Origin of the sequence: Paraburkholderia sp. SECH2 (genome assembly GCF_030464795.1) — a bacterium.
Taxonomy (GTDB): Bacteria; Pseudomonadota; Gammaproteobacteria; order Burkholderiales; family Burkholderiaceae; genus Paraburkholderia; species Paraburkholderia aspalathi.
On record NZ_JALPRH010000016.1, the window covers coordinates 99,880 to 157,290 of the forward strand.

At 62.9% G+C, this 57,411-nt stretch carries 51 protein-coding genes (1 of these 51 only partly in view); 33 read left to right on the forward strand and 18 right to left on the reverse strand.

Annotated elements, in window-relative coordinates; translation table 11 throughout:
- Nucleotides 1-155 precede the first annotated feature (155 nt).
- Nucleotides 156-1,448: an MFS transporter gene (locus M0D66_RS24345; RefSeq protein ID WP_266211755.1), complete on the reverse strand. Its 1,293-nt coding sequence runs from the start codon at nt 1,446-1,448 to the stop codon at nt 156-158.
- Between the two features lie 29 nt (nt 1,449-1,477).
- On the reverse strand, nt 1,478-2,305 hold the full coding sequence (locus tag M0D66_RS24350; protein ID WP_266211756.1) for an NAD(P)-dependent oxidoreductase: 828 nt from the start codon (nt 2,303-2,305) through the stop codon (nt 1,478-1,480).
- Nucleotides 2,306-2,724: 419 nt separating this feature from the next.
- Here M0D66_RS24350 and M0D66_RS24355 point away from each other — a divergent pair, with 419 nt between their 5' ends.
- Nucleotides 2,725-3,264, forward strand: coding sequence for a DUF2867 domain-containing protein (locus tag M0D66_RS24355; protein WP_266211757.1), 540 nt, complete (start codon nt 2,725-2,727; stop codon nt 3,262-3,264).
- Between the two features lie 88 nt (nt 3,265-3,352).
- Here the strand turns inward: M0D66_RS24355 and M0D66_RS24360 are convergent, their stop codons facing one another.
- Entirely contained in the window at nt 3,353-4,174 is an 822-nt protein-coding gene (locus M0D66_RS24360) for an alpha/beta fold hydrolase (RefSeq protein ID WP_054040238.1), read from the reverse strand.
- A gap of 612 nt (nt 4,175-4,786) precedes the next feature.
- Between M0D66_RS24360 and M0D66_RS24365 the strand changes: the two genes are divergently transcribed.
- The 6 genes from M0D66_RS24365 (at nt 4,787) to M0D66_RS24390 (ending at nt 9,497) form a co-directional block, all read left to right on the forward strand.
- Nucleotides 4,787-5,119: a type II toxin-antitoxin system RelE/ParE family toxin gene (locus tag M0D66_RS24365; RefSeq protein WP_054040239.1), complete on the forward strand. Its 333-nt coding sequence runs from the start codon at nt 4,787-4,789 to the stop codon at nt 5,117-5,119.
- A complete protein-coding gene (locus M0D66_RS24370) occupies nt 5,106-5,393 on the forward strand; it encodes a helix-turn-helix domain-containing protein (RefSeq protein ID WP_093646414.1) in 288 nt (95 codons plus the stop codon). The genes M0D66_RS24365 and M0D66_RS24370 overlap by 14 nt, the downstream gene beginning before the upstream one ends.
- A gap of 386 nt (nt 5,394-5,779) precedes the next feature.
- The gene (locus M0D66_RS24375; protein WP_093646412.1) at nt 5,780-7,192 is read left to right on the forward strand and encodes a cytochrome ubiquinol oxidase subunit I; all 1,413 of its coding nucleotides are present in this window, start codon (nt 5,780-5,782) and stop codon (nt 7,190-7,192) included.
- Between the two features lie 35 nt (nt 7,193-7,227).
- On the forward strand, nt 7,228-8,232 hold the full coding sequence (gene cydB, locus M0D66_RS24380; protein WP_266211758.1) for a cytochrome d ubiquinol oxidase subunit II: 1,005 nt from the start codon (nt 7,228-7,230) through the stop codon (nt 8,230-8,232).
- Nucleotides 8,207-8,398 (forward strand): hypothetical protein, encoded by a 192-nt coding sequence (locus M0D66_RS24385; protein ID WP_093646407.1) that lies wholly within the window; start codon nt 8,207-8,209, stop codon nt 8,396-8,398. Before cydB ends, M0D66_RS24385 begins: the two co-directional genes overlap by 26 nt.
- A gap of 340 nt (nt 8,399-8,738) precedes the next feature.
- Nucleotides 8,739-9,497, forward strand: a complete 759-nt coding sequence (locus M0D66_RS24390; protein ID WP_093646405.1) for a response regulator transcription factor — start codon at nt 8,739-8,741, stop codon at nt 9,495-9,497.
- A 48-nt stretch (nt 9,498-9,545) separates the two neighbouring features.
- On the opposite strand, the gene M0D66_RS24395 is transcribed toward M0D66_RS24390, so the two are convergent.
- Nucleotides 9,546-11,327, reverse strand: coding sequence for a hybrid sensor histidine kinase/response regulator (locus M0D66_RS24395; RefSeq protein WP_200653865.1), 1,782 nt, complete (start codon nt 11,325-11,327; stop codon nt 9,546-9,548).
- 354 nt (nt 11,328-11,681) lie between these two features.
- Here M0D66_RS24395 and M0D66_RS24400 point away from each other — a divergent pair, with 354 nt between their 5' ends.
- From M0D66_RS24400 to M0D66_RS24410, 3 genes are all read left to right on the forward strand, one after another.
- Nucleotides 11,682-12,473 (forward strand): hypothetical protein, encoded by a 792-nt coding sequence (locus M0D66_RS24400; protein WP_093646402.1) that lies wholly within the window; start codon nt 11,682-11,684, stop codon nt 12,471-12,473.
- A 212-nt stretch (nt 12,474-12,685) separates the two neighbouring features.
- Nucleotides 12,686-16,096, forward strand: coding sequence for an alpha/beta fold hydrolase (locus tag M0D66_RS24405; protein ID WP_266211759.1), 3,411 nt, complete (start codon nt 12,686-12,688; stop codon nt 16,094-16,096).
- A 203-nt stretch (nt 16,097-16,299) separates the two neighbouring features.
- Nucleotides 16,300-17,082 (forward strand): substrate-binding domain-containing protein, encoded by a 783-nt coding sequence (locus M0D66_RS24410; protein ID WP_266211760.1) that lies wholly within the window; start codon nt 16,300-16,302, stop codon nt 17,080-17,082.
- A gap of 63 nt (nt 17,083-17,145) precedes the next feature.
- Here M0D66_RS24410 and M0D66_RS24415 read toward each other — a convergent pair whose 3' ends face one another.
- Nucleotides 17,146-18,570: an FAD-binding oxidoreductase gene (locus M0D66_RS24415; RefSeq protein WP_266211761.1), complete on the reverse strand. Its 1,425-nt coding sequence runs from the start codon at nt 18,568-18,570 to the stop codon at nt 17,146-17,148.
- The gene (locus tag M0D66_RS24420) at nt 18,567-19,556 is read right to left on the reverse strand and encodes an isopenicillin N synthase family oxygenase (protein WP_211703509.1); all 990 of its coding nucleotides are present in this window, start codon (nt 19,554-19,556) and stop codon (nt 18,567-18,569) included. Before M0D66_RS24420 ends, M0D66_RS24415 begins: the two co-directional genes overlap by 4 nt.
- A 275-nt stretch (nt 19,557-19,831) precedes the next feature.
- On the opposite strand from M0D66_RS24420, the gene M0D66_RS24425 reads away from it, so the two are divergent.
- From M0D66_RS24425 to hutC (M0D66_RS24445), 5 genes are all read left to right on the forward strand, one after another.
- Nucleotides 19,832-20,659 carry a transporter substrate-binding domain-containing protein gene (locus M0D66_RS24425; protein ID WP_093646392.1) on the forward strand — a complete coding sequence of 276 codons (828 nt, stop codon included), beginning with the start codon at nt 19,832-19,834 and terminating at the stop codon, nt 20,657-20,659.
- A gap of 27 nt (nt 20,660-20,686) precedes the next feature.
- Entirely contained in the window at nt 20,687-21,337 is a 651-nt protein-coding gene (locus tag M0D66_RS24430) for an amino acid ABC transporter permease (protein ID WP_054040252.1), read from the forward strand.
- 30 nt (nt 21,338-21,367) lie between these two features.
- On the forward strand, nt 21,368-22,030 hold the full coding sequence (locus M0D66_RS24435) for an amino acid ABC transporter permease (protein WP_054040254.1): 663 nt from the start codon (nt 21,368-21,370) through the stop codon (nt 22,028-22,030).
- A gap of 19 nt (nt 22,031-22,049) precedes the next feature.
- Nucleotides 22,050-22,919: an amino acid ABC transporter ATP-binding protein gene (locus M0D66_RS24440; protein WP_054040256.1), complete on the forward strand. Its 870-nt coding sequence runs from the start codon at nt 22,050-22,052 to the stop codon at nt 22,917-22,919.
- 70 nt (nt 22,920-22,989) lie between these two features.
- Nucleotides 22,990-23,790, forward strand: coding sequence for a histidine utilization repressor (hutC, locus tag M0D66_RS24445; protein WP_266211762.1), 801 nt, complete (start codon nt 22,990-22,992; stop codon nt 23,788-23,790).
- A 40-nt stretch (nt 23,791-23,830) separates the two neighbouring features.
- Here hutC (M0D66_RS24445) and hutC (M0D66_RS24450) read toward each other — a convergent pair whose 3' ends face one another.
- From hutC (M0D66_RS24450) to M0D66_RS24485, 8 genes are all read right to left on the reverse strand, one after another.
- A complete protein-coding gene (gene hutC, locus M0D66_RS24450) occupies nt 23,831-24,514 on the reverse strand; it encodes a histidine utilization repressor (RefSeq protein ID WP_093646454.1) in 684 nt (227 codons plus the stop codon).
- A 226-nt stretch (nt 24,515-24,740) separates the two neighbouring features.
- A complete protein-coding gene (gene hutH, locus M0D66_RS24455) occupies nt 24,741-26,390 on the reverse strand; it encodes a histidine ammonia-lyase (RefSeq protein WP_093646383.1) in 1,650 nt (549 codons plus the stop codon).
- Between the two features lie 54 nt (nt 26,391-26,444).
- A complete protein-coding gene (locus M0D66_RS24460) occupies nt 26,445-27,236 on the reverse strand; it encodes an ABC transporter ATP-binding protein (protein WP_028197383.1) in 792 nt (263 codons plus the stop codon).
- Between the two features lie 34 nt (nt 27,237-27,270).
- Nucleotides 27,271-28,026, reverse strand: coding sequence for an ABC transporter permease (locus M0D66_RS24465; RefSeq protein WP_266211763.1), 756 nt, complete (start codon nt 28,024-28,026; stop codon nt 27,271-27,273).
- 15 nt (nt 28,027-28,041) lie between these two features.
- Nucleotides 28,042-28,764, reverse strand: a complete 723-nt coding sequence (locus tag M0D66_RS24470) for an ABC transporter permease (RefSeq protein WP_054040266.1) — start codon at nt 28,762-28,764, stop codon at nt 28,042-28,044.
- Nucleotides 28,765-28,857: 93 nt separating this feature from the next.
- Entirely contained in the window at nt 28,858-29,718 is an 861-nt protein-coding gene (locus tag M0D66_RS24475) for a transporter substrate-binding domain-containing protein (RefSeq protein WP_200620806.1), read from the reverse strand.
- A 289-nt stretch (nt 29,719-30,007) separates the two neighbouring features.
- Nucleotides 30,008-30,688, reverse strand: coding sequence for an isoprenylcysteine carboxylmethyltransferase family protein (locus M0D66_RS24480; RefSeq protein WP_266211764.1), 681 nt, complete (start codon nt 30,686-30,688; stop codon nt 30,008-30,010).
- 52 nt (nt 30,689-30,740) lie between these two features.
- Entirely contained in the window at nt 30,741-31,580 is an 840-nt protein-coding gene (locus M0D66_RS24485) for an arylamine N-acetyltransferase (protein WP_266211765.1), read from the reverse strand.
- A gap of 464 nt (nt 31,581-32,044) precedes the next feature.
- Here M0D66_RS24485 and M0D66_RS24490 point away from each other — a divergent pair, with 464 nt between their 5' ends.
- From M0D66_RS24490 to M0D66_RS24515, 6 genes are all read left to right on the forward strand, one after another.
- Nucleotides 32,045-33,508: a carbohydrate porin gene (locus M0D66_RS24490; RefSeq protein ID WP_266211792.1), complete on the forward strand. Its 1,464-nt coding sequence runs from the start codon at nt 32,045-32,047 to the stop codon at nt 33,506-33,508.
- Between the two features lie 100 nt (nt 33,509-33,608).
- Entirely contained in the window at nt 33,609-34,760 is a 1,152-nt protein-coding gene (locus M0D66_RS24495) for a hypothetical protein (protein WP_093646373.1), read from the forward strand.
- A gap of 84 nt (nt 34,761-34,844) precedes the next feature.
- Nucleotides 34,845-36,233 carry a Dyp-type peroxidase gene (locus M0D66_RS24500; protein WP_266211766.1) on the forward strand — a complete coding sequence of 463 codons (1,389 nt, stop codon included), beginning with the start codon at nt 34,845-34,847 and terminating at the stop codon, nt 36,231-36,233.
- 82 nt (nt 36,234-36,315) lie between these two features.
- Complete coding sequence (locus M0D66_RS24505; protein WP_266211767.1) at nt 36,316-37,347, forward strand: iron ABC transporter substrate-binding protein; 1,032 nt, start codon at nt 36,316-36,318, stop codon at nt 37,345-37,347.
- Complete coding sequence (locus tag M0D66_RS24510; protein WP_093646365.1) at nt 37,348-38,952, forward strand: iron ABC transporter permease; 1,605 nt, start codon at nt 37,348-37,350, stop codon at nt 38,950-38,952.
- Between the two features lie 39 nt (nt 38,953-38,991).
- The gene (locus tag M0D66_RS24515) at nt 38,992-40,050 is read left to right on the forward strand and encodes an ABC transporter ATP-binding protein (protein ID WP_266211768.1); all 1,059 of its coding nucleotides are present in this window, start codon (nt 38,992-38,994) and stop codon (nt 40,048-40,050) included.
- 45 nt (nt 40,051-40,095) lie between these two features.
- On the opposite strand, the gene M0D66_RS24520 is transcribed toward M0D66_RS24515, so the two are convergent.
- Complete coding sequence (locus M0D66_RS24520) at nt 40,096-40,983, reverse strand: LysR substrate-binding domain-containing protein (protein WP_200653408.1); 888 nt, start codon at nt 40,981-40,983, stop codon at nt 40,096-40,098.
- 114 nt (nt 40,984-41,097) lie between these two features.
- On the opposite strand from M0D66_RS24520, the gene M0D66_RS24525 reads away from it, so the two are divergent.
- Both M0D66_RS24525 and M0D66_RS24530 read left to right on the forward strand, forming a co-directional pair.
- A complete protein-coding gene (locus M0D66_RS24525) occupies nt 41,098-42,018 on the forward strand; it encodes a DMT family transporter (protein ID WP_093646358.1) in 921 nt (306 codons plus the stop codon).
- 502 nt (nt 42,019-42,520) lie between these two features.
- The gene (locus tag M0D66_RS24530; protein WP_266211769.1) at nt 42,521-44,659 is read left to right on the forward strand and encodes a TonB-dependent siderophore receptor; all 2,139 of its coding nucleotides are present in this window, start codon (nt 42,521-42,523) and stop codon (nt 44,657-44,659) included.
- Between the two features lie 100 nt (nt 44,660-44,759).
- Here M0D66_RS24530 and M0D66_RS24535 read toward each other — a convergent pair whose 3' ends face one another.
- Nucleotides 44,760-46,058: an MFS transporter gene (locus M0D66_RS24535; RefSeq protein WP_200653416.1), complete on the reverse strand. Its 1,299-nt coding sequence runs from the start codon at nt 46,056-46,058 to the stop codon at nt 44,760-44,762.
- Nucleotides 46,059-46,246: 188 nt separating this feature from the next.
- Here M0D66_RS24535 and M0D66_RS24540 point away from each other — a divergent pair, with 188 nt between their 5' ends.
- Genes M0D66_RS24540 through mdcH form a run of 8 tightly spaced genes read left to right on the forward strand, consistent with a single transcriptional unit; the run spans nt 46,247 to nt 53,322 of the window.
- Entirely contained in the window at nt 46,247-47,020 is a 774-nt protein-coding gene (locus tag M0D66_RS24540) for a GntR family transcriptional regulator (RefSeq protein ID WP_266211770.1), read from the forward strand.
- 8 nt (nt 47,021-47,028) lie between these two features.
- Nucleotides 47,029-48,699, forward strand: a complete 1,671-nt coding sequence (mdcA, locus tag M0D66_RS24545) for a malonate decarboxylase subunit alpha (protein ID WP_093647527.1) — start codon at nt 47,029-47,031, stop codon at nt 48,697-48,699.
- Between the two features lie 2 nt (nt 48,700-48,701).
- Nucleotides 48,702-49,697, forward strand: a complete 996-nt coding sequence (locus M0D66_RS24550) for a triphosphoribosyl-dephospho-CoA synthase (RefSeq protein WP_266211773.1) — start codon at nt 48,702-48,704, stop codon at nt 49,695-49,697.
- On the forward strand, nt 49,685-49,999 hold the full coding sequence (locus tag M0D66_RS24555; protein ID WP_093647522.1) for a malonate decarboxylase subunit delta: 315 nt from the start codon (nt 49,685-49,687) through the stop codon (nt 49,997-49,999). The genes M0D66_RS24550 and M0D66_RS24555 overlap by 13 nt, the downstream gene beginning before the upstream one ends.
- A complete protein-coding gene (locus M0D66_RS24560; protein ID WP_266211774.1) occupies nt 49,996-50,880 on the forward strand; it encodes a biotin-independent malonate decarboxylase subunit beta in 885 nt (294 codons plus the stop codon). The genes M0D66_RS24555 and M0D66_RS24560 overlap by 4 nt, the downstream gene beginning before the upstream one ends.
- The gene (gene mdcE / locus M0D66_RS24565; RefSeq protein ID WP_200620818.1) at nt 50,877-51,692 is read left to right on the forward strand and encodes a biotin-independent malonate decarboxylase subunit gamma; all 816 of its coding nucleotides are present in this window, start codon (nt 50,877-50,879) and stop codon (nt 51,690-51,692) included. The genes M0D66_RS24560 and mdcE overlap by 4 nt, the downstream gene beginning before the upstream one ends.
- Nucleotides 51,692-52,384, forward strand: a complete 693-nt coding sequence (locus tag M0D66_RS24570; protein WP_200620819.1) for a malonate decarboxylase holo-ACP synthase — start codon at nt 51,692-51,694, stop codon at nt 52,382-52,384. The genes mdcE and M0D66_RS24570 overlap by 1 nt, the downstream gene beginning before the upstream one ends.
- On the forward strand, nt 52,384-53,322 hold the full coding sequence (mdcH, locus tag M0D66_RS24575) for a malonate decarboxylase subunit epsilon (protein WP_266211776.1): 939 nt from the start codon (nt 52,384-52,386) through the stop codon (nt 53,320-53,322). The genes M0D66_RS24570 and mdcH overlap by 1 nt, the downstream gene beginning before the upstream one ends.
- 32 nt (nt 53,323-53,354) lie before the next feature.
- On the opposite strand, the gene M0D66_RS24580 is transcribed toward mdcH, so the two are convergent.
- A complete protein-coding gene (locus M0D66_RS24580) occupies nt 53,355-54,293 on the reverse strand; it encodes a LysR family transcriptional regulator (protein WP_200620821.1) in 939 nt (312 codons plus the stop codon).
- A gap of 174 nt (nt 54,294-54,467) precedes the next feature.
- On the opposite strand from M0D66_RS24580, the gene M0D66_RS24585 reads away from it, so the two are divergent.
- A complete protein-coding gene (locus M0D66_RS24585; RefSeq protein WP_200653399.1) occupies nt 54,468-55,247 on the forward strand; it encodes a putative hydro-lyase in 780 nt (259 codons plus the stop codon).
- Nucleotides 55,248-55,323: 76 nt separating this feature from the next.
- A complete protein-coding gene (locus M0D66_RS24590) occupies nt 55,324-56,625 on the forward strand; it encodes an MFS transporter (RefSeq protein WP_200653398.1) in 1,302 nt (433 codons plus the stop codon).
- 6 nt (nt 56,626-56,631) lie between these two features.
- On the opposite strand, the gene yjfF is transcribed toward M0D66_RS24590, so the two are convergent.
- Nucleotides 56,632-57,411, reverse strand: the 3' portion of a protein-coding gene (yjfF, locus tag M0D66_RS24595; protein ID WP_200620824.1) for a galactofuranose ABC transporter, permease protein YjfF. 321 nt of this gene lie beyond the right edge of the window; only the last 780 of its 1,101 coding nucleotides appear in the window; the start codon falls outside the window, past its right edge; the stop codon is at nt 56,632-56,634.

Below are 57,411 nucleotides of genomic sequence, written 5' to 3' on the forward strand. Positions count from 1 at the left end.
TTAAGGGTTAAGGGTTAAGGGTTAAGGGTTAAGGGTTAAGGGTTAAGGGTTAAGGGTTAAGGGTTAAAGCGCGAGGTAAAACAAATGGCGGCGCCCGAGGGCGCCGCCATTTTTTTTTTACCCGACGCCATTCGCGGCCCGGGCCTAACCGTGACTCACTTGGCCGCTACAGTCGCTGCCACCCAGCGCGGGTCGATCGTCTTATCACCGCTTCGGGCCAGCAGGCACACCACAGCAGCCGCAATGATGTCGAACACAGCCAGCACCACGAACAACGGGCTGTAGCCGATCTGCGTGACCAGCACGCCGAACAGCGCCGTGAACGCCGCCGCGCCCAGGTAACCCGCCATGCCGCCCATGCCTGTAGCAGTGGCAACTTCGTTCTTGCCGAACATGTCGGAGGTAATCGCGTACAACGCACCCGACAGGGTCTGGTGAGCAAAGCCGCCAACGCACAGCAGCGCGACGGCCGCATAAGGACTTGCCACCAGCCCGACGCAAGCCGGCCCGATCATGCAGAGCGCGCCAACAACGAACACCATCTTGCGCGACGTGAACAGCGATACCTTCGCGTACTTATGAAACAGCGGGCTGAGATAGCCGCCGAGCACGCAGCCGATATCCGCAGCAAGAAAAGGCATCCACGCGTACAGCGCGACTTCCTTCAGGTTCATGTGCCGCTCGGTCATCATGTACAACGGAATCCACGCGTTGAAGGTCTGCCAGGCCGGCTCGGAAAGAATCCGCGGAATGCCGATTGCCCAGAAGTCGCGGCTGCCGAGCATGGAAGCCCAACTGCGTTTAACCGCGCCGGCGTCGCTGTGCTTTGCCTCCTGCCCGCTGAGAATGTAATCGCGCTCGGTGTCGCTCAACAGCTTCTGTTTCTGCGGATGCTTGTACAGCAGCATCCACAGCGCGCTCCAGACAATCCCCGCCACGCCGACGATCAGGAAAGCCCATTGCCATTGACCGTGCAACAGCGCCCAAACGATCAGCGGCGGCGCAAGCAGCGCGCCGACGGACGAGCCGATATTGAACCAGCCGATCGCAACGGAACGCTCCTTGGCCGGAAACCACTCGCTCGTCGCCTTAACGCCGGCCGGGATGCCCGCCGCTTCGGCGATACCGAGCACGCCACGGAAGAACGCCAGGCTGCGCCAGCCCGTCGACCATGCCGCCGCGGCACAGGCCAGCGACCAGGCCAGCGCGAACGCCGCAAAGCCGATCTTGGTGCCGACGGTGTCGAGCACATAGCCCGCGACCGGCTGCATGAACGCATAGCAAAGTTGCCACGCCACCACGACATGCGAATACTGCGCGGTGGTGATGTTGAGATCCTTCATCAGCGTCGGCGCCGCAACCGACAGCGTATTGCGCGCGAGGTAATTGATGATGAGCCCGGCCGCGACCAGGCTCACCATCCACCAGCGGATGCCCTTGATTTTCATGACTGTGTCTCCTCGTATTCCTTAATCAATCAGGACGGCTGGCCTGCGGTGTCGCTGCTCGCTGCGTCGTCGCGCGAGTAATCGATGCCGACGAAGCTGCCGCCCTGGTAACGCTGACCCAAGGCATCGAGCGGATTCGGCCGTGCCAGGATTTCCTCGGCGTAGGCTTCGGCGTCCTGGGTCGGTTGATAACCGAGGCGCTCGGCGCCGCTGTTGTCCCACCAGCTACGTGTGTTGGCTGACACGCCCCACACGGTGATGAAGCCGAAGTCCTCTGCCTCGACACAGCGGTCGAGGAAATGCAGCAGATCGCGATGACCGAACCAGGTGCTCAGGTGTCGCTGCTCGGTGGGCCGCTCGAGGCAACTGCCGATGCGCACGCAAACACTCTCAATGCCGTGCTTGTCCCAATACATTCTTGCCAGTGCTTCACCCCACACCTTGCTCAGGCCGTAGAAACCGTCCGGACGCAGTGCGCAATCGAGGCTGAGATTCTCGGTGACCGGATACATGCCGATCGCGTGATTCGAGCTGGCAAACACCACCCGCCGAACGCCTTGCCGGCGCGCACCCTCGTACACCTCGACCAGCGCGCGCAGGTTGTTGTCGATGATTTCAGGCAGCGGACGTTCCACGCTCGTGCCGGCGAAGTGAATCAGCACGTCGACACCCTTCAGCAGGCGATCCACGACGGCGGGGTCGCGCAGGTCGCCGTGCATCACGTCCTCACCTTCCACCAGCGGCACGAGGGGCTTCGAACCCGCCGCCGAACGCAAGGGGATGCCGCGGCCGACCAACGCCGTCCGCACTACCGAGCCGAGCTGGCCGCCGGCTCCACTCAGGGCAATCTTCTTCATAAGGATCCTTTACAGCGCCGCGCGCGATTAGAGCCGGTGGACGGCAAGCAGTCGAGCCGTGGCGGCAACGGGCTGGAACCAGCCCTTAGTTGTACGATAACGTACTATCTTCGATTCCAAGGTGGATTTCAACCAGGCATTTACCCGTACAAATTTGACATGTATGGCGATTTGCCTTTTGCAAACAAACACATGCGTCGCCACTAATTTATGTGACGTCGTATAACTTGATGCGCATATTGATGCCTGCCGCATACGTCATCCAGCGCATGCGGCCGGTTGCCGCAATAGACACCGATGCTTGAGCGCGCGCCGTCGAGCACGCGTAGACTTGACGCGCAAGTGCGCGATCGAACTGCGGCACCCCGCGGCGAAATCGCCCTGTCCACCTCGATCTCTTTTCGGCGCAGCACCTTCCTATGCCAGATGCCAACCGTTCCGTGCTTTCCGTTGCCGTGCCGGCCGAATCCGGCGTGGCCCGCATGTACGATGCCCCGGACCTCGCAGACGCGTACGCCGTCCGCTTGCCGGACAACGCAATCGACGACCCGGAATTGCTCGCGCGCTTTATGTTCGCCCATCAGGCGAGATGGATCGCGAAACTGCTGGGGTTGCGTGATGCGTTAGTCGCCCGCCTCGGGCTCAAGACGTCGAAACAGTTGCGCATCGCGAATCCACCCGGCTCAAGGGATCGGGTCGACTTCTTCCGAATCTACGCGCGCAGCGCACGCGAGATCATTCTCGGCGAGAACGACAGCCATCTGGACTTCCGGCTTTCGATATTGCAGCAAACGCGCGATACGCACGAGGGCAGCGCGCGCTATCTGATTCTGTCCACGGTCGTGCACTGTCACAACGGGCTTGGGCGTTTTTATATCCTCGCCATCGCTCCGTTCCACCGGTTGGTGGTTCGCTCGACATTGCGCCGAGCGGCGCGCATCGGCTGGCCAACTGCCTGAGCGGCGACCGCCGTACGCGGGTACGGGCGCGGCCAGCACCAGCGCGGAACAATCGCCCCTCGCCAGCCGCACTTGCTACATCAACGCATTACGAGCCGATGAACTCAAGTAGATCGGCATTCACCTTGTCCGCCTCCACCGTGCACATGCCGTGCTGCCCGCCCGGATAGACCTTGAGCGTGGCGTTCTTCACGATCTTCGCAGTCTTGCGGCCTGCAGCATCGATAGGCACGATCTGGTCGTCGTCGCCATGCAGTACCAGAGTCGGCACGTCGATCTTCTTCAGGTCTTCCGTGTAGTCGACTTCGGAGAACTGTTTGATGCAGTCGTACAAGCCCTTGATCGACCCGACCATGCCTTGTGCCCAGAACGAATCGATCACGCCTTGCGACACCTTCGCGTTCGGACGGTTATAGCCGTAAAACGGCAACGCAAGATCCTTGAAGAACTGCGAGCGATCCGCCTCGACACCCTTGCGGATGCCGTCGAACACGTCGATCGGCGTGCCCTCCGGATTGCCCTCAGTCTTCAGCATCAGCGGCGGCACCGCGCCGATCAGCACAGCCTTCGCGACACGTTTCGTACCGTGACGGCCGATGTAGTGCGCGACCTCCCCGCCGCCGGTCGAATGGCCGACCATCGTGGCGTCCTGCAGGTCGAGGTGTTCAATCAGCGCGGCGAGATCGTCGGCATAGGTGTCCATGTCGTTGCCGTCCCACGTCTGCGCTGAACGGCCATGGCTGCGCCGGTCGTGCGCGATCACACGAAAGCCTTTGCTGCCGAGGAACAGCATCTGCGCGTCCCAGGCGTCCGCGGACAACGGCCAGCCGTGCGAGAAGACAACCGGGCGCCCTTTGCCCCAATCCTTGTAGAAAATTTCCGTACCGTCTTTCGTGGTGATCGTGCTCATCTGTCGACTCCTTTTGGATGAAGTCTGCCGTCACCGGCAGGTGGATGAAGCGTGACGCTCAAACCGGTCGGGCAGCACAAGCCGTGCCGCCCAACGAAAACCGTTAACAGCGAATGCAGGACGAACTCGACGCGCGTGAGCGGAGCATGCGAGGGAACGACCAGTCGATGCACGATGAGACGCTTGCTCAAGCATGACACGGTCTGCAACGCATTTTGATGACGGGCGCACGAAGAACCGGTCGGTTCACGTGGTGTTCGAAATGACTATCAGGAATGAAACTGGATGGCGATGCGGCGTGCATCCATTTCAGGTATGCGATGACGCCGAAGGAACCGCCGGTTAGCTGCTTGCATGTTAGAAGCAAACTAGCCTGTTGGCTAGCTAACCGGCTAATAGAAAGTCGGCGCGAACGGCGTTATTGTCGGATGGCGACGAATGACCCTGGTTGCGCCAACGCCGTTGTAACCGCTCATCGCGGTCCTGCTTTCGCCCTCGTCCTGTCGTTCGATTTCCTGCCAGGCAATGCGCCCAGTTTTTGCTGACTGACAGCAACAAACTGCGAGGTGGCTTGCTTGCGCGTTAATAACATATTTGTTATCATTGAATCCAATGGCATTTACGATCGACTTCTACAACGAAAAGGTCAAAGTGAACGTTGCTTCCCTGCCGAAAACGCTGCTTGCACGCTTCATCGCGTTGGCCGATCGCATGGAGGAATACGGACCGAATCTCGGCGAGCCGCACACCGCATCAATGGGTGGTGGCTTGTTCGAAATGCGCCTCAAAGGCGCGGAAGGCATCGCCAGAGTGTTCTACTGCTCGATCGTGGAACGGAAAATCGTCATGCTTCACAGCTTCGTGAAGAAGTCGCAACAAACGCCGCGTAACGAACTGGACGTCGCGCGCAAAAGACTGCTGGAGATCAGAAATGGCAACCTATAAGGCAATGCGCGAGCAGGCGCTCGCCGATCCCGAAGTACGCGCCGAATACGAGCGGCTGAACCGCGAAGAATTCGCGCTGCTCGACCAGATGCTCGCCGCGCGCCGCGAAGCCGGCCTGACGCAAGCGCAAGTCGCCGAGCGCATGGGCACGAAAGCGCCGGCCATCACCCGGCTGGAACGCGCGCTTGCGTCGGGGCAGCATTCGCCTTCTGTCGATACGCTGCGCAGATACGCGGCCGCGTGTGGCAAGCAGCTGTTTATCTCGATCGCCTAGGCTTCGCCGCGCGCTGTTGAGCGCCCGCGCCGCCTGGTGCGGCGATCTCTTGCTGACTGACATGTCTGGAATGCGGCATCCGCAGCGCAGGACTTAACCACAAAGACGCCAGAGCCACGTTGTTGCAGCGCGGTCTATTGCCGCAGTTCCGCGCAGACCCCGAGAGACGCACGCAAGGACGTACTCAGGAAAACTTGATACCTATCAAGGCTTTGCCGTCTCAAAAACGAAAATACGTGCAAAACAACGTGGTTTTTTGACGCACGTCGCATTGCAGCAAAAATTTTCCTCATCCCCTACTCTTGCGCCATCTGCCCAGCGCAGTGCGCACCGACAACGGTCGACGCGCGTAGTCCGCCCTCCCGGGCGTCACGACCTTCACGCTCATGAACTCCGCAATCTCGGCCTTCGATCTCGCCCGCATTCAGTTTGCGTTCACTGTTTCGTTTCACATTGTTTTTCCGGCGCTCAGCATCGGCCTCGCCAGTTTTATCGCTGTCCTCGAATGGCGCTGGCTGAAAACCGGCAAGGCGTACTACAAAGATCTTTGCCTGTTCTGGTCGAAGATCTTCGCAGTCGCCTTTGGGATGGGCGTCGTGTCCGGCGTCGTGATGAGCTATCAGTTCGGCACCAATTGGTCTGGCTTCTCCAGTTTCGCGGGGCCCATCACCGGACCTCTTCTGATGTACGAGGTCATGACCGCGTTCTTCCTCGAAGCGGGCTTCCTCGGCATCATGTTGTTCGGCTGGCAGCGCGTGAGTCCGCGCGCCCACTTCGGCGCCACGCTGATGGTGGCGATCGGCACGCTGATCTCAACCTTCTGGATCCTCGCGTCCAATAGCTGGATGCAAACGCCGCAAGGCTTTGAAGTCGTCGACGGCCACGTCGTGCCGCTCGACTGGTTCAAGATCATTTTCAATCCGTCGTTCCCGTACCGGCTTGCGCATATGGCGCTCGCGGCATTCATTGTCGCGGGGCTGGTGGTGTCGGCGGTGGGCGCATGGCATCTGCTGCGCGGCCGGCGCGATCCTGCCGTCAAGAAGATGTTTTCGATGGCGCTCTGGCTGCTCCTGATCCTCACCCCGATCCAGGCATTCGTCGGCGATCAGCATGGTTTGAACACGCGCAAATATCAGCCGGCCAAGATCGCCGCGATCGAAGGTCTGTGGGAAACCGAGAAAGGCGGCACCGCGCTGAATCTCTTCGGCATTCCTGATATGCAGGCGGAGACCACGCGTTATGCCGTATCGATTCCGCACCTTGGCAGTTTGATCCTCACGCATAGCTGGGATGGCGAAATTCGCGGCCTGAAGGAATTCCCGCCGCAAGACCGACCGAACTCGACGGTGGTGTTCTGGAGCTTCCGCATCATGGCCGGGCTCGGCGTGCTGATGATCCTGATGTCGCTGGCCGCATGGGTGCTGCGCCGCCGCGAACGCCTGTTCGAAGCGAAGTGGTTCCAGCGCGTCGCCGTGGCCATGGGCCCGACCGGCTTCATCACGTTGCTGGCGGGTTGGGTCACCACTGAAGCAGGCCGTCAGCCGTGGGTGGTGTACGGCGTGATGCGCACTTCGCAGGCCGTATCGCCGCTCACCACGCAGCAGGTCGGCATCTCGCTGATGGCCTTCGTGGTCGTCTACTTCCTCGTGTTCGGCACCGGCATCTACTACATGCTCAAACTGATGCGCTCGGGTCCGGCACTGCCGGGACAGACACCGCACGGCGTGGCTGAGCACATGCCGAATCAGACCGCGCGCCGCCCGCTGTCCGCCGCCGATCACATGATCGACGCCGCCTGACCTCACTGCTTCACTTCCTGCTTGCGAGAAAGAAAATGGACGTAACCGTAGCGTGGGCCGCGATCATCGCGCTGGGCCTATTCATGTACGTGGTGCTGGACGGCTTCGATCTGGGCATCGGCATCGTCTTCCCGTTCTTCCCCGATGAGAAAGAACGCGACCTGATGATGAACACCGTCGCGCCCGTGTGGGACGGCAACGAAACCTGGCTGGTACTCGGCGGCGCCGCGCTGTTCGCGGTGTTTCCGGTGGTCTACTCGACCGTGCTGTCCGCGTTGTATCTACCGCTGATCTTCATGCTCGTCTGCCTGATTTTCCGCGGCGTGTCGTTCGAGATTCGCGCCAAGGCCAAGCGCACGAAACATCTGTGGGATCTGGCGTTCATCGGTGGCTCGGCAGGCGCGACGTTCTTTCAGGGCATCGTGCTGGGCGCGTTCCTGCAAGGCATTCCGATGATCGACGGCGGCTATGCGGGTGACGCCTTCGGCTGGCTCACGCCGTTCAGTCTGCTGACGGGTCTCGGTCTGGTGATCACCTACGCGCTGCTCGGCTGCTGCTGGCTGGTCGCCAAAACCGAAGGCGATCTGCAACGCCGCCTGCATCGCGTGGTGTGGCCGCTAACGCTCGTGCTGCTCGGCTTCATCGCGATGGTCAGCCTATGGACGCCGCTGCAAGATCCGACTATCGCGCAGCGCTGGTTCCACGACAATCTGTTCTACCGTCTGCTGCCGGTGCCGTTCCTCGTGGCGATCTGCGCGTTCTTCATGCACCGTGCGGTGCGTGCGCGGCATCACAACACGCCGTTCGTGCTGGCGCTCCTGCTGGTGCTGCTCGGTTATGCGGGGCTGCTGGTGAGCCTGTGGCCGTATGCGATTCCGTCGAGCATGACGCTCTGGGAAGCCGCTGCGCCGCGCTCGAGCCAGATGTTCACGCTAGTCGGCGCAGCAGTGATTCTGCCGGTCATCATCGCTTATACGACGATGGGTTATTGGGTATTTCGTGGCAAGGTGCGTCATGGCGACCAACATCACTATCACTAAGAACACGGGCGACAGCGCCGCACGCGGCGCGTCTCAAACGCCGGGGCGCCGGCTGCCCGGCTGGCTGTGGTTCGTCGCGCTATGGTGCTTAGGCGTTGCCTCAGCGATGTCGCTCGGCTTCGCGTTCAAGCTTCTGATGAATGCGACGTTATTTGCAATCAAGTGAATCATGCACTTGCCTAATTTCATCTGGCGCGCATAACCTGCGGATTCCCGCGTGGACGGCTTCAAAAATTGCGCCGTGCGGCTCGTCTTCGTAACAAGCCGGAACCTATGCGCGGGAGACCTACCTTACACATAATGCTGGTGCATCGAACCAGCCGGCGATTACATAAATAGATGTTCATTCGTGCGGCAAACCGGAAGGCGCGCCGCACCACCGATCGGCATATGATCGCGGGGTAGCCGGCAATGACGCGAATCGAGAATAGAAGTAAAACGGGAAGTAGAGCCAGCAGCACGACCGTGGCAGTCCACAACGCGCAGTCCCGACTCGCGGAGACATCATGAAGTTTCTTGTGGCCGACGACCATGAACTGATCCGGCAAGGCGTCAAAGGACTATTGCGCGGGCTCGATCCCGACGCGCAATTCGACGAAGCCGATAGCTGGGAATCCCTCGCCGCCGCCGCGCGGCCCGACGCCGACCACGACCTCGCCATCGTCGACCTGCATATGCCAGGTATGACCGGCGCGTCGTCGCTCGAAGTGCTGTTGAAGGCGAACCCGGCATTGCCGGTCGTCGTGCTCTCCGCCGAAGAGTCGCCCGACGAGATGCGCGCGGTGCTGGCCGCGGGCGCGCTCGGCTTCGTGCCGAAGCGGCAACCCGCCAGCGTCATGCTCAAGGCGATCGAGCTGGTGTTGTCAGGCGGCGCCTATGTGCCGATGGAGGCACTCAGCCTGCTGGGCTCGCGCGAGACGCAAGCCGCACCCGTGCGCGCCGAAGCGCCCGCCGAGCTTGCCGCCCATGACGCCGGGCACGCCCCGACTCAGGGTGGTACGGCACTCACGGAACCGATCACGCAAATCTCGGCGCTGCAGCCGCACCAGCAACATCTGCTGGAGAACCTGTCGCCGCGACAGCAGGACATCATGCGGCTGGTGCATCGCGGCTGGACCAACAAGATGATCGCGCGTGAATTGGGCGTCGCGGAAGGGACGGTCAAGGTGCATCTGTCCGTGATCTTCCGGGCGCTCGGCGTGCACAACCGGTCCACGGCGATCGCCGTGATCAACGGCTGGCTCGAGGCCGGGAAAACCCTGTAATAGCGGATCGACGGGCGGCGCTTATGCCGCCGCCCTTCATGTCACGCTTCACGCCGCCCGCCCCTTATCCAGTTCCGCCTGCTGCCACAGCATTTCCAGGGTCCGCCGCAACCGCGCCGGCGTGACCGGTTTGTGCAGCACCGGAATACCCTGCAGGGCCAGCGCCGCCAGTTCGGCCGAGGCCATATCGCCCGTGATCAGCAAGGTCACTACACCGTCGTGACCCGCCCGCCCCAGCATATTGCGCACGGCCGAGAGCGCTTGCGCGCCAGTTCGGTGATTGGCCAGCTGGTAGTCGCACAACACGGCATCCGGTACGAAACCGTCTTCCAGCGCGACGAGCGCGTCGACCTCGTCACGTGCGCCACGCACGATGCAACCCCAGCGTCCCAACAGACTCGTGAGGCCTTCGAGAATCGACGGCTCATCGTCGATGCACAGCACGCGCCGCCCCTGCGCCGACGGTCCGCCCGCCACCGCCTCGTTCAGGCTCGCGACAATGCCGCCGGCGTCGCCCACCTGCACCGGAAAGCGGAACACCGAGCCCCGGCCCGGCGCCGAGCGCAGTTGCAACTCGCCGCCGAGCATTTCGACGAGGCGCTTCACCGTCGGCAAGCCCAGACCGTGCCCTTGACGCGCGTCGCGCTGCGGATTGGCGACCTGGTAGAACTCTTCGAAGATGCGTTCGTGTTCCTCGACCGGAATGCCGATGCCGGAATCGCGCACCTCGATATAGCCGCCCGAATGACGCCCTGCTCGACGATAGCCGACCCAGATCGCGCCTTCCTCGGTGTAGCGCACTGCGTTCGAGAGCAAGTTGCTCAGCACACGTTCGAGCAGCACCGGATCGTCATGCAGGACCACCGAAGACGGCGCGATCCGCAGCGCCAGCCCCTTGGCCGCCGCCTGCGGACGGTACTGGCTGCCGACCCGCTCGAACAGTTCCGACAGCCGGAAGTGCAAGCGGATCACCTGGGTCACGCCGCTTTCGAGCCGGGCGAGATCGAGCACCTGGTTGAACAGCTGATTCAACGCCTCGACGTTGTAAACGATGTGCTGAGCCGTCCTGGCATGCTGCACGAGCGTCGCCGCCGAGTCGTTGAGCGAAGCCGCCAGCAATCCGATTGCATGCAGCGGCTGGCGCAAATCGTGGCTCGCGGCTGCAAAAAATCGCGTTTTGGCAAGACTGGCCTCTTCGGCGACACGCTTTTGCGCCGCCAGCGACTCCGCCAGATACTGCTGATCGACGCGCGCCTGCACGACCTGCTGGAACAGCTTGCGATAACTCACCGCATAGACGTTGATCGCGCAGAAGAAGAACGCGAGGACGATGGCGAGAATGGTCCGGTCGAACGTATGCGTGCCGAAATGCAGCACGATCGCCGGAAACAGCAGAAACGGAATCGCGGTCGAAAAGTTCAGCAGATCGAAGCCGTTCGACATGAACACGCCGGCCGCCAGCGTGACGATCATCACGGTGTGCAGCAGCGGCAAATCGGCTTGAGGACTCTGGAACGCGAACCACACCGCAAGCCCCGGCGCGCTGTACAGCAGCACGCCGCGCAGCGCATGCAGGTTGATCCAGCCGCGTGGCGTCGCGAGGTGCGGGTAGCGGCGATTGCAGATCCAAAGCGCCAGGCCACCGCAATTGGCGGCCGCATAAAACCCGAAACACGCGATGAACAGCGGCGGCGACGGCACGTGCGGCCAGTAGATCGCCACCAGCACCGCAATCGAGAACCAGTGCGAAAAGAAGGCGATGGGATCTTGCGCGTACAGCACGCGCACAAGGTCTTCGTCGATTGCACGCTGGATTGGATCAGCCCGCATCATGCGGTCTCCTTTGTCGACCGGATTCGATGGCGTAGGACGCAAGCTCAGCGACGCAGGCACGGCGGGCCTGACGTGCTGCGCGAGAGTTGCTGCATCAGGTGTTGCGGTGCTCCATCGCGCGCTGCAGCCTTTTGGTGCAGCGCACGGTCATCAGACGGCGAACAGGCAGACGCGCGGATGGTTTACCCGGCAGTTTACCCATCAGCTACCACTTAATCCATATAGGCGAAGCGCCCGCCGGAAACCATACTGGCCTCACATTCCAGCGCGGCTCAAAAGTTCCAACACCCCTTTCATTGCCTGCAGTCGAGGCTCCCCGCGCTCATTGCCTAACCCTTTATGGAGGTTTTCATGGGCGCAGTTCCGAGCCACGCGTTCGTCCGCAATCTCGACGATGCGATCCTGCCCGACCTGTGGCGTCGGCGTACCCAGTTGTCCGCCGACGAGATGGTGTCGATGGTCGATCTGGTCAAGCGGGCGCTACGCACCTACCACCCGCTTGAACTGCAGGCGCTCGGTGAAGACAAGGAAGAACTGGTCGCGCAGTTCATCTACGCGAAAGTTCTGCGCCTCGCGCCCGGCCACACGGAAACGAATGCCTGCGCCGACAGCGCGCCGTCCAACGGCTACGCACTGTGCGCGTATTTTCGCCGTTACCTGATCGACTGTCTGCGCAGCGCCGGCCATCAACGCAACGTGTCGATGGAAAACGATGGCATGGCGCAGGAAATCGATCTGCACGCGCAAGCGCTGGAAGACCCGGTCGAAAGCGTGTTGCTGCAATACGGCCTCGACGAACAACGCGTGCGGCTCGCGGCCCGGACTTTTATCGACAGCCTCGACGAGCCGGAGCGCATCGTGCTGGCCGGCAGCCTTGGCTGGTGCTCGGAAGGAAAAGGCGGCCTCTCGGCAGTCGCTGCTCAGCATCGTGTCCCCTCGTATCACTATCGCGCCGTCAAACTTGGCGTCACCATGAAAAAGACGGCCGGGGCCGACGAATTTTCCAATACCAAGATCGGCCGCTGGCTGATCGACGTGCTCGGCATCGAGATCGATCTCGACAACCGCGCGGCGATTCTGATCGCCTTGAACCTGCTCGCCGCCGAATCGAGCGACAGCGAAATGAATGAAGTGGCCGCCTAAAAGCGCATTGACAGACCGGCGTCGGCCGACGGCGGCTTTTTCCCCTCCCCGGAAATCGGGCACGCCCCACGCAAGTGTCGCGCGCCACGTACGATGCGCCTTTTTTTGTCATCGCGCACCGCCTACGATAAAAAAGCCGCAGCCGCACGCCGTCTTCCTTCCGAAGTCCGGGTTCCCCTACCCGGCATCCCCTTCCTGACGAGGTGGTCTGAATGAACCGCTTATCAAGCGCCCTGACAGCAATGCAGTCGCATTACGACGTGGTGGTGGTGGGATCGGGATATGGCGGTGCGATTGCCGCGAGCCGCATGGCACGTGCCGGCAAAAACGTGTGCGTGCTGGAACGCGGGCGCGAATTTATGGCCGGCGACTATCCACGCACGCCGATCGAAGGCGCCGCCGAGGTGCAATACAACACCGCCCTCGCGCAAATTGGCTCACCGCTCGCGCTGCTCGAAGTGCATGTGAATGAAGACGTGAATGCGGTGGTGGGTTGCGGACTGGGCGGCACCTCGCTGATCAACGCGAATGTTGCGCTCGAAGCCGAACCGCGCTTATGGGACGACGACCGCTGGCCCGCTGCGCTCCGCGCCGACAAGGCGGGACGCGACAAGGGCTACGAACTGGCTCGCGCCATGCTGCAGCCGTCGGCGGTGTCCGGCGATTTTTTGCAGTTGCCGAAACTGCTGGCGCTGAAAAAATCCGCGCAGGCGCTGGGCATGGAAGATCGCTTTTATCCGCCGCCGGTCACGGTCACTTTCGAGGACCGCATCAACGCTGCGGGCGTTGAGCAAAAAGCCTGTGTCGGATGCGGCGATTGCAACTCGGGTTGCAACTACGACGCGAAAAATTCGACACACATGAACTACCTTCCCGATGCGGTCGCGCACGGCGCCCATATTTTTACGGGCGCCGCAGTGCATTCGGTGTTGCGCGACGCCGCCACGCAAAAGTGGATCGTGCGCTTTCAGGAAGTGAAGCTGGGCCGCGAGATTTATGACGCACCCGATCTGTTCGTGAGCGCCGATGTCGTCATCATGTCGGCCGGCACGATCGGTTCGACCGCCCTGCTGCTGCGCTCGCGCAAGGAGGGCTTGAGCGTGTCGGACATGCTCGGCCAGCACCTCACCGGCAACGGCGACGTGCTCGCCTTCGCGTACAACACCGAGGAGGTGATCAACGGCGTCGGCTGGGGCGCCCACAAGAAGGGCGACATCCCACCGGTCGGGCCGACGATTACCGGCATCATCGACCACCGCAACACCGCTAACGTGACTGACGGCTTCGTCATCGAAGAAGGCTCGCTCGCCGGGCCGGTCGGCGCCGCGCTGGTCGCCCTGCTCGGCGGCGCCGCGCCGTTCGAAGGCGTCGACATTCCCGCGCCGCGCGCCGACGACGAACCGTTCGGCTACGACGCGCGCGTGATCGAGAGCTTCCTGCGCGGCCCCTATCACGGCGCGCTCAATCACACGCAAACCTACCTGGTGATGGCGCATGACGACGAAAGCGGCCAGATCAGCGTGAACGACAAAGGCAGGGCGCGCATCGCCTGGCCGAACGCCGGCAAGCAGCCGATCTTCCAGACCGTCGAAGAAACGCTCGAGAAGGCGCAGGCGCCGCTCGGCGGCAAATACATGCGCAATCCGATTTCGACCAGATTGCTCGGCAATCAGATTGTCACCGTACATCCGCTTGGCGGCTGCGGGATGGGCGAGGATGCGGCGCGTGGCGTCGTCGATCATGAGGGGCGAGTCTTTAGCGGCACGAGCGGAAATGCGGTGCACGAAGGCCTCTACGTGATGGACGGCGCGGTCATGCCGATGTCGCTCGGCGTCAATCCGCTGCTGACGATTTCCGCGCTGGCGGAACGCAATTGCGCGCTGCTCGCCAACGCGCGCGGCTGGAACATCGATTACGAGGCCAAGGGCACGGCCGCTACGCCCACGCCCCAGAAGATCGGCCTGCGTTTCACCGAAACGATGATCGGTACGTATACGCCGGCCGTGGCGGGCGAAGCCGCCACCAGCCCGATTCAATTCACGCTGACGGTGGAATCGGACGATCTGGCCGATATGCTGAGCAATCCGCAACATCTGGCCCACACTACGGGCACGCTGACCTGCCCCGCGCTCTCGGCGCAACCGATGACGATCACGGACGGCACCTTCAATCTGTTCGTGGTCGACGAATCGGATGTGGACGAGCGCAACATGAATTACCGCATGACGCTCAATTCCACGGATGGCAAGAAGTACTACCTGACGGGACAGAAAATCATCACGCGTACGTCGCCGATCAATCTTTGGGAGCAGACCAACACGCTCTACGCCGAACTCCGCGACTCGGCGCAAGCGGATGCGCCAGCGATCGGCAAGGCAACGCTGATCATTACGCCCGAGAATTTCCTCAAGCAGCAACGCACGCTCGAGGTCACCAACACCCCTGACCTGACATCGCGCCTTGAATGGACCTTGAAGTTCGGCAAGTTTTTCGCCGGCGTGCTGTTCACCGAATACGGCGGCGTGGCCGCGCCCTTGCAGTTTTACGATCCGAAGGCCGAGCCGCGCCTCAAGCGCGCGCTGCGCGCGCCCGCGCCGCAAGTCGTCTTCTTCGACACAGCCGACGGGACCAGGCTTCGACTCACGCGCTACGCCGGGCCGTCCGACAAACCGCTGCGCCCCGTGCTGCTGATCCACGGCTCGGGTGTGTCGAGCCGGATCTACTCCACCGATCTGATCGGCACCAACCTGGTAGAGTATCTCTGTGCGGCCGGCTACGACGTGTGGCTCGTCGATCTGCGCGTCAGCATCGAAATGCCGAGCGTGATGGTGCCGACCAATGTCGACAAGGTCGCTCGTGAGGACATTCCGGCCGCGGTCGCCAAAGTGCGGGAGTTGACCAAGGTGCCGGACATTCAGGTACTGGGCCACTGCATGGGTGGGTTGGCCTTGACCATGTCGCTGCTGCACGGCCTCAAGGGCGTGCGCTCGGCGGTCATCTCGCAGGTCTCCGCGCATCCGGTGCCCGGCACGCTGGAAAAGATCAAGTGCGGGTTGCACGTCCCTGACATCATGCAGCATCTCGGCGTGCTCGATCTGACCGCTTTTACGGAGCACAGGTCGTGGCCCCAGAACCTGCTCGACGAAGCGTTGCGGCTCTACCCGCTCAGTCATAAACAAGGCTGCGGCAGCCCTATCTGCCACCGGGCAACCTTCCTTTACGGCCTGCTCTACGAACACGAGCAGTTGAATGAGACGCTTCATGCGAATCTGCAGGAACTGCTCGGCGTGCACGACATCGCCGTCTTCAAGCATCTCGCTGCGATGGTGCGAGCGGGCAAGGTCGTCGATGCCGACGGCAAAGACGTCTACCTGAGCGGCGCGGACGGCATGAAGGGCCTGGACGGCTTGCGCCTGCCGATCGGCTTCATTCACGGCGAGAAAAACGAAACCTATCTGCCGAAGAGCACCTTGCTGACCTATGACATGCTGGTCCAACAATGGCCCGAGCAGCCGTACGAGCGGCATCTGATTCCCAACTATGGGCACATCGACTGCATCCTCGGCAAGAATGCGGCGGTGGATGTCTATCCGGTGATTGCGCGGTATCTGAATGCGCATTGACGGAGGTTGAGCGCAGCGTTGCGATTGGGTCGAGGCAGCGTATCCCGTAAGCGCGTGCAAGTGTTGCGCGCCGCTCGCTGTGCTGGCGCTGGTTCAGGTGTGGTATGTATAAGGGCGGCGAGTCGCCACGTTTTGTGGTCGGCTTGCCTGGGCTCGTGAGCCGATCACGCCTTTATTCCTATCAGACTGCCACGCTTATCCGGATGAAAACCTTCTTTCAGACCTTGTTGACCGCCGGGCTGCTGGCCGGCACCGTTGCAACGGCACACGTAGAGGCCGCCGAACTCCGCGTGATGAGTTCGGGCGGCTTTACCGCCGCATATAAACTGCTCGGCCCCAAGTTCACGGCGTCGACGGGCAATACGCTCGACACCATACTCGGGCCTTCGATGGGCAAATCACCCGAAGCCATTCCGAACCGGCTCGAGCGCGGCGAGCACGCTGACGTGGTCATCATGGTCGGCTACGCGCTCGACGAGCTGATCAAGCAAGGCAAGGTGATTCCCGGATCGCGCGTCGAGCTCGCCGATTCCCGCATCGGTATGGTCGTGCGTAGCGGTGCGCCGAAACCGGATATCGGCTCCGTCGATGCGCTGAAAGAGACCTTGCTCCACGCCAGATCGATCGCCTACTCGGACAGTGCGAGCGGTGTCTATATCGAGCGCGAGCTCTTCAGGAAGCTCGGCATCGAGGATCAGGTGAAAGCCAAGGCGAAGAGGATTCAGAAGATCCCGGTCGCCTCGGTGGTCGCCAATGGCGATTACGAAGTAGGATTCCAGCAGGTCAGCGAAGTGCTGCCGGTGCCGGGCGTCACCTTCGTCGGAAAGATTCCTGAGTCGGTGCAATCCGTGACGCGGTATGCCGCGGGCATCCCGGTGAACGCCGAGCATCCGAATGAGGCGAAGGCCCTTCTCGACTATCTCGCCTCACCCGCTGCGCAGCCCGCAGTCACGTCGACCGGAATGGATTCCGTCGCGGCGCATTGACGAAACGGCCAGGGCGTAGCCGCGCGTTACGCTCGCGAACCGCTGGCGCGCGGCACACCCTGTTCAGAACAACTTGCCCGGATTCAGAATGCCGTGCGGGTCCAGCGCATGTTTGATGGCGGCCATCGCAGCCAATTCAGCAGACGAGCGCGAGATCGGCAAGAACTCGCGCTTGAGCAAGCCGATCCCGTGTTCCGCCGATACCGAACCGCGCAACGGCCTCAGCATCTCATAGACGAACGCATACACCGCGTGATGCTCGACGCCGGGAATCGAATGGCCGTCGACGGTGAGATGCAGATTCGAATCGCCGATATGGCCGAAGAAATACGACACGTTGCCCGGCCAGCGCTGATCAAGCGCTGCGCGGCAACGGTCGACAAAAGCGCCGATTTCGCCGATGGGCAAGCTCACGTCGAAGTTAATCGGATCGAGCCGCACCGGAAACTCGGCGGTGCATTCACGAATCGCCCATAGCGCCCGCACGTCGGCCACCGATTGCGCGATCACGGCGTCGCGGATCGCTTCTGAATCGAGCGCTTCGGTCAGCACGGCGGAGAAGCGTTCGCCGTCGTCACTTGCGTCAAAACTCGCGTGTTCGATCAGTGCATAGAGCGGGTGCGAATCGGCGAATGGCGAGCGCGTGCCCGTCAGCTTCACGCCGAAATCATAGAAATCCGGCCACATGATCTCGAACGCGCCGATGTCGTTACCAAAGCGCGTCGACAGGCGGCGCAGCAGGTTCACGGCGGCGGCGTAATCGTCGAGTGCGACGAGCGCCGTGTGGCGCGCCGCGCGTGGCGGATGGAGCCGCAACACCGCGCGTGTGATCACACCGAGCGTGCCTTCCGAACCGATGAACCAGTGCTTGAGATCGTAGCCGGTGTTGTTCTTGACCATCTTGCCGAGCGAAGTCAGCACGTCGCCGTTGGCGAGCACGACTTCGAGACCGAGCACCTGATCGCGCGCGGTGCCCGACTGGATCACGCGATTGCCGCCCGCGTTAGTCGCCAGATTGCCGCCGATCTGGCACGAACCCCGTGCGCCCAGATCGAGTGCGAGTTCGAAGCCCGCTTCGGCGGCGGCTTCCTGCGCGGTTTGCAAGGTCGTGCCGGCGCGCACGGTCAGCGTGGCCGACGCTGCGTCAATTTCTTCGACGCCGGTGAGCCGTTCCAGCGACAACGCGATATCCGTCGCGCGCGCAATCGCGCCGCCCGCGAGACCGGTCATGCCGCCCTGCGGCACCACCGGTTGATGCGCTGCGTGACAAATGGCCAGCGCACGCGAGACTTCTTCCGTGCTGCGCGGCAAAAGCAGCGCGGCGGGACGCGTCGGGTCGTGGCGGGTCCAGTCGGTCATCGCGTGTTCGCCGATCTGCTCGCCAACGCGCACCGCGTCGGCGCCGAGCGCGGCGCGCAGCGCGTCGAGCGTCGCGGAAAGCGGCGCTGCGCCATGGGTTGCGCCGTTTGCCAAACTGTTATCTGTCATGCAGGGGTTCCTTGCGTGCCTTCAGTTGCCGCTTTCTTGCGATAACCCATCGAATCGTTGATCCGCCCGAGGATGTAGTCACCCGCTGCGACCGGTTGGTACTTGAGTTCGGCATCGCTCGTACCGAGTTCGCGCGGATCGACCGTTGCACCGTACGTGGGATCGTAGAACGTCGCGATCGAATAGCGCTCGCGCCCCGACGCATTGATCACGCGATGCAAGGTGGAGCGGAAGCGGTCATTGGTCCAACGCGCCAGCAGATCGCCGACGTTCACCACGAAGCTGCCCTCGATCGGCGGCGCATCGACCCACGTATCGTTGGCGATCTCGCGCACCTGCAAGCCCCCCACCCGATCCTGCCACAGCAGGGTAATGCAGCCGTAGTCGGTATGCGGCGCGACGCCGAACTGATCCGCGTCCGATTGGGGCGGCTGCGGCGGGTAGTAGACCATCTGCGTGCGCTGCATCCGCTTCGTATAGCGCGGCGCGAAGAAATGTTCGTCGACGCCGAGACTCACGGCCACCGCACGCAACAGGTCGGCGCCGCATGCAGCGACCGCTTCGTAATAGCCGTAGAGCGCAGGCCGCAACTCCGGCATGAAATCCGGCCAATTGTTCGGCCCTCGCAGCGCCTGTCCGGCTTTCACATCGGGATCGTCCTCAGGCAACTCCAGGCCGATGCTGAAGAATTCCTTGTAGTCGGGGCGCTTGGCCTGATACATGGTGGCGTCGCCGAGAGCGTTGAAACCGCGATGCCGTTGATTGACCGCCGCGCGCCGCTTCGTCTCCACCGGAAACGCAAAGAACGTACGGGCCGCCTGTTCGGCCGCATCGATTGCCGCTTGCGGCACGCCGTGATTGATGATGTAGAAGAAGCCGATCGTCGTGCACGCTTCGCGGATTTCGTGCGCTACTCGCGTCAAAGCCTGCGGGTCGCCGGCACGCACGCCGGCAAGGTCGATGATCGGAATGCGGGTCACGGGCATTGCATTGCTCCCTGGTGGGCTAGTCAATTCAACTGACGAAAGAGGCTGATGAATCGTTCGCGACAGGTTCGCGTGCCTCGCGCATTCCAGTTGTATATACCGCCAAAAGCGGACCCGCAAGTTGCTTTGCACGCCTTCACGTAAGGGCTTTTCTCTACTCGCGAGTTTATTTATTTCGCGCGAAAACTGCGGTATATACTGCAACGCATGACTCGCGCCGGTCCCTACTGACGAACCGCTTTCGCGCGACACCGCTTTGCCAACCGGAGAATCCCATGAGCATCCTTGCAGGCTGGAAGTGTCGTTTGGTTATGCTGGCGTTGTGCGCGGCAAGCGTCACCGCTCACGCGGAAGACCAACTCGCCAAAGTAAAGAAAGCAGGCGAACTGGTGGTCGGCACCGAGATGCAGTTCGCGCCGTTCGACTTCCTTGAGAACGGCCAGCAAGCGGGCTTCAACAAGGACCTGTTCGCCGAGGTCGGCAAGGAAATGGGCGTGAAGGTTCGCTTCATCGACCTGCCGTGGCCGAGCGTGCTGCCGGGTCTCGAAGCCGGCAAGTTCGATATGGTGGGCGGCCCGCTGACGGTTACGAAGGCGCGTATGGAACGCTACACGTACACGCTGCCGATCGCGGACGCCACCGACGCGCTGCTCAAGCGCGCCAACGACTCCGCCGTCAAGCAATCGTCGGATATCGCCGGCAAGACGGTCGGCGCGGGCAAGGGCTCGGCCCAGCTCGATCAGTTGAAGGCTTACGTCGCCACTTTGCCGAAGCCGCCTGAAATCCGCGAATACGTCGACAACAATCAAGCCTACGCCGATCTCGCCGCCGGCCGCATCGCAGCGGTCGCGAACTCGATGACCAACATCGCGTACGTCGCCAAACAACGTCCTGAAACCTTCGCCGTAGTGCAGCCGCCGTTCGGCGCAAAGGTGTACTTTGCTTACTGCCTGCGTAAAGACGCGGACAGCAAGCCGCTCGCCGATGCCTTCAACGCCGCGCTCGTGAAAATGCACAACGACGGGCGCCTCGCGACCTTGCAGAAAAAGTGGTTCGGGGTCGCAATGGATGCGCCGACAACAATGCCGGCGCCGAACTATTAATGCACTGATCTAGCGAGTGCGGCTCTTATGTTCAGCACGACCGTCTTCCTTCAGGGCCTGCCGCTGCTGCTGCATGCGGCGCTCGCTACCATCGGCATTTCGCTGACGGGTCTCCTGATCGGCTTCTTCGTCGCGATCGGCGTGTGTGCTGCACGTCTCTCCCCGAAGCGCTGGGCGCGCATGTTCGGCGGCGCCTATGTGTTCTTTTTTCGCGGGGTGCCGATGCTGGTGCAACTGCTGCTGGTGTATTACCTGCTGCCGTTCGCCGGGATCAATGTATCGCCCATCGTCGCGGCGATCAGCGCCGTGTCGCTGTGTTCCGCTTCCTATATCGCCGAGATTCTGCGCGGTGGGTTTCTCAGCATTCCGCCGGGTCATCTCGAAGCCGCACGCATGCTCGGACTGTCACCGTTCGATATGCTGCGGCGCATTCTGGTGCCGCAGGCGTTTCGCTTGACGCTGCCTTCGCTCGTCAACGAAATGGTGCTGCTGATCAAGGCTTCGTCGCTGATTTCGGTGGTGGGCGTGGCCGAGTTGACCCGCACTGCGCAGAACATCGCGGCCAGCACCTATCGGCCGCTCGAAGCCTACGTCGCGGCCGGGCTGATTTATTTCGTGATCTGCGGCACGCTGGCGCTCGTCGCGCATGCCGCCGAATACCGTTTGCAGCACGCCTGACCCACCTTGAGCTCGAGACTGAAATAGGCCATGCAAAAGCTCGACCCCACCGTCATCACGCACAACCTGCAGCCGATTGCCGCCGGTCTTGCGACCACGCTCGGCACCTGGGCCGCGGGCGTCGCGATCGGCATTCTGATCGGCTTTCTCATCGCCGTGCTGCAGCTATTTTGCGGACGCTGGGTGCGCGGCGTATTGCGCTTCTATATCGAACTGTTTCGCGGCACGCCATTTCTGGTGCAGCTGTTTTTGCTGTACTACGGCGGCCCGTCTTTCGGCCTCACGCTCGAACCGATGACAGCCGGTGTGCTCGGCTTGGGCCTATACGGCAGCGCGTATTTCGCCGAAGCCTTCCGCTCCGGTTTCCAATCGGTGCCGCCGGGTCATCTCGAAGCGGCGTCCTGTCTCGGACTCACCCGGTGGCAAGCCGTCCTGCGCATTCAGGTACCGCAAATGCTGGTGCTGATCGTGCCTGCGTTGACCAATCTGATTATCGTGCTGAGCAAGGAAACCGCGGTGCTGTCGATCGTCACCGTCCCCGAGCTCACGTTCGTGCTGACCGGCATCGGCTCGGCCACCTTCGCATTTGTCGAAACGCTGCTGGTGCTGTGCGTGTGCTATCTCGCGCTGGTCGAACTGACCTCGCGCGCGGGCATGTGGGCCGAAACCCGCATCGCGCGCTTCATGGCATGAACGGAATCCGGACCATCTTATGAACGCTATCGCCGACATGCCGTCTTCCACTTCCACCGCTGCCTTCGATACGCCGCCCGGCGCGCCGCTGATCGAAGTGCGCGACCTGCGTAAGCGCTTCGGCGAAGTCGAAGTACTGCGCGGCGTCGATCTCGAGATCGCCCGCTCCGAAGTGGTCTGCATCATCGGCCCGTCGGGCTCGGGCAAGAGCACGCTGCTGCGCTGCCTCGCCGCGCTCGAAACCTACGATCAGGGCGACGTGCGCATCGAAGGCGAACTGCTCGGCTATAGCGAGCGCAATGGGAAGCGCGTGCGAGCGTCGCAAAGCGAGATCAATCGCGTGCGGCGCAATGTCGGCATGGTGTTTCAGCAATTCAATCTGTGGCCACACATGACCGCGCTCGGCAATGTGATGGAAGCCTTGCTGCGCGTGCGCAGTCTGTCACGCGACGAAGCGCGCCGCCGTGCCAATGCGATGCTGGAAACCGTTGGCCTCGCGCATAAGGGGGACGCCTACCCGTCGAAACTCTCGGGCGGCCAGCAGCAGCGCGTTGCCATTGCCCGCGCGCTGGCAATGGAGCCGCACATCATGCTGTTCGACGAGCCGACCTCGGCGCTCGATCCGGAGCTGGTCGGCGAAGTATTGCAAGTGATGAAGCAGCTCGCGCGCGACGGCATGACGATGGCTGTCGTCACGCACGAAATGGGTTTTGCCGCGCAGGTCGCCGATAAGGTCATGTTCATCGATCAGGGGCGCATCGCCGTGCAAGGCAAGCCACGCGAAGTCTTTCACGATGCCGGGCAGCCGCGCTTGCGGCAGTTCCTGCAAAACTACTTTGACCGCAACGCCTTCTGGGCGCGCGGTCCGGATGATGCGGAGCCGGTATGAACTTGCGCCGATGCCCTCTCGATTCGGCTGACTCATGCAGTTCAAACGGACTGTAGCGCAAGGGCCGCCGATGTCCTCCACCTTCCGCAGCAAAGCTCACGACACCCCGCCCGCCGCGGCGATGAAAACCGCGCGCGTGGCAACTGATGCACCGGCTGCCCGCTACGAACAGGTCAAGAATCACATCCGCCAGATCATCGAATCGGGCGAGCGACAAGCGGGCGACCGTCTGCCGTCAGAGCTGGACCTGGTCGCGACGTTAGGCGTGTCGCGCATGACAGTGAACCGCGCGCTGCGCGAACTCGCCGATGAAGGCCTCGTCACCCGTGTGTCCGGCGTCGGTACGTTCGTCGCGCAAACCAAGCCGCAATCGACGTTGCTGATGATCGCCCATATCGGCGACGAGATCCGCTCGCGGGGTCACGAATATAGTTACGACACCGTCCTCTCGCAACGCGAAACGGCACCGGTGACGGTGTCGAACGCTTTAGGGCTTGCGCCCGGCGCATCCGTGTTCCATGTGATTTGCGTGCATCGCGAGAACGGTCTACCGGTGCAACTCGAAGACCGCTACGTCAATCCGGTCACGGCGCCGGACTTCCTGAAGCAGGATTTTTCCACGGCAAGGCCGTCCGAGTATCTGTTCGAAACCGTGCCGGCCCACGACGTCGAGCATGTCGTCGACGCGGGTCTGCCGACGCGCGCCGAAGCCGAGTGGCTGGAAATTCGTGCCGATGAGCCGTGCCTCACGCTGATGCGCCGTACATGGACAAGCGGCGTTGCGGTCACGTTCGCGCGTTTCGTACATCCGGGCTCGCGATATCGGCTGGGTTGCCGATTCACCCCTGATCTGTCGCAGCGCCAGGGCTAGCGGCGCGCACGCCGCCGTGCCCTCGCCCGCCTCCTGCCACTCACACGTTGCCCGCCAGATGGAAACGCGATGCCGGATGCCACAGTTGCACCGACGTCGCCACATCGTCACCGACCCATGTGCGGCGCCATAACTGCAGGCAAGGCTCGCCGATATCCATCATCAGATGCCGCCGCACATACGCGTCGGGCTTCTGCGCATAGATACGAAACTCCGCGCGCTGGATCGGCGCGAGCCGCACCATGTAGTGATTCGGCGTCTCGACCGTGAAGTCCTGCTCCAGGTACTCGGGGAACACCTTCGGATTGACATAGCGATCTTCGTACTGGATCGGCTCGCCCTCTTCGCTGTGCACAATGCACGAGTGAAACGCCGGGCCGCTGGCGAGACCGAGCGCTTCGAGCGCGTGTGGATCGTCGCTGGGTTCGAGCGTCAGCACGCGCGCGGAATGGCGATGGCCACGCGCGGCGATTTCGTCGGCGATATTGCGGATTTCCAGTACCGTGGATTCGTAGCGCTGCGGCGCGACGAACGTGCCGGAGCCTTGCACGCGCGTCAGCACGCGTTCGGTGGTGAGCTCACGCAGCGCGCGCGATACCGTCATGCGCGCGACGCCGAACTCTTTAACCAATTCCGTTTCTGATGGGATCAGGCCGCCTGGCTTCCAGTCGCCCTCGCTGATGCGCCTGATCACATAGCGTTTGATCTGCTCATAGGCGGGCATCGCCTTGGCCGGTGTCTCAGCGGTGCGACCCGGGCGGTCCTGCGTGTCTGCGGTTTGCGCGTTTGTAATAGTGTTCACGTCGACCTCGTGGGTGGTACGCGGGTGGTACACGTTAGGCCGGTTCACCGGCGGGTAAGCCCGCTCACCGGCTTTGTCTCCATCAATCCGAACCATCTATCTGATTCATCCATTCGAGCCGGCCACGCCATTGCAGCAACGAGCGTCGTCAACCTGCGTGGGCAGTGGCGCGGCCATCGTTGGCCGCCGCGTCGGCGCCAAGCTTGCCTGTGGCGCCCACGCTCGTCACGTTCGCCAATGCGGCAAGCGCTGCGCCGTTGCCGTTGACTGAAGCTTCCGGCCCGGGCCGAATAGTACCCGGGTTTGGCAGCGGCGGCGGCGTTTCATCGGCGATGATGCGAAACGCGATGCTCATGTCGTCAGCAAGCGGCCGATCGTCGCGGTACGTCGGCACGGCGCGACGGATGCGTTGCCAGAGTGCGTCCGTGTGCGGTGCGCGCGGTGCGTCGATGCTTTGCAGATCGTAGGCTTGCGCCGCCGCCAGCAATTCGATGGCGACGATGCGCCCGGCGTTGTCGACGATCTCCAACGCTTTCAGCGCAGCGGGCGTGGCATGGCACAGGTGGTCCTCCTGCAGGCCGGACGTAATGCCACCGTCCAGACTCGCGGGCATCGCAAGGCGCCGGTTCTGCGCGACCAGCGAGGCCGCCGTGTACTGCGCGATCATGAAGCCCGAACAGGTGCCACCCGGCTCCGCGAGAAACGCCGGCAAGCCGCTCACGAGCGGATTGACGAGACGGTCGAGGCGCCGCTCGGCCATCGCTGCAACTTGCGCGATTGCGGTGGCGAGGCTGTCCATCGCCAGTGCGATCGACGCCCCCACCGCGTGCGCCTGCGAATAGACGCGTGGGTTTTCCGGCGTGCCGGCGACGATCGGATTGTCGGTAATCGATGCGAGTTCGCGGTTGACCACGTCGGCGGTCCCCGTGAGCACGTCGCGCGCGGCGCCATGAACGTGCGGAATGGTCCGCATGCTCAGTGGATCTTGCGTGCGGTGGCCAACCACCGCAGCAAGAATGCCGCTATCGGCGAGCGCGGTACGCATGCGTTCGCCGACCAGGTTCAATCCCGGCGAAATGCGCAGCGCCAGCGAGTCTTCGTCGAAGGCCGCGAGTTGACCACGCAGATTCTCGAAGCTCATCGCGCCAACCACGTCAGTCCAGTCAAGTAGACGCGCGGCGCGCGCCAGCGCCAACGCGGCGAGACCCGTCACACACGGCGTGCCGTTGATAAGGCTTAAACCTTCCTTCGCTTCGAGCACCAACGGTTCGAGGCCGAGCAGTTGCAACGCGTCGCGCCCCTTGAGACGCTCACCGCGATAGCGCACATGCCCCTCGCCGATACAGACGAGGGCGATATGCGCCATATGGCTCAGATAACCCACCGAACCGAACGCCGGCACTTCCGGCAGGCAATCGGCATTGAGCAACGCGACCAGTTGATCCGCGACTTCGAGGCGAATCCCCGAATGCCCGTGTGCAAAATTATTGACGGCCGCGGCCATGATCGCGCGAGTCTCGGCAACACCGAGCGGCGCGCCAACGCCTACTGCATGACTCATCAGAATGTTGCGCGACAGCGTGCGCTGTTCGGACGGCGACACGATCACGTCGCACAACGCGCCGACGCCGGTATTCACGCCATACGCGCGAATCCCGCGCTCGACGATCTGTTCAACAAGCACGCGTGCCGCACGGATACGCGAGCGGGCATCGGCGGAAAGCTCGAGCGGTTCGCCGGCGGCGATCGCCGCCACCTGAACCCAGTCGAGAGGACGATCGGAACGGATCACGGCCATGATAGTGCTCTGTGCGGTGAAGTAACGAAGTGGTAACCAGTCAAAGCTGATCGATTAGTTCGTGGTGCGATCCTGGTGGCTCGACACGAATTGACGGAAGCGGTCCGACTTGCATTCGACGAACACTTCATCCGGCGTTCCGTCGGCTTCCACCTGACCTTGATGCAGGAACATCACGCGATTCGACACATGGCGCGCGAAACCCATCTCGTGCGTGACGACCAGCATCGTGCGGCCTTCTTCGGCGAGCGAGCGCATCACGCGCAGCACTTCGCCGACCAGTTCGGGGTCGAGCGCCGAGGTCGGTTCGTCGAACAACATCACTTTGGGATGCATCGCCAACGCACGCGCGATCGCTACGCGCTGCTGCTGACCGCCGGACAGATGTGCCGGATAGTGACCGCGTTTTTCCGCGAGACCGACCTTCGCCAGCAGCGCTTCCGCTTCTTCAACCGATTCGGCGCGGCTGCGCTTTTGCACGCGCATCGGACCTTCGATCAGATTTTCCAGCACGGTCATATGCGACCAGAGATTGAAGTTCTGAAACACCATGCCGAGTTGCGAGCGCACCCGGTCCACCTGGCGGCGGTCACTCGGTTGCAGCTTGCCGTCGCCGCGGCGCTTCATTTTCAGCTCTTCGCCGCCGAGCGCCACCGAGCCATCATCCGGCGTTTCGAGCAGATTCAGGCAGCGCAGGAACGTGCTCTTGCCGGAGCCGCTCGCGCCGAGAATCGAAATCACGTCGCCTTGATGGGCGTCGAGCGAAATGCCTTTGAGCACGTGATGGTCGCCGAACGACTTATGGATGTTCTTGACCGACAATGCAACAGGTGCCGTAGCGTTCATGGGATTCTCCAGATTCTGCAAGATATGCGTTCGTTCAGGGCGCGGCGCGGCGTGCTTCGGTCGTGGACGAAACCGGCCGGTTCGGCGCGCTTTGCGCGGGCGCCGCACGCAGATGGCGCGACAGGCGCGTTTCGAGGAAACCAAGCAAACGCACGATGACGAAATTCAGGAACAGATAGATCAGCGCGGCACAGATGAATACTTCCGTGGTGCGATACGTTTGCTGAATGATCTGCTGCGCGACGCCAGTCACTTCCCACACGGTGACGAGACTAGCGAGCGCGGTGGATTTGACAAGCAGCACGGCCTCGGTCGAGTACGCAGGCAAACACTGGCGCAACGCGATCGGACCGATCACGCGGCGCAGCAGCGCGAAACCCGACAAGCCGATCGAATAGCCCGCTTCGATCTGACCGACCGGCACGGCCATCAAACCACCACGGATAATCTCCGCGGTATATCCGGCGGTGCACAGCGCCAACGATAAAACCGCGCACATGTACGGCTCGCGCAACACCGGCCACAGGAAGCTCTCGCGAATCACGCCGAACTGGCCCATGCCGTAGTAGACGAGGAACATCTGGATCAACAGCGGCGAGCCGCGGAACACGAGGATATAGGCGCGCGCGAAACGATTCGGCAGCCAGTGCGGCGACACGCGCATCGTGACGATCACGAGCGAGAGCAAGCCGCCGAGAATCAACGAGCAGAAGAACAGCCCGAGCGTGGTCGGTACAGCCGCGATCAGTTGCCGCAGCGTGTCGAGCAGAAAATCGAAGTCGAAATGCATGATGTCCGGTCCTCGTCAGTTGCGCGCGAAGTTGCGCTTGAAGGATCGGCCAACGCGCGCTTCGGCGTGGTTGAAGACCCGGTTCGAGATGCTGGTCATCAGCAGATACAGCGCGCCGCCCACCACGAAGAACGTGAAGTACTGATGCGTTGAACCCGCCGCCACCTGGCTGGCGCGCAGCAGTTCGGCCAGGCCCGTGACGGAAATTAGCGCCGAATCTTTCAGGCTCAATTGCCAGACGTTGCCGATGCCCGGCAAGGCGAAACGCAGCACTTGCGGAATCAGAATGCGGCGCGCCATCGTCATGGTGGGCATGCCGATCGAACGCGCGGCTTCGAGTTCGCCGCGCGATACCGCGAGCACCGCTGAGCGATACACCTCGGCCTGGTACGCGCCGGAAATCATGCCGACCGCGAGCGCGCCGATCACGAACGGCGGCACGCCGACGAAGCCGTCCGCGCCGAACCATTGACCAATCGTGGTCACGAGCGTCGAGCCGCCGAAATAGAACAGATAGATAACGAGCAGCTCAGGTACGCCGCGAAACACGGTGGTGTACGCATCGCCGAGCACGCGCAGCGTGCGAAACCGCGACAGCTTGGCCGCCGCAATCAGTGCGCCGAACACCGCGCCGACCGCGAGCGCCGCCAGCGTAAGCGCGACCGTCATCAACGCTGCAAGCAGCAACACGCCACCCCAGCCTTCCGGCCCGAAGCCGAGCATCTCTATCAGAGCCATTCCCTACCCCTCATCCATTACGGCAGATCGAACCAGCCGACTGGCGCGGTTTTTTACGCCGCGCCTGCCGTTACCTCTGAACGCTCAGTCGAATCAAGGCGTGACGTCGGTCTTGAACCACTTGGCGGAGAGTTTCTTGACCGTGCCATCGGCAAGCGCGGCGCTGATCGCGGTATCGAACTTCGCTTTCAGGTCGGCGTCCTGCTTGCGGAACGCGAGGCCTTCACCCGGACCCCAGATCGGGCCGCCGATCTTCGGGCCGGCCATCACGATCGACGCGGTCTCTTTCTTGTCGATGTTGGCGGCGTAGTAAGTCACGTCGTCGAACGAGGCGTCGATGCGACCGTTGGCCAGATCGAGGTCGCGCTCAGGCGAGGTCTTGTAGACGCGGATCGTCGCGACGTCCTTGAAGCCATCGTTGATGAATTTAGTGTAGACCGTGCCCGACTGAATGCCGATGGTCTTGCCCTTCAGTTGCTTGCGCAAGGCGTCGACGGTGGGTTGATCGGTTTTCGGATCGCCCGACAGCTTGACGACGGCAGCCGTCGGCGCGGCCTTGGGCAGCACTTTCGCGTCAGTCACGGCAAACGTGGCCGGCGTGGCTGCATAAGGCTTCGAGAACGCGATGATTTTTTCGCGTTCCGGCGTGATCGAGATCGCGTCCATCAGGACGTCGAACTTGCCGGCTTGCAGACCGGGGATCATGCCGTCCCAGTCTTGCGCCACGAGATTGCACTGGAGCTTGATGCGCTCGCACAGATTGGCGACCAGCTCCGGTTCGAAGCCGCCCAGCTTGCCGCCCGGCAAGGTCAGGTTCCAGGGTGCGTAGCCGCCTTCCAGCGCGATCGTCACCGTCTTCCAGTCTTTCGCCTGCACCGGTGCCGCGAAAATTGTCGCGGCGCCGAGCACGGCGCCCATCAATGCTTTTGCTAACGTCGTGCGCTTCACTTTCACGTCGAAACTCCTTTGATTGAGGAAACCGTCGAGCTGGATTTTTACTGCCGTCTAATTTGTATAGACAAGCTTGCATGAGTCAAAAAGCCATCGCAAGAGGAATTCTTCGAAATCGTCGAAATCATCGGGTAAGCCCCTAGATGAGGCCGTCCGATAAGGCTTTTAAGGGAGTTTTGAAAGGGCAAAGACGATGCGGCGACCAGCGCCGGGTGCGCCAGCGTGGTGCGCTTTGTCTAGACAGGTTGGTGTGAAAGGAGCGAACACGCTCCGAATTGGCGCATGGCGCGCCCTACCAGATGAACGGCACGAAGCGGTAACGCACGCGCGAGGTGTAGTGGGTGTAGCCCTCGAGTTGCGCCGCCAGCACGCGCTCCTCGCGCACGGCCCGCCAGCCAATGCCGATCACCAGTAACGGCACGCAGGCAAGCCCCCACCACGAGCCGAGCAGCAAGGGCGTGCCGATGAACAACAGCAGCGCGGCCGAGTACATCGGATGACGGACAAAGGCGTAGGGGCCGGTGTCGATAACTTTATGACCGCGGCTGGCCTGAATCTTCACCACGGGCGCGGCATAGCTATTGGCCCGGAAGACGATCAGGCACATGAAGATGCAGACAAGAATGCACAGCGAGCCGAGGCTCACGAGCCAGATTGGCAGCGGCGCCGACCAGCGATAGCGCATCGCGTCGAGCGCCATCAGGACGAGCCAGGCGCTCCACATCACCGCCACAGCCACCATAAAGTAGCGATCCCAGCGGCTTTGTTGCGCCTGAACGATCGGCGCGAGACGCTCGGCAAGCAAACCGGGATCGTGGCGCGCCAGCCAGAAACCGACCCACAAACTCAGCCCGCCGGTCTCGATCAGATACCACCAGCCGGCGGGCCACGCGAGCGTACCCGCGGCGCCGAACAGCAGCGCGCCCATGCATACCAGCCAGGCTGTGGTTTGCAGGACAAGGCGCGTGATCATGGCTGGTTCGTGCCCGCTGGTGGCTGTTGACGTGCGTTTATACGCGGCCGTCTCAGACGGAAGCCGCCGCGGGTGAGCGCACCCGTCCGAATACATCTGCCATGTCGATGTCGCCCGTGTTCAGACCGAACTGATCGCGCAGGCAGGTTGCGAGTTCGTCCGCGCTTTTAAGCTGCCGTTCGCTGATGACCTGACCGTCCGCGGCGCGTTCGTTCAGTTGGTCATCGAGCAAGGTCAGCCGCGACTCCGCCAGGACCCGGCAAACGATCAGATGATTCAGGAAGACGGAATCCGGTGCGGTCGAGGTGTACCAGTTCGAAGTTTCGTAATCGATCCACTCGACCGGGTGCAGGTCGAAACGGTAGACGCGGGCCCACGTGTCGTCGCGGGATTGGACTTCGAGGTAGAGCGCGTCGTGCGATGCATCGGCAAGGCGGAACGTGCCCAGTTGCGTCGGCTGCGCGGTGCCTGCGATCAGGCGCAGCGGCGCCGTCAACGTCACGCTGCCGAAACCGACGTCGGCGATCCATGCTTCGTCTTTGATGTCGACGCGCAACACCATGTGCGTGCGAGGCGGGATTGCACCGGATTCACGGCCCCACAGAACTCGGCCTAACAGGGGCGTGATGTTGAAGCCTAACTGCGTCAGGACGTTCGCGAAGAGCGCGTTCTGCTCGAAGCAATAGCCGCCACGTTTTTGCGTGATCAGCTTTTGTTCGACTGATTCGATATCCAGTTTCACCGCGCGGCGTGTGAGCGGATTCAGGTTCTCGAAGGGGATCGCCCCGGGGTGCAGCGTGTGGAGTTCCTGGAGCACTTCCAACGTCGCCGCGCGTGGTCCTTTGTAGCCTATGCGGGTGAAATAGTTTTCCAGATTCACTGTGTGTGACATCGGTGTCGTCCCGGTATGGTTTTGCGCGCCCGGCACTTAGGCACTCAAGGCTTTCGCGCTAAGGCGCGGCTTCGGAAGATGATCATAGCGTCTTTTGATGTCGGCCCAGGACACGGGCTCCGGCACTGGTTCCATACGACCGAAACCATACTAAATCATTACGTTTTCATTCTGTTTTATTTACACCCAAAGAACCTTTAGCAGCAGTACGTAAAGCTCAAAATTACATCCTCGTAATATTGATGCGAATCGTTCTCATTTGTGTTGACGCACCTATTCCGCATGCGTACGATCTCGCCATCTGCCGCATCAGGCGTCGCGAACCGATGCGGCATATCGCAGGCCCATGGTGACGTAGCGCCGCGATAGTCAGATCAGTCGATACAACACAAATAAGGATTTCGATGAAGTTCGCTCACTCCGTCGAGCCCGCCGTTCAGGCGCGTTCGCTTCACGACTCCGCCATGCACGGCGGCGCCACCCGCCGTTCGCGTTTGCCTTCCTTACGCCGCGCCGCGCTCTGCACGGCTTTCGCGTGGGCCTCGTTGACCGCCGGCGCAGCCATGGCGGAAGCCAATCCCGATGCCGCGCCGGAAGCGCCCGAAGCCGACCTGAACATCAAGGCGACGCAGACGAATCAATGGACCGGCTTCTGGAATCGCCCGACGATGCTCGGCGACATCGGCGGTCTGCGTCCCTGGCTGGGCAAATATGGTGTGACGTTCGCGCTCACGGAAACCAGCGAAGTGCTCGCCAATCTCCGCGGCGGTCTCGCGCGCGGTGCGGACTACGATGGCCTGACCACGGCGACCGTTCAGATGGATACGCAAAAGGCGTTCGGTTTGCCAGGCGGCCTGTTCAACGTCAGCGCCTTGCAGATCCACGGGGCCAACCTTAGCGCCAACAAGCTCGGCACGCTGAATACGGCGAGCGGTATCGAAGCCCAGGACACCACGCGCCTGTGGGAGCTGTGGTACCAGCAGTCGTTCCTGAACAAGCGCATCGATGTCAAGGTCGGTCAGCAAAGTATCGACCAGGAATTCATCACCAGCACGAATTCGGCGCTGTTCGTGAACACGATGTTCGGCTGGCCTGCCCTGCCGTCCTACGACATGCCGTCCGGCGGTCCCGCTTATCCGCTGGCCGACCTCGGTGTGCGCGTGCGCGGACAGATCACGCCTTCGTTGACGGCGCTCGCCGGCGTATTCGACGGCGATCCGCTCGGCAACAACCCGAACAACAAGAGCGGCACCAACTTCAACCTGCACAACGGCACGCTGTTCATCGGCGAGTTGCAGTACGCGATCAACCAGCCGGCCGATGGCGAAATGGTCAGCGCGGGCGGCGGCGGGTTGCCCGGCACCTACAAGCTCGGGCTCTGGTACAACAACGGCAGCTTCGCCGATCAGCGTTTCGATAACACCGGCCTCTCGCTCGCGAACCCAGCGTCGACCGGCGTCGCGCAGAATCATCACGGCGACTATAGCTTCTACGCGGTCGCTGACCAGATGATCTGGCGCCCGGATCCGGACGAAGCGCGCAGCCTCAACGTGTTCGCGCGCGTGATGGGCGCGCCCGGCGACCGCAACCTGGTGAGTGTCGCGGCCAACCTCGGCATCGTGCTGAAGGCGCCGTTCGCCGGCCGCGACAACGACAGCGCCGGCATCGCGCTCACCTACATCAAGATCGGCAACCACGCGAATGGTCTTGATCAGGATAACCTGGCATTCAGCGGCGGCCCCTACGGCGTGCGCACCAGTGAAACCACGCTCGAAGCGACCTACCAGTATCAGGTCAACCCGTGGTGGCAACTGCAGGCCGACGCGCAATACACGTTCAATGCCGGCGCCGGCCAGAACCCGAGCGATCCGACGCAGCCGCTGCGCAACACGTTTGTCATCGGCGTGCGGACCAACATTACGTTCTGATGCCGTTCGCCATCACCACACACGCTCAAGACCCATCGAATCCCATGCTTTCGATCATGACCGCAACTACCGCTTTGTGCGCAGGCACCGAGGCTCACTCATGAACAATCCCACGCGCAAGTTTTCGCCGCGCGCCGCGCGCGCCCTGATCGCCGCCGCAGTCAGCACTGCCGCATTCGCGACGGCTGGTGTCGCACACGCCGAGCCGCAAGGTTTCCTCGAAACCGTCAAGCATCACACCACGCTCATCAACACCGTGCCGGGGAACGGCGACCAGAATCCGTACGCGGTGGTGGTCGCTCCGGTCACGGCAGGCACCGTCAAGCAAGGCGACGTCCTGGTCGGCAACTTCAATAACTCGACCAATCTGCAGGGCACTGGCAGCACGATCATCAACTACCACCCGGACACCAAGGAAATGACGGTGTTCGCCACGGTGCCGCGCGATCTGAAGGAATGCCCGGGCGGCATCGGCCTCTCGACCGCGATGACGATGCTCAAGTCGGGCTACGTGATCGTCGGCAGCACGCCGAGCAATGACGGCACCACCGGCACCAAAGGCGCCGGCTGCCTGATCGTGATCGATCCGAACGGCAAGGTTGCCTCGACCATCAGCAGCCCGAATATCAACGATCCGTGGGGCAACATGGCGGTCGTCGACAACGGCACGAGTGCGACGCTGTTCGTCAGCAACGCCGGCTTCGGCGTGGGCGGCGCGAACGGCAATCCGCCGGTGTTCAAGCAGGCCACCGTGCTGCGTCTGGACCTCGACGTGCCGGCCGGCAAACCGCCGGTCGTCAAGAAGGAAACCGTGGTGGGCAGCGGCTTCGGCGCGCAGGCCGATAAGGGCGTGTTCCTCGTCGGTCCGACCGGACTCGCGCTCTCGAACGATCAGAAACTGCTGTACGTCTCCGATGCGATCGGCAACCGCATCACCGAAATCGAAGAACCGATGACGCGCGACACCAGCGCGGGCGTGGGCCGCCAACTGACCGCCGACGGTCTGCTGCATCGCCCGCTCGCAATGGTCACCGCACCGAACGGCCACCTGCTCGTCACGAACGCGTTGAACGGCCAGATCGTCGAAATTGATCCGGCCAGCGGCAAGCAACTCTACGCGCGCTGGATCGACACCGACAAGGCGCAATCGCCCCCGGGCAACGGCGACCTGTTCGGTCTCGCAATGACGCCTGAAGGCGACGGTTTCTACTACGTGCAGGACGACGTGAACACCCTGGTGCTCGCGAAGTAAAAGCAGCAAAGACGGACGCGGATCCGGCCAACGAGCCGGAACGCAACCCTGGCATCCCCACGGCCAAATGAAGGTGAAGGAACCATGGCAAACGATCAACCCCCGCGGCCCTCTCGGCGCGGTTTTCTGAAGGCCGGCAGTGCAGCGGTCGCAGCGGGCGCGAGCCTCGGTGCGACCGGCGTCGCCCAGGCCGCGCTCGGCAAGACGCCGGCGCACGGTGCCGATCCGCAGACGGCGGTCGAGCCGTTCTACGGCTTGCATCAAGGCGGCATCGTCACGCCGCAGCAGAGTCACACGTACGTTGCCGCGCTCGATCTGACGACCGAGAAACGCGAAGACGTGATCGCGCTGCTGCGTGCCTGGACCGACGCTGCCGCGCGCCTGACGCAAGGCGCCACGGCCGGACCACTGCCGACTGGCGCGGCTGCGAAAACGGCACTGGCCGACACAAAGATTGATACGCAGGTCGAAACCAAGGCTGACGCCAAGGCGAACGACACGGCCTACAGCCCGACCAACGCCAAAGCCGCGCCCGATTCCGGCGACGTGCTCGGCCTCGGCCCATGCGGCCTGACGATCACGTTCGGTTTCGGCCCGGGTCTGTTCACGAAGGACGGCAAAGACCGCTACGGTCTGGCCTCGCGCCGCCCTGCCGCGCTCGTCGATCTGCCGCGCTTCAACGGCGACCAGCTCATCGCCGAAAAAACCGGCGGCGACCTGTTTATCCAGGCCTGCGCGAACGATCAGCAGGTCGCGTTTCATGCGGTCCGGCAATTGGCGCGTCTCGCGTACGGCACCGCAGCGATGCGTTGGGGCCAATCCGGTTTCCTGTCGGGTCCGCGCGGTCAGACGCCGCGCAATCTGATGGGCTTCAAGGACGGCACCAACAATCCGTCGACCGCGAAACCGCAGTTGATGAACGAATTCGTCTGGGCCGGCGCCACCGCCGACGCACCCTGGATGGAAGGCGGCACCTACACCGTGGTACGGCGCATCCGCATCACGCTCGAACACTGGGACAACACCGAAGTCGACTTCCAGGAGCAGGTGTTCGGCCGCCACAAGTACAGCGGCGCGCCGATCGGCAAGAAGAACGAGTTCGATCCGGTGAACCTGAAGGAAGAGGACAAGGACGGCAATCCGGTGATTCCGGAGAACTCGCATGTGCGTCTGTCGAATCAGGCGAGCAACAACGGCGCGCAGATTCTGCGCCGCTCCTATTCGTACAACGACGGCACGAACTTCTACATCGAGCGCTGGCCGCCATGGCGTCAGGAAACCGAATACGACGCGGGGCTGATTTTCGTGGCTCACCAGAGCGACCCGCGTACCGGCTTCATTCCGATCAACGACAAGCTCGCGAAGTTCGACATGATGAATCAGTTCACGACGCACGTAGGCAGCGCGGTATTCGCGGTGCCGCCGGGCGCGAAGCCGGGTTCGTATATCGGCGCGGGGCTGTTCGAGACGTAATGCAGGCCGCAGTAAACCGCCGGCCATGAGGCTGGCGGCGCTTCGAAGACTAACAACAACATCTCTAACGGATTTTAGGATCATGGCTCATTCCTGGTTTGGCACCCGCCTGCGCCTCGTCAGCAGCGCCGCCGCCCTCACGCTGGCAGCGCTCACAACCGTGCCGTCGACGGCCCACGCTGCATCGATCACGCTGTACAACGCGCAGCACGAACAGGTCGTCAATCTGCTCGCGAAGGACTTCGAAAAGCAGTCGGGCATTTCGGTGAAGATCCGCAATGGCGAAGGTCCGGCAATGGCCGCGCAGATCGTCGCGGAAGGCGCAGCGACGCCCGCCGACGTGTATTTCACGGAAAATTCGCCTGAGCTGATGCTGCTCGAAGAGAAAGGCCTGCTGAACAAGGTGGACGGCTCGACGCTCGCCACCGTGCCGGCGCGCTTCAACTCGCCGACCGGCGCATGGGTGGGCGTGACCGCGCGCGAAAGCGTGCTGGCCTACAACACGACCAAGGTGCAGGCGTCGCAACTGCCGCAATCGCTGTTTGACCTGGCCAAGCCGGAATGGAAAGGCAAGGTCGGCATCGCGCCGAGCGACAGCGACTTCCTGCCGCTGGTGAGCGCCGTGCTCGCGTTGAAGGGCGAGGCGCAAACCGTCGCATGGCTGAAGGGTCTGAAAGCCAACTCGCAGATTTTCGACGACGACGAAGGCGTGGTGGCAGCCGTCAATCGCGGCGGCGTCGCGGCCGGCATCATCAATAACTACTACTGGGCGCGTCTGCACGCCGAACTCGGCGATGCGAAAACCCGCAGCGCGATCTATCACTTCGGCAACGGCGACGCCGGCGCGATGGTGAACGTGTCGGGCGCAGCGGTGCTGAAGTCGGCCCACAACACGGACGGCGCGCAGAAGTTTCTGGCCTATCTGGTCAGCGAACGCGCGCAGGAGTTGATGGCGAAGAGCCACGTCATGTTCGAGTATCCGCTGCACGCAGGCGTCGCACCGGACCCGATCCTCAAGCCCTTCACTGAACTGAGCCCGCCGGCGCTGACGATCCAGCAACTCGGCGACGACAGCCAGGCAGGCAAACTGCTGCGCCAGGCAGGCTTGCTGTAAATGAGCGATGCCGTGTCAGCCGGGCCTCCGGCTGTAACCCCCGCCCCGGCGCGCGCCCGTTCGCGCGCGCCGCGCGGTTTGTTTGCGGCAGCAGCACTCAGCGCTTTGCTGGTGTTGCTGCCGATTGCGTTTACCTTCTGGCGTGCGGCGAGCTTCGGTATCGACGAAGCGGTCGATCTGATCTTCCGGCCGCTGGTCGGTGAGCTGCTAGTCAACACGCTGCTGATCACCGTATCGACCACGCTCGTCTGCGCTGCCGTTGGCACGGCGGCCGCCTGGTTTGTCGAACGCACGCATTTGCCGGGACGTCGCGTCTGGGCCGTGCTCGCCGCCGCACCGCTCGCGATGCCGGCCTTTATCTCGAGCTATGCCTGGGTGTCGCTGAGCCTGGATTTGCAGGACTTCAATGGCGCGTTGCTGGTGCTGAGCTCCGCGTATTTCCCGCTCGTCTATCTTCCCGTCGCTGCGGCGTTGCGCAGCATGGACCCGGCGCTCGAAGAAAGCGCGCGCGCGCTCGGCTGCAATCGCTGGACCACGTTTATTCGCGTCGTGCTGCCGCAACTGCGCCCTGCGCTGCTCGGCGGCATGCTGCTGGTGGCGCTCGGTGTGCTATCCGAATTCGGCGCGTTTACGCTGCTGCGCTTTCGCACCTTTACCACGCAGATCTACGCGGAATACCGCACCAGTTTCGATGGCGGCGGCGCTTCGCTGCTCGCGTGTCTGCTGATCGTGATCTGCCTCGTCGTGCTGGCGTTCGAGTTTCGGGTACGCGGCGCGGCGCGTTATGAACGCGTCGATCGCGGCACACGTCGCGCGGTGTTGCGCTACGACCTTGGCGCATGGCGCTGGGTTGTCGTCGCCGGTTTTGCCGCGCTGGCGATCGCAACGCTCGGTGTGCCGCTCGGCATGATCGGCTTCTGGCTTACGCAACCGGGCGCGGCCGCCGTCACACCGGCCGACGTCTCGCCCGAACTTCTGTTCAACGCGACGATCTCGTCGCTCGGTTTCGGGCTCGCCGCCGCATTGCTGACCACGCTGCTAGTCGTGCCGCTCGCGTTTCTGCTGGTGCGCTATCCGACGCGTTTCGCGACGCTGTTCGAACGCACCGTGTTTCTGGCGCAAGGCATACCGGGGCTGGTGATCGCGCTGGCCATCGTGTCGCTCGCGGTGCACGCGCTGCAGCCGCTTTATCAAAGCGCGACGCTGCTGGTGATTGCCTACGCGATGCTCTTCATGCCCGTGGCGCTGGTGAGCGTGCGCGCCGCCTTCATGCAGGCGCAGCCGCGCCTTGAAGAGACTGCGCGCGCTCTCGGCCTGACCTGGTCGCAGACCCTGTTCCGCGTGGTGTTGCCGCTCGCGGGCCCCGGGCTCGGCGCGGCCGCGGCGATGGTGTTCATCTCGGTCGTCACCGAGTTGAATGCGACGCTGCTGCTCTCTCCCATCGACACGCAAACTCTCGCGACCCAGGTGTGGGCCGACACGTCCACGATGGCGTTCGCCGCCGCCGCGCCCTATGCGGCGTTGCTCACCGGCATTTCGCTGTTCGCCTCCGGCCTCCTGTTCGCATTGCTCGGCAAATCGGCATTACTCGGCGAGCGCAGCTGAACGCCGCGCGCCCTCGCCCGCTTTTTCCATCGGATTTTCATGAGCGAACTTCGTATCCGCGGCCTGCAAAAATCGTTCGACGGCCATCCGGTGCTGCACGGCATCGATCTCTCCGTCGAGCGCGGCACGCTGCTCGCGCTGCTCGGACCGTCCGGCAGCGGCAAAACCACCTTGCTGCGTCTGTTGTGCGGCTTCGAACGCGCGGATAGCGGCAGCGTCGAAATCGACGGCCGCCGCGTTGTCGGCGACAACCTGCATGTGCCTTCAGAGCAGCGCCGCATCGGCTACGTGCCGCAGGAAGGCGCGCTGTTTCCGCATCTGTCCGTGGCGGACAACATCGTGTTCGGCTTGCCGCGGACGCAGCGGCGCGCACGTCATCGGGTAGCCGAATTGCTGGAGCTGGTCGGCTTGCCGGCGAACTTCGGCACGCGCGCGCCGCAGCAGTTGTCGGGCGGTCAGCAGCAGCGTGTGGCGTTGGCTCGCGCGCTCGCGCCGTCGCCGACGCTCGTGATGCTCGACGAACCCTTCTCCTCGCTCGACGCCGCCTTACGGCTCGAAACGCGGCAAGCGGTGGCCAGCGCCCTGGCCGCGGCGGGCGCAACTGCCGTTCTTGTCACGCACGATCAATCGGAAGCGCTGTCGCTCGGTCATGAGGTCGCGGTGCTGTGGAACGGCCGGCTGATCCAGACCGCCACGCCGGAAACGCTGTACCGCCGGCCGGTGACGCGTGAACTCGCCTCGTTCGTCGGCGAAGCAGTGTTGTTGCCAGGCGTGGTCAAACAGGATCGCGTCGACTGCGAGCTCGGCGATTTGCCGCTGTGTGCGCCGATGGGCAATGGCGCAGTCGATGTGATGGTGCGGCCTGAGCAGATCCGTCTGCTGCGTGCTGAAGAAACGATGCCGGATGGCGTGGCATCTCATGACGCCGTCGTACAGGAGGTGATTTTTCAGGGGCAGGACGCGGGCGTCGCGCTGCAATTACAGTCCGGCGCACGGACCGTGGTGCGCGCTCGCGTGCCGGGTTATCTGTCGCCGCGGCCGGGCGAACACGTGCGGCTTGCCGTGGATGGCGAGGTGACCGCTTATCCGCGGGGCTGAGCGGCGCGCTTTCAAACTACCGCGCGCCAGGCGAGCCGATAGAGACTACACGGACGCCGCCGCTCCGCGCCCCTGCGGGCGCAGCGACAAATCCTGCACCATCTGCGCGGCCAGATAATCGCACGTCGGCCGATCCGATTTGGCGCTGCGCGCCACCACGATTTCCACCGGTGCGATCTTCGGCAAGCCTTGCGCTTCGCCGAGAATCGCCAGCCGCGACGGCACGCTGCAACGCGTGAGTGCGACCACCGAAAGCCCTGCGTCCACCGTAGCCACCAAGCCCATCAGGCTCGCGCTGCTAAACGCAGCCCGATAGCGAATACGTGCGCCGTCCAGCGCAGCCAGCGTATGCTGCCGCGCGATACAACCCGGCTCGTAAAGCCCAACGGGCAAAGGTGATGCCGCCAGCACCGGCGTATCCACCGACGCCCCCACCCACACCATCGGCTCGCTGCGCACGAATTCGCCCCGCAATTTGCGGTCACGCGTGACGAAGGCGAGATCGATCTTGTTATCCGCCAGCATCGGCGCGAGCGACGTGCTTTGCGCGCAGACGATCTCGATCTCAACGTGCGGATACAGATTCGAAAAGCGCCGCAGCACCGGCGACAGCAGCGACGACGCGTAGTCGTCCGGTGCGCCCAGCACCACGCGCCCGGTCACCTCGGGCCGCACGATCGCCGACCACGCCTCCTCATGCAGCGCCAGCACGCGCCGCGCGTATTCGAGCAGCGTATTGCCGGGCCGCGTCAGTGAGAGATTGCGCGTATTGCGGGCGAACAGCGTGGTGCCGAGCATGGTTTCGAGCCGCTTGATCTGCATGCTGACCGCGGCCTGCGAGCGATGCACGGTCGCCGAAGCCTTTGTGAAACTGCCCGTTTCCACCACCGCGACGAAGGTGCGCAGCAAATCGACGTCGAATTCGGGGTGCATGATTTATCAATCCAGCTTATGGAATTGCTCAATTTAATTCGTTTGTCGATGCCGCGCAAGGCGCGCAATACTCGTGACACCCCCTTATGTGACCCACTTCCGGAGCCGCTTCGCATGTCCCTCACCCAACGTCAACAAGGCGCCATTACGCTGGCCAGCGGCGGGCTTTTGATGGGCACGCTCGGTATCTTTGTCGAGGAAGCGCGGCTCGGCGCGCTGACGCTGGTGTTCTTTCGTTGTCTGTTCGGTTTCCTTTCGCTCGCGGCGTATTGCGCGTGGAAAGGCTTCTTCACACGCGCGCATTTCACGCGGCGCACCGTCGCGCTTGCGCTGTTCTCCGGCGTGTTGATGGTCACGCAGTGGGTCGGTTTCTTCGATGCGATTCATCGCACCAGCATTGCGGTGGCGACCGTGGTGTTTCATGTGCAGCCGTTCTGGGTCGTGCTGATGGGCGCGGCGCTGTTCAACGAGCGCCTCGGCGTCGACCGGCTCGGCTGGATCGCAACCGCGTTCGTCGGGCTTGTTCTGGCCTCGGGCGTCGCGGCCACCGCGAATCTGCAGGGGCATACGAGCTATCTGATCGGTATCGGCGAAGCATTGGCAGGCTCGGTGCTGTATGCAGGCGTCACGCTGATCGCCAAAGGACTCGGCAATTTGCGGCCGCATCTGCTGACGCTCGCGCAATGCGCGGTCGGCGTGGTGTGCCTGCCGTTTATTGCGCCGCTTACCGCCGTGCATATCGGGCCGATGCAGTGGTTCTGGCTGATCGGCATGGGCGTGCTGCATACGGGCTTGTCATACGTGCTGATCTACGGCGCGCTGCCGAAACTGACCACGCCGATCATCGCCGTGCTGCTGTTCGTCTATCCGCTGACGGCGATCGTGGTCGATGCGGTTGTATATGGGCGGGCGCTGTCGCTGGCGCAACTCGCGGGCATGGCATTGATTGTCATCGCGAGTCTCGGTGTGAATCTCGGCTGGCCGCTGCTTTCGATGTTGCGCCCCGGCGCACGTGCGCGGCGTCACGCCGATTGAGCTTTAGGCAGTGGGCCGGCGGCGCCAGACGGGTTGCATGCCGGCTGCCCGCTGCTGCCCGTCTCCTGGCGACGGCGCGCGTTCCCGGCGGTTGCTTTCGTTTCGTCGAGAAAATCCCTGCAAAAAAACCCACATTTTCCATTCATCCCGCACAGTCGAGAATCGTTCTCGTTTATACTTTCCAAATATTACAAGCCGGGCACTGACCCGGCTTCCACTGCACCTCCCATCCCCACATCGACATGCCATTCCGAGGCAGCCGATGTCACGCCAGCGCATCTCGCGTTGACACACGGCGCCCCGGCCGTTTCGATTTTCGAATTCATTCAACAGCAACAGGGGAAATCACCACTTCGTCTCGCCTGACTGACCACACGGGCTTTGCCTCGCCGTGCGCGCCTGCTTGCGCCTCGTTTTGCGCCCGCCTCGCGTTTTTGTAGCACCGCTTCCGCTGTACTCCAAAACCAAAAACACCACCGATCCATACTCGAAGAACGTCGCCATGAACGTCAAAAAGAATGCTTACCGAGCGCTGCTGCTCGCCACCTCTCTTGCCAGCGCCAAACCTTTGCTGGCGCAGGAAGCTACAGCCGCTGCCGGCTCGGCCGACAGCACGCTGCCCGCCATCGCCGTCAAGGCCGCGGCCGACCGCTCGTACGATTCGAGCACCTCGAACACCGCGACGAAGATGAACATGTCGCTGATGGACGTGCCGCAGACGGTCAACGTCGTGCCGCGCGCGCTGCTCGACGAACAGAACGCGACCTCGTTGCAGGATGCGTTGCGCAATGTGCCGGGCATCGGCTTTTCGGTCGGCGATGGTCAGCGCGACCAGATCACCTTGCGCGGTTTCAACAACATCACCGATCAATACGTCGACGGCATTCGTGACGACGCGCTCTACTATCGCGATCTATCGAACGTCGAACGCGTCGACGTGCTGAAGGGGCCCGCGGCCGTGCTCTATGGACGCGGCTCGGCCGGCGGCCTGATCAACCGTGTACTGAAGAAGCCGACGGCCAATCCACAGCAAGCTGTGGGCGTGACGCTCGGCACCGAAGGCGAACGGCGCGGCGAATTCGATCTCGGCTGGAATGCGAACGACGCCGCGCGTTTTCGCATCACCGGCGCTGCCGAAAACTCGAACAGCTTTCGCGACCAGTTCCAGTTAAATCGCCAGGCCGTGGCGCCGTCCGCGCAATTCCGCATCGATAAGGACACCATCCTCAATATCGAAGCCGATTATCTGCACGACCGCCGTACCTCGGACCAAGGCCTGCCCGCCTATCTCGGGCGGCCGGTCAACGTGCCGATCAACACGTACTACGGGTCGGCCGACGCCGCGAACACGTCTTATAACGATGTCGATGCGAAGAGCGCGACTGTGTCGCTCGATCACCGCTTCAACGATTCGCTATCGCTGCACACTGCGGTGCGCGCGTATGACTTCTCGCTCGAACGCAAAAACTACGTGACGTATGAGCCGATCAAGACGGCGACGAATCCGGTCGTCACGCTCGATCAAAGCACCCGCTTCCGCCAGGATCACGGCGTGGACGGCCTGTTCGAACTCACGCAGAAAACGACGCTGTTCGGCATGAAGCACGAACTGCTGTACGGCGTCGAGCTGTCGCAACAGCAGAAATTCGACACCATCTATTCGACCAACAAGGTCGCAACGTACAACCTGTACGATCCGCAACTCATCGATTTGCCGGGGGTGAAGCCGGGCACGGCGGCGAAGACGAATGCGTCGACCGTGCTGGGACTCGCCGGCGTCTACGCGCAGGACCTGATCTCGCTGACCGAGCACTGGAAGATTCTTGCCGGCCTGCGCTTCGACTATCTGACGCAGACCCGCAACGACTACACCTCGGCGCACGTGAATTTGGACCGCACCGATCGCGCGTGGAGTCCGCGTATCGGTCTGATTTATGAACCGCTCGACTGGGTGTCGCTGTACGCGTCGTATAGCCAGTCGTTCTCGCCGCTCGCCGATACGCTGATCAGCAGCGGCGCGTTTGCCAACGGTTCGGCGCTAGCGCCGCAAAAGACCACCAGCTTCGAAATCGGCTCGAAGTTCGACTTGGGCCGCGCGAGCGCGAGTGTCGCATTGTTCGATATGAAGCAGACCAATCAGCAGATCGCCGATCCGTCCAACCCGACTTACGCGCTGCCGATCGGCACGCAGCACGTGCGTGGGCTGGAACTATCCACGACGGGTGAAATCGCGCCCAAGTGGTCCGTGTATGCGGGGTATGCGTACCTGAACGGAAACGTCGACGGTTCGCCGCAAGCGAGTTCAGCCGGACTGATACTGCATAACAACACGCCGGGTCTGATGCCGCGTCATAGCGCAAGCGTGTGGATCAAGCGCGATCTGAAGTACGGGTTCTACGCGGCCGGCGGTGCGCAGTTCCAGTCGGCACGCTATACCTCTGCGAGCGACGCGGTCACGTTGCCTTCTTTCGTGACGTTCGATCTCGGCGCGGGGTATCACGGCAAGAACGTGGACGTGGCATTGACGCTGGATAATCTGTTCGACCGCAAGTACTTCATCGCGGCGCACGGCAATGCGGATATGTACAACATGCCGGGAGCGCCGCGTACGCTGACGGTATCGGCAAGGTGGCATATGTGAGGGGTGTAATGCGTGGCGTGTGCTGCACGCGTTGATGCGTTAAACGAAAAACCGGGCAATGTGCCCGGTTTTTCGTTTCAGTCGTCGTAGTGAAAACAGCTCACTGCGGCAAAACCTCTCCCTTCGTCTCCGGCGCAAACGGAATCACGAACAAGCCGACGATAAACGCCAGCGCCGTGAGCGCCACCGGCACGCCCAGCGTATGCATATGCAGCACCGCCGCGCCGAGCAGAAAGTTCACACCGGCCCCGACAAACCGTCCGAACGACGTGCAAAACGCAAACGCCGTGGCCCGTACACGGGTTTCGAACTGCTCCGGCAGCCACAAGCTGAACAGTGCGAAATTGCCCCCGAAGAAACCCAGCACGCAGAGCCACGCAATAAATGGCGCAAGCCCATTCGGCAGATAAAACGCCCAGCCGAAACTGCCGGCAATCGCCACGGCCATGCCGAGAAAGTAAATCGCCAGCGTCTTCTTGCGGCCGATCCGCTCAGCCAGCGGCGGCAACGCGAGACAGCCGAGAATCGTCGAAATCGACAGCAAGCCGGTTGCCAGCGACGCCGTCCGGATCGCATCGTTCTTCGCCATACCGGCTTTCGTCGCCAACTGGATCACAGCCGACGGTTCGTAAACCGCGCCTGCCCACAAACCGATAATCGCGATCGTCAGCAGAATGCACGCAACCCACGTGCGGCGCCGATACGTCGGCCCGAGAATTTCGCGCAGCGGTTTGGCGCGCGCGGCACTCGCGTCCGCCTTTTCCCACTTCTCCGATTCCTTCACGCGCAGCAGCACCAGAATCGCGACCACCACCGGCACCGCGCCGGTCAGGAACATCGCGCGCCAGCCGTAGTGCACGCCGATCGTGTAGTTGAGCGCGGCAGCCAGAAAGAACCCCGCGTAATAGCCCGTTTGCAGATACCCGGCACCCATCTTGCGGCGATCTTCCGGCCATGACTCGGCCACATAAGTCCCCGCCAACGCCCACTCGCCGCCAATGCCGACGCCGGCAATGAAGCGATAGATGGCGAGTTCCCACACGTTGTGCGAGGTGGCGGCAAGTCCCGTGAAAATGGCGAACGTGAAAATGGTGCCCGCCAGTACCTTGGTGCGGCCGAAGCGATCCGCCAGCGGTCCCCAGATGAACGACAGCCCCCAGCCCACCAGAAACAGCGCGAACAGAATCGAACCGGCGAGGCCCACATTCGCCGGCGTCGCGGCGTACCCCGAGCGCGGCAACAGTTCAGTCAATGCCGGTGTCAGCACGAGCGCGTAGATGAACGAGTCCATCCCGTCGAGCGTCCAGCCGGCCCATGCTCCCCAAAATCCTGCGATCTGCGAACGATTGAGCGGCGTGCGGCGCCGAACGACCGGCGTGCGGTCGGTTAGTGAATTCATCATGCTCCTCCGGCCCTGCGGTTGTCATACGTGGCTTACATAAAGGGAACAACGATATGGCGCGCTTGCTAGCGGATCGATGTGCCTCGTATAACGATGAGAGGACATCGCAGGCCGCCGGGCAGTGAAAAATTTTCCGGGTTTGCCCGCCTGTTAAGTGCGCAATTTCATATATAATATTCAATATCATGAGCGACGCAATAGATGGTTTTCCCCTGGATGCCCCGGCGCGCAGCCCGCTTTTACCCGCGGCGGCGCCCCGTGAGAGCACGTCCCGTGTGATCGCGGAGGCCCTGCGCGCGGCGATTGTCGACGGCACGCTGGCGCCTGGCGCACCGCTGCGGCAGGACGCGATCGCGCGGCATTTCTCAGTCAGCGCAATTCCCGTGCGCGAGGCCTTGCGCCAGCTCGAAAGCGAAGGCTGGGCGAGAGCCGCCGTGCATAAAGGCGCGACCGTCGCGCCGTTGTCGGCGGATGAAGCGCGCGAAATCTATGAGATTCGCTCCGCGCTGGAGAGCCTTGCCATCGGCCTCGCGATTCCGAATCACACTGTCGCCACGCTGCGCGAATGCGCGAGCCTTTGCCGTGCCGCCGAACGTGAGCCGGACCCGTCGTTGTACGTCGGGCGCAATGAGGCGTTTCATATGAGCCTGTATGCGCCTGCCGCCCGTCCGCAACTCGAGGACATGATCGGCACGCTGCATCGGCGCGGCGAACGGTATCTGCGCCTGAAGTTCGGTTTGCCGTCGTACAAGGGCGAGTCGGACAACGAACACACCGCCTTGCTCGAGGCCGTAGAACGTCGTGATATTCCCGCTGCACAGTCGCTGGTTGTCGCGCATCTGCTCGGCACCGGCGACCTGCTCCATCGTTTCCTGACCGACCGCGCGCAGGCGGAAGCCGCGCTTGCGAATCAACCCAAGCCGCGCACCAGACGCACGCGCACCACCACCGGGAGCTGAATCCGCCGATGAACCGATCCGCCGAAGCCACCGAAGCTTCCACCACCGCACGCTCCTGGACCACGCGCCGCGACGAAAAGAACCGTCGCCTCGCGGCCATCGCACCGTGGCTGGAAGACGGCGTCCTGCCGACCAACCGTATCGTCGACGCCCTCGAAACATTGATTCAGCCGGGCGACCGCGTCGCCCTCGAAGGCGACAACCAGAAACAGGCCGACTTCCTGTCGCGCGCGCTCGCCAAGGTGGATCCGCAAAAAATCCACGACGTGCATCTGCTGATATCGAGCATCGGCCGTCCTGAACATCTGACGCTGTTCGAGCGCGGCATCGCGCACAAGGTCGATTTCTCGTTTGCGGGGCCGCAGAGTTTGCGCGTCGCGCAACTGCTCGAAGACGGGCAACTCGAAATCGGCTCGATCTACACGTACGTCGAGTTGTACGCGCGGATGTTCGTCGATCTCACGCCGCACGTCGCGCTGCTGTGCGCGGAAAAAGCCGACCGTCACGGGAATCTGTACACCGGTCCGAACACCGAGGACACGCCGACCATCGCCGAAGCCGCCGCGTTCCGGCACGGCATCGTGATCGTGCAGGTCAACGAGATCGTCGATGAACTGCCGCGTGTCGATATTCCGGGTTCGTGGGTCGACGTGGTCGTAGAGGCAGACAGGCCCTTCGCCGTCGAGCCGCTCTTCACACGCGATCCGCGCCATATCGGTGACCTGCAGGTGCTCACCGCGATGATGGTGATTCGCGGCATCTACGAGCCGTACGGCGTGACATCGCTCAATCACGGCATCGGCTTCGATACGGCAGCGATCGAATTGCTCCTGCCCACCTACGGCGAATCGCTCGGTCTGAAAGGCAAGATCTGCCGCAACTGGACGCTCAATCCGCACCCCACCATGATCCCCGCGATCGAATCCGGTTGGGTCGACAGCATCCATTGTTTCGGCAGTGAGGTCGGCATGGAGGCGTACATTGAAGCGCGCCCTGACGTCTTTTTCACCGGCAACGACGGCAGCCTGCGCTCGAACCGTGTGCTGTGCCAACTGGCCGGTCAATACGGCGTCGATCTGTTTATCGGCTCGACTTTGCAGATCGACGCGGACGCCAATTCGTCGACGGTCACGCGTGGGCGTCTCGCCGGTTTCGGCGGCGCACCGAATATGGGCCACGATCCGCGCGGCCGGCGTCATTCGAGCGAAGCATGGCTCAAGCTGCTGAAGGATCAGGGTCCGGTGTCGCGTGGACAGAAGCTGGTCGTGCAGATGGCCGAAACCTACAAGAAAGGCGGCGAGCCGACTTTCGTCGATGAACTCGATGCGGTCGCGGTCGGCGCGAAGAGCGGCATGCCGATCGCGCCCGTGATGATCTATGGCGACGACGTGAGCCATGTTGTCACCGAGGAAGGCATCGCGCATCTGCACAAAGCCGAAGGGATCGATGAGCGGCGTGCAGCGTTGGCCGCAGTAGCCGGTGTCACGCCGATCGGGCTGCGCGCGAAGCCGGAGAAAACCGCCGAATTGCGCCGGCGTGGCATCGTCGCGTATCCGGAAGATCTCGGCATTCGACGCGGTGAAGCGAAGCGTTCGTTGCTGGCCGCACGCAGCATCGACGATCTGGTGACGTGGTCGGGTGGCCTGTACGAGCCGCCGGCCCGCTTCAGGAGCTGGTAACGATGGCGCCCGCTGTTTTGCTCGAGTGCGAGGCCGACGCCATGCCGGAGGCGAAGGCGGAACTCGCGTCCCGTGCTGCCGTGCTGACTGAGAGAAGTACAGGGACGGTAGAAAGGCCGGCGCTTAGGGTACGGGCAGCACCATCCGATGTGCAGCTCGCGCGCTTCGCGGTGTCCGCACTCATCGAAGAAGCACAGCTCACGCCGAAACCCGCGCTGGTCGACCGGCGCGGCAGCGGCGCGCATCGCGACCTCGATCTCGCCACCATGCTGCGCTCGGCGCACGCGCTTGAACCGACCTTCGCAGCGCTCGCACGCACAGCGCGCCGCCGCGCTGAACCGTCCGCGCTATTGCGTGCGGAACTCGCGCAAATCGGCCGCGCCGGCGAGCAGGACATGCTGCACGCCACCGGCGGCAGTAACGCGCATCGCGGTGCAATCTGGATCGTCGGCCTGCTGGTGGCCGGTGCTTCGATGTCAGGCAGCGCCACGCGTCTGAACGCGTCGTATGTCTGCATGCTCGCCGCACAAACTGCCTGTTTCCCCGATCGTTTCGCCGCCCCCGCCGATAGTCACGGCGAGCGTGCGCGGCAGCGCTATCAGGTCGGCGGAGCACGTCGTGAAGCACAAGACGGTTTCCCGCATGTCATCGAGATCGGCCTGCCCGCTCTACTCGCAGCGCGGGCCAGAGGCGTCGACGAAAACGCCGCGCGCATCGACGCCCTGCTCTCGATCATGGTGTCGCTCGACGACACCTGTCTGCTGCATCGCGCGGGTTTGCCCGGTTTGCACGCCGCGCAACACGGCGCGCGCCGCATCCTGCAAGCCGGTGGGAGTTCGACGCCGGATGGGCACGCCGCCCTCGTGGCACTCGAACACGCTTTGCTGTCACTCAATGCATCCCCTGGCGGCGCAGCCGATCTGCTCGCCGCCACCCTCTTTCTCGATATGCTGGCGCATCGCGACGCCGGCGGGAGCTCAGCCTCATGGAACATCTGACCTTCGACTATCCGGCGCAACGCGCCGTCACGACCCGCGCGCATGTCGGCGTGGTCGGTTCGGGCGATCTGGAAGTATTGCTGTCGCCGTCAGAAAAAAGCGCTGCCCTGAGCGCGCATGTGGTCGTGCGAACCAGCGTCGACGGCTACAGCCACATCTGGAAGAGCGTGCTCGACCGCTTCTTCACGCGCTACGACGGCGCAGCGCAAATCGAAATCAACGACTTCGGTGCGACACCGGGCGTCGTCGCGCTGCGGCTCGCGGAGGCCATTGAAGCGGCGGAACAGGGAGACGCCGCATGAGCACTGTCGCCACCGCACACCCCGCGCCGATGCTGCGCGAAAGCTTTATCGAACTGTCCGCTCGCGAACGCGCCCGCTCGCTGCTCGACGCCGGCACGTTCCGCGAACTGCTTGGACCATTCGACAAGATCGAATCGCCGTGGCTGCCGCTGCAAGGTGTCGTCTGCCAGGCGGATGACGGCTGTGTGATCGCGCGCGGCACCATCGACGGCGAGCCGGCCGTGGTCGCTGCCATCGAGTCCGCGTTCCAGGGCGGCAGCATCGGCGAAGTGTCGGGCAGCAAGATCGCCGCCGCGCTCGACATGGCCTTGCGCGACTGCGAACGCGGCAAGATCGTCCGCCCTGTCGTGCTGTTCGAAACCGGTGGCGTGCGGTTGCAGGAAGCTAACCTCGGCCTCGCTGTGATTGCCGAGATTCAGGCCGCGATCGTCGCGTTGCGGCGGTATGTGCCGGTGGTCGGCGTGATTGCGGGGATGGTTGGCTGCTTTGGCGGTATGTCGCTCGCGGCGGCCTTGTGCTCGTATCTGGTCGTGACGAAGCAGGGACGGCTCGGCATGAACGGCCCCGAAGTGATCGAACAGGAAGCCGGTATCGAAGAACTCGACGCGAGCGATCGACGCCGCGTGTGGCAACTGATTGGCGGCGAACAACGGGATGCGACCGCGCTCGCCGATCAACTGGTCGACGACGATGCCGACGCGGTGCGCGCCGCCGTGCAGTCCGCGTTCATTCAAGGGCTGCCGGCTGCACATCGCAGCGAACAGGTCGACGTCTTTCTCAACCGTCTCGCGCGAATCGACCCGGCCAGCGTGACGCCGGAAACGATGCGTGACGTGTACAACCCACATGCGCAGAACAACGCGCGCAAGGAGCAGGCATGAGCGATGCCACCCTCAGCCGCGGCGCACGCTGGTTCCACGCACTTGCCGGTGAAACGTCCGGTAAAGCGCCCGTATGGAGCGGCGACGCGTCGCTCGGCGGCGAGACCGCGCACTTCATTGCGGTCGTCCCCGACCCCGACAATCGCTTTCCGCGTGCGACCGATAACGTCGTCGGTCTCGAACAAGGCTGGCTGCTCGCACGCGCTGTACGCGAGGTCATCGCGCAGGACAAAGTGAGCGGTACGCGCCGCCCGATCGTCGCGATCGTCGATGTGAAAAGCCAGGCGTACGGTTACCGCGAAGAGATGCTCGGCGTTCACCTCGCCTGCGCCGCCGCGGTCGATGCGTATGCATCGGCGCGCGATGCCGGGCATCCCGTGATCGCGCTGATCGTCGGGCCGGCTATGTCGGGCGCGTTCCTCGCGCACGGCTATCAGGCCAACCGGATCGTCGCACTCGACGCGCCGGGCACGATGGTTCATGCAATGGGCAAGGAAGCAGCCGCACGCGTTACGCGGCGCACCGTCGAAGCACTCGACGCGCTCGGCGAAACCATTGTGCCGATGTCCTACTCGATGGCGTCGTTCGCCAAGCTTGGCCTGCTCGATCAGTTGATCGAAGGCATCGACGCCGACGCGCCCGATGCCGCGCAAATCGAGCGCGTGCGTCAGGTGTTGACCGAACAGATCCGCAGCGCGCGCGCTGGCGGCCGCGATCTGTCGCATCGCCTGGAATCGGCTGCGGCTCAAAAGAATCGCGCGGCGTCGATCGAAGTGCGGCGGCGTCTCGCCGAACAATGGGATGCCGTGTAATGCAGGTCTGCGCAGCGCCGCCGTTTGCAGCCGATCACGCGCTGTCGTTCGACGCGCGCTGGCAGCCGCATGATCTGCTGCGCTTGCACCGCTTGCCACAGTTTGACGGCGAGCCGGCATGGGTTCGTCGGGCTTTCGAGCGCGCGCCGTATGCGGTTGTGCGACGCGCACTGGCCGCTGACGGCTTCGTGGCGATCGGCTTGCGCGGTACGGAGCGATCGCAGCGTTACGGCACGTGGGTGCACCGGGACGATATTGAAATCGCCGTGCCGCCGGAAGCGTTGGCGCGACGCAGCCCGCTTGCGTCGCGCAATGCGTTGCCGACTTTCGCGACCCTTGCTGCACTACGACGCGACACGGCCGGTGCATTGGTCGGATTCGATTGGGGCCCAACCGGCAGCGCAGGTTTTGAGCTGGCAACGCAGACTCCCACGGTCACGTTCTCGAGCGATCTCGATCTGCTGATTCGCGCGCCGGATAAACTTCCGCGTCACGCCGCCATTCAGTTGCTGGACTATCTTCAAGCGACCGCGCAACGCGCCGGCATTCGTGTGGATGTGCAACTGGAAACGCCCGCAGGCGGCGTTGCGCTGGCCGAGTGGGCAGCGGACAAGGCACGTGTAATGGCGCGCCATGCTCGCGGGCCGCAGCTGGTTAGCGATCCGTGGGCGCCCGTTCACGGCAATCCCTGATGCTGGCCCTTCTGTTTCCCGGCCAGGGCGCGCAGTCGGACGGATTTCTGCACCGCCTGCCGCAGCATCACGCCGTGACCGGCACACTCGAAGAAGCGTCTCAGGTGCTCGACATCGACGTACTCACCCTCGACACGCCAGACGCCCTGCGCTCAACCGTAGCCGTTCAGATCGGTTTGACAGTCGCGGGCGTGGCGATCACGCGGGCACTGGCAGAGGAAAAGCTCTTGCCGGAGATCAGCGCGGGTTTGTCGGTGGGCGCGTACGCGGCGGCGGTCAGTTGCGGCGCGATTCACTTTGGCGACGCGTTAAAGATGGTTCGCAAACGCGCCGAGTTGATGGAGACGGCGTACCCATCCGGCTACGGTCTCGCGGCCGTGTCGGGTTTGACCGAGCACCAACTGGAGACACTCGCCACGCAACACGCGGATGCGGGCAATCAACGTGTCTACGTTGGCAATGTCAATGCGCCACGTCAGATCGTCATGGCGGGTGCGAATAGCGCGCTGGACACCTTCATTGAACGCGCTTTGGCGGCAGGCGCACGCAAAGCCGTCCGTCTTGCGGTAAGCGTGCCGTCACATTGCGAACTGCTCGCACATGCCACGGACGAACTCGTTGCGTACGCAAAAGACGTCCCTTTCCAGACGCCACAGGCTACCTATATCGGCAATCGCGGCGGCCGCCCGCTGTACACAGCAGAGGCCATTCGCGACGATCTCGCGACCAATATGCGTCACACCGTACGCTGGTTCGATGCGCTCACCGTGATGCAGGAAATGGGCGCCCGCGTGCTGATCGAAGCGCCGCCGGGCCAGGTGTTGACGGACATTGCGCGCGATAACTTTCCGGATACCACCGCGCTTGCCGCAAGTGCCTTTTCGTTCGACAAGCTGGTCGCCACGGCGCGTAGGCGACTCAGCATGGATGGACTTTAAGACGCGGCCATTCGGCCGACTCGAGCCCCGCCTCACCGCCTCTCAATCAACTGCCGCCCCATCGCCTTCGCATACTGATCACACGCGTTGCGTGCAACGCGTGATGCCGCTAGCACGCCAACGTCGGCGTCGTCGCGGTAGATCATCGCAACGTCGATCGGCGGCGGCAGCGGACGCACCTGCAATTGCCCCAGTTCGCCGCTGCTCAGAAACGGCTCGACGAACAGCGCCGGCACCGCCGCAACGCCATAGCCATCGCGCAACAGTTTCACGATCACCGCAACCGATGGCATACAGGTCACCTGAGTATCCGCAAGCGGCACGCCGGCGCGCTTCGCGAGCATCTCCACGATCGCCTGCACGGCGACTTGCGGCGCGGTGCCACGGCCGAACGTCAGCACGGGTTTCTGCAGTACCGTCTGCACGTGTTTCGCGCGACTCGCCGGAATCAGATCGTTGCGCGCGATCCAGCGCACCGGATAGCTCGCCAGCAAACTTGAAACGATCGACGCTTCCTGCTCGCCGGTTTCCTCCACCTGAATGACGAGATCCAATTCGCCCGCACGCAAACGAGGCCCAAGCACGGCGCTCGAGTCGACGGTCAGGTCGACGACGATGCGCTTGTACTCGACGTTCAGCATCCGGATGTAGTCCGGCAGCCAGCTATGCACCACCGTTTCGATGACGCCGAGCCGAAGCCGCTTCGTCACCTGGGTTTCGTCCTGTGCGGCCAGTTGCAGCGAGCGCGTGGCCTGCACCACCGAGCGCGCATGCGCGAGCAGCCGCTCGCCATGCGCCGTGAGCTGGAACTCGGTGGCGTCGCGCTCGATCAACTCGACGCCTAACTCGGCTTCGAGCGTTTTGATGCGTAGCGAAATCGCGGCGGGCGTGGCGTGCATGGCAGCGGCGGTCGCGCGAAAACTGCCTAGACGAGCGAGCGTCAGAAACGTTTCGACAAAGCGGGTATTCATTGCATTAGCTCTCCCAACAGCGACCCGAAAGACTCGATCATCGCCGCAAAATCGCCGACGACGCTGTTAAGTTTAATTTAACGAAACACAAGAATAACTCGCTGGAAGGATATTTTTGGCGTTACTAATCTGGCTCCCATCGGTCACCCGGACCTAGCTGGAGTCAAGCCGTTCATGTCCTACACGCCATCCGAGTTTCGTCAGCAGATTCGCAGCCGCCGTCTTTCCGGGCCGACCGCAGGCTACTGCGGCGACTATGCGCAAGCCAATCTCGCGATCCTGCCCCGGCAATACGCCGACGACTTCCTGCGCTTCTGCACGCTCAATCCAAAAGCTTGCCCGTTGCTCGGCATCGGCGAACCCGGCGAATGGCGTGTCCCATCGCTCGGCGCCGATCTCGACATACGCAACGACGTCCCCGCGTTTTATGTGTACCGCCACGGCGAACGTGCCGAAGAGGTGTGCAGCCTCGACGAACTGTGGCGCGACGATCTGGTGGTGTTCGCGATCGGCTGCTCGTTTTCGTTCGAAGAAATGTTGCGGCGTGAAGGTATTCCGCTGCGTCATATCGAACAGCAGGTCAATGTACCGATGTATCGCACGCGGGAACGCAACGTGGCTGCAGGGGTGTTCGGCGGCAATCGCGTGGTCTCAATGCGACCGATGAAAGCCGCCGACGCAATCCGCGCCATCCAGATCACCAGCCGTTTTCCCGCGGTACATGGCGCGCCGGTTCACATCGGCGATCCCGCGCTGATCGGCATTCGCGACATTACGCGGCCCGATTTCGGCGACGCAGTCGAGGTGCGTAGCGACGAGTTACCGGTGTTCTGGGCCTGTGGCGTCACACCGCAAGCCGCGATAGAAAGCGCGCGTTTGCCGTTTGCAATCGCGCACAAGCCGGGACACATGCTCGTCACCGACATTCCCAACACCACGCTGGCGATGCTCTAGCCGCGGCGTTATTTGAGTTGTCCCACCCCAAGCCGCGCACCAAGACGCGGCCACTGACTACGACCGGAGCCCAGCTATGAAAACCGAAGCGCAGTTGACCGCAGACGCCGAGCGCTACAGCGCGCCCGGCACAGGTAAAAACCCGTTTGCGTGGTATCAGCAGATTTCCGTTAGCGAGAAGCGTGCGTTCTGGAGCTGCAAGATCGGCTACGTGCTCGACGCAATGGATACGCAATTCCTGAGCTTCGTGATTCCGACGCTGATCGCGACATGGGGTATTACGCGCGGCGATGCGGGTCTCATCGGGACGGTCACGCTGCTGAGTTCCGCGCTCGGCGGCTGGGCGGCCGGTGTGCTGTCGGATCGCATCGGCCGGGTGAAGACCTTACAGATCACGATTCTCTGGTTCGCGGTTTTTACACTGGCTTGCGCGCTGGCACAGAACTTCTCGCAGTTGCTGTGGGCGCGTGGACTGATGGGGCTCGGCTTCGGCGGCGAATGGACGGCGGGCGCGGTGCTGATCGGCGAAGTGATCCGTCCGCGTGACCGCGGCAAGGCGGTGGGTCTCGTACAGGCAGGCTGGGCGATCGGCTGGGGCGTGTCGACGCTGCTGTTCATGGCCGTGTTTTCATGGATACCGGCCGATTACGCGTGGCGCGTGCTGTTCGCGATCGGTATTGCGCCGGCACCATTCGTGATCTGGATTCGCCGCTTCGTTGAAGAGCCGGAGGTGCATCGGCAGCAGAAAGAAGCGCAAGCCGCGGCACAAACGCGTCCCTCGCTGCTCGACATCTTCCGCCGCGATATCGTCTGGACGACGCTGCGTGCGTCCATTCTCGCGACCGGCGTGCAAGGCGGCTACTACGCGGTGACTACCTGGCTGCCGACGTATCTGAAGACCGAGCGGCATCTGAGCGTGATCGGCACCGGCAGCTATCTTGGCGTGGTGATCGTCGGCTCGTACTGCGGCTATCTGACGGGCGCTTACGTCAGCGACAAGATCGGCCGCAAGCGCGCGTTCATCACGTTCGCGCTGGCCTCGTGTGCGATCGCATTGATCTACACGCAACTGCCGCTCGATAACCTCACGATGCTCGTTCTCGGCTTCCCGCTTGGCTTTTGCGCGTCCGGCATTTTCTCGGGGATGGGCGCGTTCCTCACCGAGCTGTTCCCGACGCGCATTCGAGGCTCCGGCCAGGGCTTCTGCTACAACATCGGGCGGGCGGTCGGCGCGACGTTTCCGTTCCTGATCGGCTACGTCTCGCAGACCATGACGCTTGGTCACGCGATCGGCGTATTCGCCGCCGCGGCTTACGGTATCGTGATCCTCGCCGCGCTGACGTTGCCGGAAACCCGCGGGCGTGAACTCAGCACCTAAGCCGCGCTATAACGCCTGCTCTGGGGCGCGTCCGATCACGTGGGAATCGGACGTCGCTGGTGCATCGCCGCGACCGTGCTCACGGCCTGGCGTCACAACAGCACCGGTGCCACCCGGACGCCCCACCGATTTCGCATGCCGCTCAATCAGCCGTTGCAGCAGACAGAACGCGCACAGCAACGCACCGATTACGATGCGGGTCCACCATGAACTAAGCGTGCCGTCGAAGGTAATCAGCGCCTGGATCGTCCCCAGAATGCCGACGCCGAACAGCGAACCGATCACATAGCCGACACCACCCGTCAGCAAGGTTCCGCCGATCACCGTCGCCGCGATCGCGTCGAGCTCCATACCCTGCCCTTGCAGGCCATAACCCGATAGCACGTAGAACGTGAACACCGCGCCGCCGAGCGCCGAACAGAACCCACTCAGCGCATACACACCGATCCGCGTGTGCGCGACCGGCAAGCCCATCAGCAACGCCGAGCGCGGATTGCCACCAATCGCATACACGTTGCGGCCAAAACGCGTGAAATGCGCGACATAGATCGCCGCGGCAAGCGTGACGAGGGCGATCAACACATTGGCCGTCACCGAACCGACGCCGATGTTGAGCCGAAACGCGGAAATCTTCTGGAACGTCGGATCGTTGATGGTGATCGACTGCGTCGTGATCAGAAAGCACAAGCCACGCGCGAAAAACATGCCGGCCAGCGTAACGATGAACGCCTGCAAACGGAAAAAGTGAATCAGCGCACCCTGTACCGCGCCGAACACCGTGCCCAT

Excerpts from the sequence above, each read along its gene's own strand:
- M0D66_RS24525 (WP_093646358.1), top strand. The coding sequence starts at position 41,098 with ATGTCCCTCACCCAACGTCAACAAGGCGCCATTACGCTGGCCAGCGGC.
- M0D66_RS24345 (WP_266211755.1), bottom strand. The coding sequence starts at position 1,448 with ATGAAAATCAAGGGCATCCGCTGGTGGATGGTGAGCCTGGTCGCGGCC.
- M0D66_RS24495 (WP_093646373.1), top strand. The coding sequence starts at position 33,609 with ATGAACAATCCCACGCGCAAGTTTTCGCCGCGCGCCGCGCGCGCCCTG.
- M0D66_RS24560 (WP_266211774.1), top strand. The coding sequence starts at position 49,996 with ATGAGCACTGTCGCCACCGCACACCCCGCGCCGATGCTGCGCGAAAGC.
- M0D66_RS24465 (WP_266211763.1), bottom strand. The coding sequence starts at position 28,026 with ATGCATTTCGACTTCGATTTTCTGCTCGACACGCTGCGGCAACTGATC.
- M0D66_RS24505 (WP_266211767.1), top strand. The coding sequence starts at position 36,316 with ATGGCTCATTCCTGGTTTGGCACCCGCCTGCGCCTCGTCAGCAGCGCC.
- M0D66_RS24500 (WP_266211766.1), top strand. The coding sequence starts at position 34,845 with ATGGCAAACGATCAACCCCCGCGGCCCTCTCGGCGCGGTTTTCTGAAG.
- M0D66_RS24405 (WP_266211759.1), top strand. The coding sequence starts at position 12,686 with ATGAACCGCTTATCAAGCGCCCTGACAGCAATGCAGTCGCATTACGAC.
- M0D66_RS24580 (WP_200620821.1), bottom strand. The coding sequence starts at position 54,293 with ATGAATACCCGCTTTGTCGAAACGTTTCTGACGCTCGCTCGTCTAGGC.
- M0D66_RS24425 (WP_093646392.1), top strand. The coding sequence starts at position 19,832 with ATGAGCATCCTTGCAGGCTGGAAGTGTCGTTTGGTTATGCTGGCGTTG.
- M0D66_RS24400 (WP_093646402.1), top strand. The coding sequence starts at position 11,682 with ATGGGCGCAGTTCCGAGCCACGCGTTCGTCCGCAATCTCGACGATGCG.
- M0D66_RS24555 (WP_093647522.1), top strand. The coding sequence starts at position 49,685 with ATGGAACATCTGACCTTCGACTATCCGGCGCAACGCGCCGTCACGACC.
- hutH (WP_093646383.1), bottom strand. The coding sequence starts at position 26,390 with ATGGCCGTGATCCGTTCCGATCGTCCTCTCGACTGGGTTCAGGTGGCG.
- M0D66_RS24355 (WP_266211757.1), top strand. The coding sequence starts at position 2,725 with ATGCCAGATGCCAACCGTTCCGTGCTTTCCGTTGCCGTGCCGGCCGAA.
- M0D66_RS24530 (WP_266211769.1), top strand. The coding sequence starts at position 42,521 with ATGAACGTCAAAAAGAATGCTTACCGAGCGCTGCTGCTCGCCACCTCT.
- M0D66_RS24490 (WP_266211792.1), top strand. The coding sequence starts at position 32,045 with ATGCACGGCGGCGCCACCCGCCGTTCGCGTTTGCCTTCCTTACGCCGC.
- M0D66_RS24485 (WP_266211765.1), bottom strand. The coding sequence starts at position 31,580 with ATGTCACACACAGTGAATCTGGAAAACTATTTCACCCGCATAGGCTAC.
- M0D66_RS24510 (WP_093646365.1), top strand. The coding sequence starts at position 37,348 with ATGAGCGATGCCGTGTCAGCCGGGCCTCCGGCTGTAACCCCCGCCCCG.
- M0D66_RS24480 (WP_266211764.1), bottom strand. The coding sequence starts at position 30,688 with ATGATCACGCGCCTTGTCCTGCAAACCACAGCCTGGCTGGTATGCATG.
- M0D66_RS24390 (WP_093646405.1), top strand. The coding sequence starts at position 8,739 with ATGAAGTTTCTTGTGGCCGACGACCATGAACTGATCCGGCAAGGCGTC.
- mdcE (WP_200620818.1), top strand. The coding sequence starts at position 50,877 with ATGAGCGATGCCACCCTCAGCCGCGGCGCACGCTGGTTCCACGCACTT.
- M0D66_RS24375 (WP_093646412.1), top strand. The coding sequence starts at position 5,780 with ATGAACTCCGCAATCTCGGCCTTCGATCTCGCCCGCATTCAGTTTGCG.
- M0D66_RS24370 (WP_093646414.1), top strand. The coding sequence starts at position 5,106 with ATGGCAACCTATAAGGCAATGCGCGAGCAGGCGCTCGCCGATCCCGAA.
- hutC (WP_093646454.1), bottom strand. The coding sequence starts at position 24,514 with ATGCCCGCCTATGAGCAGATCAAACGCTATGTGATCAGGCGCATCAGC.
- M0D66_RS24420 (WP_211703509.1), bottom strand. The coding sequence starts at position 19,556 with ATGCCCGTGACCCGCATTCCGATCATCGACCTTGCCGGCGTGCGTGCC.
- hutC (WP_266211762.1), top strand. The coding sequence starts at position 22,990 with ATGTCCTCCACCTTCCGCAGCAAAGCTCACGACACCCCGCCCGCCGCG.
- mdcH (WP_266211776.1), top strand. The coding sequence starts at position 52,384 with ATGCTGGCCCTTCTGTTTCCCGGCCAGGGCGCGCAGTCGGACGGATTT.
- M0D66_RS24570 (WP_200620819.1), top strand. The coding sequence starts at position 51,692 with ATGCAGGTCTGCGCAGCGCCGCCGTTTGCAGCCGATCACGCGCTGTCG.
- M0D66_RS24520 (WP_200653408.1), bottom strand. The coding sequence starts at position 40,983 with ATGCACCCCGAATTCGACGTCGATTTGCTGCGCACCTTCGTCGCGGTG.
- M0D66_RS24415 (WP_266211761.1), bottom strand. The coding sequence starts at position 18,570 with ATGACAGATAACAGTTTGGCAAACGGCGCAACCCATGGCGCAGCGCCG.
- M0D66_RS24550 (WP_266211773.1), top strand. The coding sequence starts at position 48,702 with ATGGCGCCCGCTGTTTTGCTCGAGTGCGAGGCCGACGCCATGCCGGAG.
- M0D66_RS24385 (WP_093646407.1), top strand. The coding sequence starts at position 8,207 with ATGGCGACCAACATCACTATCACTAAGAACACGGGCGACAGCGCCGCA.
- M0D66_RS24430 (WP_054040252.1), top strand. The coding sequence starts at position 20,687 with ATGTTCAGCACGACCGTCTTCCTTCAGGGCCTGCCGCTGCTGCTGCAT.
- M0D66_RS24515 (WP_266211768.1), top strand. The coding sequence starts at position 38,992 with ATGAGCGAACTTCGTATCCGCGGCCTGCAAAAATCGTTCGACGGCCAT.
- M0D66_RS24585 (WP_200653399.1), top strand. The coding sequence starts at position 54,468 with ATGTCCTACACGCCATCCGAGTTTCGTCAGCAGATTCGCAGCCGCCGT.
- M0D66_RS24365 (WP_054040239.1), top strand. The coding sequence starts at position 4,787 with ATGGCATTTACGATCGACTTCTACAACGAAAAGGTCAAAGTGAACGTT.
- M0D66_RS24350 (WP_266211756.1), bottom strand. The coding sequence starts at position 2,305 with ATGAAGAAGATTGCCCTGAGTGGAGCCGGCGGCCAGCTCGGCTCGGTA.
- M0D66_RS24460 (WP_028197383.1), bottom strand. The coding sequence starts at position 27,236 with ATGAACGCTACGGCACCTGTTGCATTGTCGGTCAAGAACATCCATAAG.
- M0D66_RS24470 (WP_054040266.1), bottom strand. The coding sequence starts at position 28,764 with ATGGCTCTGATAGAGATGCTCGGCTTCGGGCCGGAAGGCTGGGGTGGC.
- M0D66_RS24360 (WP_054040238.1), bottom strand. The coding sequence starts at position 4,174 with ATGAGCACGATCACCACGAAAGACGGTACGGAAATTTTCTACAAGGAT.
- M0D66_RS24535 (WP_200653416.1), bottom strand. The coding sequence starts at position 46,058 with ATGAATTCACTAACCGACCGCACGCCGGTCGTTCGGCGCCGCACGCCG.
- M0D66_RS24410 (WP_266211760.1), top strand. The coding sequence starts at position 16,300 with ATGAAAACCTTCTTTCAGACCTTGTTGACCGCCGGGCTGCTGGCCGGC.
- mdcA (WP_093647527.1), top strand. The coding sequence starts at position 47,029 with ATGAACCGATCCGCCGAAGCCACCGAAGCTTCCACCACCGCACGCTCC.
- M0D66_RS24540 (WP_266211770.1), top strand. The coding sequence starts at position 46,247 with ATGAGCGACGCAATAGATGGTTTTCCCCTGGATGCCCCGGCGCGCAGC.
- M0D66_RS24440 (WP_054040256.1), top strand. The coding sequence starts at position 22,050 with ATGAACGCTATCGCCGACATGCCGTCTTCCACTTCCACCGCTGCCTTC.
- M0D66_RS24395 (WP_200653865.1), bottom strand. The coding sequence starts at position 11,327 with ATGCGGGCTGATCCAATCCAGCGTGCAATCGACGAAGACCTTGTGCGC.
- M0D66_RS24590 (WP_200653398.1), top strand. The coding sequence starts at position 55,324 with ATGAAAACCGAAGCGCAGTTGACCGCAGACGCCGAGCGCTACAGCGCG.
- M0D66_RS24435 (WP_054040254.1), top strand. The coding sequence starts at position 21,368 with ATGCAAAAGCTCGACCCCACCGTCATCACGCACAACCTGCAGCCGATT.
- cydB (WP_266211758.1), top strand. The coding sequence starts at position 7,228 with ATGGACGTAACCGTAGCGTGGGCCGCGATCATCGCGCTGGGCCTATTC.